Genomic DNA, 57,671 nt, shown 5'->3' with positions numbered 1-57,671 from the left:
TACAGTCAGCCTTATCCTTGTTGGGGTACAGATGTGAGCATTCACATTGGTTCGGCAATTAATGTCCAGGATTACACCAATGGTAAAGTGAAGCAAAACGCGAAACGCCTCACGGAAGATTTAGCTAGGGATTTACAAAGCTTAAGTAATCCAGAACTAGCCTTTAGTCATCATGATGTTGCAGAAGTTAGCAATACGCCCAAGGGAAAGGGCGATGAGGGAGCAGAAGCGGTGGAAGAGCAATGCAGTCTTGGGCTTTGCCCAAGCGGAGCAATTGCGGAAGAGCAGGCTTCCATCATGAGCGCGAGCCTAGCGAAAGCAACAAGTAGGAGCAGGGAACTATTGACTGTTGACTATTGACTAAATTCCTAATGTTAATTCCCAACTGTTGAGTCTGCCGATATCTTGGGGTGAGTAGTCAATTATCCATAACTGCCAATTGCCTGTGGCTGATTGTGAAAGTAACTGTTTCAGAGTAGGATGCGATCGCACTCCATAAGTTATTTGTAAATCTGTGCGATTTCCTAAGGTACGATTTTGCAATAGCACTTGCTGGTTATTAGGAGCGATTAAATAAATTTCTATATCACCTAAAAAATCGTGAGTTAAATTAACGGCGACTTGAATATCTTTAACGCTACTACCATCGGCAACAGCGATGGTACTTTTAACCCCTTGGATATTATTATCAGGAATCTCTAATCGGTTAGAATTACTAAGTTTTACTTGTTTGCTAGCATCTGATAACGTGGTTCGTTGTTGTAATGCCACTTGTACTGCCCTAGCAGCATTGACCTTACCATAACCAAACCACTGAGAATAACCATTTTTATCATATTTGCCTTCACTCAACCCCAGTTGGGGGTCGGGGTCAGGGTCTACAATTTTATCTGCCGTTGTTTCTAAAATTCGTTTGACTTGTTGGGCTGTCAAGTCAGGATTAACTGATAAAACGAGGGCTGCTACTCCGGCAACTACAGGGGTGGCGCTGGAAGTACCGCCAAAGTTACTAGTGAAGTTACCAGGATCATAACCTGCGGCTCCTACTATATCAGTGGTGAGCATTCCTAACCCACTCAAGTTAGTTTTGATGCTTGGTTGTGTATACAAAAAACCCTTCTCTGGAAAAGACATTCCCGGTGAGGCATTGTTACTAGGCGCACATAGGGAAATATTCAGTCCCCAATTACTGTAGGCGGCCTTTTTACTCATACTAGTAGATGCAGCGATCGTCATCACATCAGGATGTACGCCAAAACCATTTAACCAATCTGTCACACCTTGTAGAACATTATCTGGCCAATCTTGTTCATAAATAGCGCCACTAACTGGACGGTTGGCGTTACCAGCCGCGAATAGGACTACGCAACCTTTACCATTACGTCCACGGGTAGCTGCCCTAGTAATAACGGCTTTTTGACGCAATGATAAGGGGAAATATACCGCCGAAGCTCCCCAACTGCAAGAAATCACACTGGCTCCTTTTTCTATAGCCCAGTTGAATATCTGCTCAATGGATTCGTCATCTAAAAAACCTGTGGTACGGATGGGCATTAATGCACAACCAGGAGCAACCCCGACAATTCCCGCACCGTTTTCTTCCGCTAAGGCAATACCAGCGCAAGCAGTACCATGACTGTTTTCCTTCCCCCCTGGTAAAGGTAAAAAGTCATTTTCTCTTAAATCTCTAGGAGCTACAATCTTACCGCTACCTTGAAAATCTGGGTGATTTAAATCAAAGGAGTCATCCACCACAGCCACCACAACAGAACGGACACCGCGTGTTATGTCCCAAGCCTGTTCTACAGCGATGTGGGAACTGGTAGCCAACTCATTACCACCGTTGTGGTTGAGATACCATTGCTGGGGATAAAGGTTGTCACTGGGTTTATAGTGGGTTTCCGCTTGTATTAATATATTCGGTTCAGCCGCCAAAACTTCGGGGATGCTTTGTAATTGATTAGCAATTTTGACGGGATTTTCTGTAGCTTGTTTGCTAACCAAAAATACAAACGCATTTGGTAAACCGGGAATTGGCTTGTCTTCAACTAGGCTGAATTGAGAGGCTATAAGGGTAATTTTGACAGCATCTAACTTAGGCGCAAACTGAATTGTAATTTGGTCGCTGAGATAAACAAATGTCCCAGGATTATCCTTAACGGTGTAAGCATGACTAGCAAAAGTGACATTTTGGTCAGCGCGGGCTTGAGCGATCGCCTCTTCTATTTGGTTGGGTGCAACCTGGTATAGTTCTAATTGAGCTTGGGTAATACTGCTGTGCCAAATACCCCAACTAACCTGAGATAATTGTTGCACAGGAAAATCGGTGACAAAACGGATGGTGAAGCGGTCTAAGGCCTTTTCCAGTATCAATTCTTCACCACCCCGTTGCAAAACTAATCCCAATTTGCTTGCACCTGTGGTTGAAAAATCAGAAGGGTTATTGCGTTGATTACCGTAGGTATCGTTCATAGTGGCGATTATGGTGAATGCACGGGCTAGGGGAACTCAATTAAACCGATTTTCTGTCTAAATCAGAGAGACTCAGTACTTAGCTTCGCTTTGTTAAAAACGCAAACAGAGTTAAGATACCCGAAGTTTCTCTATATTGATCTGTTTCTTAATAGTTGTTGCACAAATTGATCCCATGAACTTCGCGGAACCTGCTTCTGTAATTCGTTTGACTTCCCTTGCGGTGATAGCAGCCCTTGGTTTGCTTGCACCTGTGAATGCTCAAAACCCACAGCCTATTGACCCCAATAGTCCAAATAACCTGCGTCCTACAGCTCAAAATAACAGCTTATTGAGCATCGAAGGTGGAGAACGTTTAATGAAAGAAGCAGAACAAGCGGTTGCTGCTCAAAACTATACCTTAGCTGCCAAAAAACTCCAAGAAGCGCGACAGGTATACAATCAGTTATCGAATTTTTATCAAGATTTAAACTCTAGTTTTTCGGGAATTGACAATAGAGTTTCTGATTCTCAACGTCAAAGAGCTTTATTAACAGCTCAAAAGCGGGATGAAGCAACCTATCAGTTAGCATTGGTACATCGCGCCCAAAACCAGGCAGAATTGGCTGTACCCTTATTGGTGCAAATTATTAAAAGTCAAAACCCAACACGAGATTTAGGGAAGAAAGCTTATCAGCAGTTGTTTGAGTTAGGTTTTGTTGAAGCACCTTTTCCCCGACAAGGTGGTAATCCAGCTTCTTCATCACAGAAATAAATAATTAAGTTCCTGTTGTATTTCTATTGCTCCCCTCCTGCTTGTTGGCTGTGAAAAAATGCCGCAATGGTAGGATGGGATTTTTTATATCTAGTATCATGGTTGTGGTGGGCAATGCCCACCACAACCATGATACGGTGGTAGTTGCCAACTATGTATATTTCAAAAATCAAATACTAGTACTGTATAAATATGTAAACTAACGCCGTATGCAACTTTCTCTCAACCTCCAAACCCTTCCCTACGTTCGCGCAGCGTGTCGTTCGCGTTAGCGTTGCGTAGCAAACACAGGGAAGGGGAGCAAGATTCAAAGTAGAGACGTTGCATGCAACGTCTCTACAGTTTCAGGGGAATGGAGAGGGGTTTCAAAAATAAGTTGCACATCGCGTAAACTATCGAAGAATTAGCCACCAAAAAAGCGCCCTTCCAATTTGCATGGAAGAGCGCTTTTTTAATTAACTGAAACTGAAGATTAACCGTTGATAGCAGGAGCGGTTAAAGCAACAGGAGCAACTTCACCAGCAGCCAAGTCTAAGGGGAAGTTGTGAGCGTTACGCTCGTGCATTACTTCCATACCCAAGTTAGCGCGGTTGATGATATCAGCCCAGGTGTTGATCACACGACCTTGTGAGTCGATGATGGATTGGTTGAAGTTGAAGCCGTTCAAGTTGAACGCCATTGTGCTTACACCCAACGCGGTAAACCAAATACCGATTACAGGCCATGCAGCTAGGAAGAAGTGCAATTGACGGCTGTTGTTGAAGGAAGCGTATTGGAAGATCAAGCGACCGAAGTAGCCGTGTGCTGCAACGATGTTGTAGGTTTCTTCTTCTTGACCGAACTTGTAACCGTAGTTTTGCGATTCGTTTTCGGTTGTTTCACGAACTAAGGAGGAAGTTACCAAGGAACCGTGCATTGCGGAGAACAAGCTACCGCCGAATACACCAGCTACACCTAACATATGGAAGGGGTGCATCAAGATGTTGTGTTCTGCTTGGAACACGATCATGAAGTTGAAGGTGCCGGAGATACCCAAGGGCATACCATCAGAGAATGAACCTTGTCCGATGGGGTAGATCAAGAATACTGCTGTAGCAGATGCCAAAGGTGCAGAGTAAGCTACGCAGATCCAAGGACGCATACCTAAACGGTAAGACAATTCCCACTGACGACCGAGGTAGCAAGCGCATCCGATCAAGAAGTGGAAAACTACCAATTGGTAAGGGCCACCGTTGTACAACCACTCATCTAAGGAAGCTGCTTCCCAGATGGGGTAGAAGTGCAAGCCAATAGCGTTGGAGGAGGGAACAACTGCACCGGAGATGATGTTGTTTCCGTAGATCAATGAACCAGCTACTGGTTCACGGATACCATCGATGTCTACTGGAGGTGCAGCAACGAAAGCGATGATGAAGCAGACGGTAGCGGCTAGCAGGGTAGGAATCATCAACACGCCGAACCAACCAACATAAATGCGGTTTTCGGTGCTGGTGATCCATGTGCAGAACCGTTCCCATACGTTAGCGCTACTACGCTGTTGTAAGGTTGTGGTCATTTTTTTATGATTGCTTTGGATTTGTGCAGATTAATTCAGACGTTTTTTTAGACTTACGCCTGTCTCATAAAATTTACATGAATTCACGCAAATTTACTAGACAAACAACGCATGAATTAATAATTCTTAATGTTAATTATTCCCTCTATCTTTGGGAGTCCTTGTGTTTCTTTGGTTTGAAAGTTAATTAACCGTAGATATCAGTAAGTCTTGGAGATTAAATCAATATTTATTAAGTAATGTAAAACGATACATTGAGTAATGTAAAGCAATAGCACCTGATTTTTTAGTAATACCGTTTCTTAATGAAGATGTGCTTTATTCTGGACTGTAGAGAAAACGCATACAACGTCTCTACATCATTTATTTGGTGCAACTTCATAGAGAATTGGTATAAGAGCTAAAGTCCTTTTTTGAGACTAAACTCCTGACGGCAAACATTTATTGATTTACGTCGTTTTAGGGAGAAAACTATTAAAAATCAAAGTAAATATAAGGAAGGCTACCTTCAGGGGCGAATAACCAAACAGCGTAGAGGCATAGAGGTACAAAGACGAGTTTTAGAGGCCAGTTTAACTCTAGTTTCAGCTTGCCTTTGAAGCCATAGGTTATACCCATGAGAGTAAATAAAGCTATAAGAATGGCAGAAACTTGAGATTGGCTAGTATTTAAGGCTTCCACGTAGACCTTTTGTGCAAATTGAGCATCCGCAGAGTGACCCCAGAGGCGCTGAATGACGAGAGAAGATTCTGACAGATTAGGCAGACGGAACCAAATCCAAGAAGTGAAAACCATCCATTGGGTGAATAGCCAAGCTACAACTACCCCTAAAGGATTTTGCCAGAATAGCTCTAACTTTTCGTAGCGATCGCTCATTACATCCGTCAGTCGATGAACCACTAAAGCTAAACCATGATACATCCCCCAAACCACAAAGCCCCAGGCAGAACCATGCCAAATCCCAGCAATTAGCATAATCAAGAACAAATTCCCGCAGGTGCGAGTTAAACCTTGACGGGAACCCCCCAAAGGAAAGTAGACATAATTCCGCAACCAATCTCCTAGAGTCATGTGCCAACGCCGCCAAAATTCAGCGATGCTGGTGGTGAAATAGGGAAAATCAAAGTTTTCAGGTAACACTAAACCAAATAGCAAAGCAGTACCACGGGCGATGTCTACATAACCGTTAAAATCCAAATACAACTGCAAACCATAAGCGAAGGTAGCTAGCCAAAGATCAGTACTACCAGCCCGTGGCAAATTACCAAAACACAAATCTACAAAAATCCCTAGCCTGTCTGCCAAAATCCCTTTTTTGACAGCACCTCTAGCAATTAACCATAATGCCTCTGACACCTTATCAGCAGTGGGTAACTCTAAGGTATTAAATTGATTTGCTAGGTTGTGATAACGGGTAATGGGGCCAGAAATTAATTTAGCAAAAAATAATTTATAGGTAGCGAATTGGAGGAAATTATTAGTTGCCGGCGCACCACGATAAACATCTATTAAATAAGCAATACATTCAAATGTAAAAAATGAAATTCCTAAAGGTGCAATAATTTTCCACGATGATTCGGATGGGTTGACAGGAAAATCAAAAATTAACTGCAAGAAACTGTTAATATACTTAAATCCGAGTAATAATAAAACATTTAAAACCACACCTAACCACAATAAATTTAGCCGTTTGCGGTTCCAATCTACTTGAGCAAATTGCCACTCTTCATTAGAAATTTGCCAGTTGAGGTTATGTTGTCCTGGTGATGTGTTTTTACCAATTTCTCGCCCTAAGCGGAAGTTAATAAATGTGAGTGTTAATAACAGTGGGATGTATTGGATACTCAAAGAAGCATAAAACACCAAGCTAGCAATTAATAAAGTCCATAATCGCAGTTGCTGACGACCTACAGACCAATAAATCCCCAGCACACTTAACAAGAAAAGCCCATACAAAATAGATATGAAGTTCATGGTTTAGTTGGTTGTCAATAGTCAATAGTCAATAGTCAATAGTCCATAGTCCATAGTCCATAGTCCATAGTCCATAGTCCATAGTATTCTTCTTTGTTTCCCCTGCTTCCCCTACTCCCCCTACTCCTCCTACTCCTCCTCTACTTCGTTGGCCAGGAAATCATCGGGTCATTGGCTAGTTTTTTCGAGACTTCGTAAGCACCAAAACGATTAAGGTGGCTGGGGTCGGAAAAATAATCATTGGCTTTTGTCCACAGTTCGCTTAAATCTCGATAGATAAAGTTAGGATTTGTGGCTAAAACTAACATATATTGCTGAAATTCTTGCTCGTATTTTTTGCGTATTGGGTCTAAATATTCTGCGGTTAGGGGCATATTGACAAAGACTAAAGAAATATTTTGCGATTGGGTAAATTGCAAAACATCTCTAAAGGCTGCATCTTGTATACCGCCTACTTGAAAAGATTTATAATCGTTGTCGTAATTACCTGTGACTTTAGGATGTTTTTGATAGTATCTAGCTGGATGAAAGCGCACAGATAAAGCGAGGAAACCATCAAAATCAACAGCTTGTAAATTACTACTATCTTCGGCATTATCTATGGTTGACTGTGTTGGTGATTTGGCTTCTGGTGACTTGCTACTAAATATAGGTAAAGATGCTAGTTTATTTTGCAATAATATTTTGACTTGTTCGCGGTTTTGATAAGTGACAGAAACAGCTGCTAAACCTTGGTTTAACCACAAATTCACAGCTTGATAGCTATTCATTTCTGGCTTGGGTGAAGTTTTCACTTCTTCCGCCGACTTTTGGGGAGTTTTTGCTGATTCTTCACTACTGGAGACTGTCTGGGCTTTCTGCAAAATATCTTGATAGCCTGGGGAATTAGCGATCGCTCTAAATGTTAAATCCTCTCGTCCACTATTAAACGCACGGGAACCATCAGCCCAAATAATAATTTTTGGTAGTTCCGATGGTTGCAAAACTTGGCGAACTACAAAGTCTACAACTTGGGCTGTGGCTCCGTTAATGCCAAAGTTAAATACATCTATTTTGGGATAACCTTGCAATGCTAAAGCTTTAGATAAAGCCATCGGATCAACTCCCCTCAGGGCGCGGGAGGAACCAATAATTAACACATCCGGCGCTTTACCGTTTCTGGCGATGCGTTGTTTATATAAAGCCAACTGCTCATCTAATTGCCTGACATTAAAGCTGGGCATTTGCGATCGCGCGGCTAATAAAATAGCGGCAGCTGTGGCTTTTTCTCTAAGCGGTGCAGCTTTTAAGTTTTTGGGTTGGTTCTCATCTTGAGTAAAGCCAGAAGGATTGAATACACCACTCCTCTGCTGAGAACTGCTGGTGAAAAATGCTGTTCTCTGACTTTGGTCATCTTCATAGTCAGTTTGGTCAGAGGGTGATGGTTGGGAAATACTCGCTGCCTGTGTTGTACTAGGCGTAGTGCGAGTTACAATCACACCTAAAATCCAATCTGTTTGCAGGGTGAGTAATAAGCCCAAAGTACCCCAAACTAAGGCAACTTTTACCCCTTGGGTATCAGTAAATTGGTTGGTCTGCTGACCGCTTTCGGTAAATAACTGGGTATTGAGAAACCACTTTCTGACGGTGGTGGTTGTGGTAGCTACCCAATCTCGCGCCACTTCCGAGACAAAATTCTGGACTTCCTCTGTGGTGACCTCAGAACGTAAAATTGGTTCGTCGTCTTCCCTGGTAATCAGGTCGTTGACGTATTCGGAAGTAGCGGCAAATTCTGGGGTGGCTTCGGGAACTAGGCGCTGGCGGTGGACTAAATCTACACCATAATGCCAAAAGGGTTCTTTATTCCCGGCACGGCGACCATAAACCCGTACGCCAGCCGTCCCCGCCAAGTTTAACTGACGCAAAAACTGGATAACTTTTGGTGCTACTTGCTTGCGACTGGGACAAATGGGTGCATCACACATAATGTGGAGTAAATCCCCTTTCCGCAACAAGAGTACTCTCAGACCACCTGTTTTTAACTTGCGGTCTAAGTCTGGGTTGAGGAGGCGTTCGAGTAGGAAAATGATTGCAGGTTCATCACCAGTAACAGCTAAGTCAAAGGCGGAGGTAGCCAAGGCTGGGTGTTCACTGGCGGGTAACTTCAGCCAATCAATCCATTCTGGTTGTTTGTCATTGATTTTCTGGCCGTAAACCGTAGCCGCGAGGATACCTTGGGGGGCGATCGCTTCTAGTTGGGAAGAAATTTTCTCAATGCAAGTTGTCTTGTCTGGTGCTGGGGAATCTGGCGCTGAATTAGCAGTGGGTTCACAAAATATATGTAGGGTGGATTCCTGCAAAGAAACCTGTACAGTTACCAATAACTCTGATAATGCGGCTGTGAGTAGACGGGCGATCGCTTGCACATCTCCCCACCTAGCCCATTCCTTCAGCATTACCTCCGGTGGTGTCAAGTCAATCCTTAACAACCAGTCAGGGTTTGTCTCACCACTAACTTGAGAAACAATCACAGCATCACGATAGCCAGCCAACTTCAATTGGCGTAATTTCTGGGCTACTGGTTCGGCTAATAATGAAGGGTCAGGACTATAAGCAGACTGGCAAAATATCCACAGGCGACTAAATACATCAGCATTACCATCTTCAGGCTGATGCTGCTTCACCTTCACCTGCACCGCCACACCCATTGCACTCAAGGTTTCGCTGAGATAACGGGCTATGGCATTGGCATCGCCTCGACGTGCCAAACTCTCATTAGAGAGAATCATTGCCCCACCAGGGGCTTTAGCTGCATCTTCTAGTAGGGCTTGTTCCACTTGTTCCAGATGGCGTTCCAACTGGTTTAAGTGGACTTTGTGGCACCATTGGGGGCGGTACTCCCCTTTTTTTCGCCCGTAGACAAATACTTGGTATATTGAGGGTTGTTCGTTGCTGGTGAGGACATCTAAATCTGTTTGCTGTAACGCATGAAGCAAATCAGAGAGAGTGCGCCAGCGTTGAGGACACTCTAAACCTTCACAAAGAATATGAAGATCATTTCCCCGTAACCGGACTTTCACCCCGAAAGTATTTATCCCCGTTGCTTGGCTGACCCATTGCAACAAGGATTGCTGGCTATCTAGTAGGACTGTTTTCATGGGCAGTTAACTTTACAAGAAGCGAATTTTGGGGGGTAGTGCCTGCACTTGTAAACTAAAACCATAGGTCTATCACATTTTGAAGTTTTCTGTTAACAATTTCGTTACCATCTCGGCTTGCTAAATAGGACAAGATAGTCTTATACAGTTACAAGTCATACAGATTTTGAGTTTTGCGTTTTATTCTACTCGCTGGCTAATCATTTAAGGACAAGCAATGCCTCCTATTACCCAACAGTCCACACCAACCCCCGGATTAAATTTGGTTTTGTTTAGCATTCCCCAATCTCTCCTCTTAGAAATAGGTACAGCGTCTATACTACTGCTGCTGACCACTGGAAAAGTCACCGTAAAAGCCCTGGAATCCTTAGGCCAAGCCAGTGAAGAATTATTTCGCGGCGATCGCCTGCCTATTTTACCCTTCCCTGATGATGATGAATCTAACAATTAAAGTTAAAAAATATACATCGATAGTATGCTCACATAAGTAGACAAGAGCATAAGTTACCAAAAATCAATCTGTTAAACAGTAATTGGCTTTACAAGAGAAGCAAATATGGGTTCTGTTTTATACTCTTTATCTGAATCTGCTAATTTATATCCAGCATCGGAATTATTCTTGCGTCATCGTCTCCAAATAGTAGAAGAACTTTGGGAGTCGGTACTGCGGCAAGAATGTGGCCAAAATATGGTGGATTTGTTACGGCAGTTACGTGATTTGTGTTCGCCAGAAGGACAAGCCACAAAAGACCAAGCGGTTTCTGCTGTCAAGTTAATTGAACAGTTGAATATTAATGAAGCTATCCGGGCGGCTAGGGCTTTTGCTTTGTATTTTCAGCTGATCAACATCATAGAGCAGGAATATGAGCAAAGGCAGCAATTAACTCGCTATTCTGACTTAGAAGCAGAAACAGCACCCCTGAATGGTTCCGAAAACATTACCTCATCCTCTAACCACAACGAAGATGATGTGATTTTCAACCGGGGCTTAGGAACTGATTTCTTAGGAAAAAATTGGACTAATCGCGGACAAGGGAAACAAAAAGGTACTTTTGCGGCGTTATTTCCCTTACTGTCTAAATTGAATGTCCCCCCCCAACAAATTCAACGCCTAATTTCCCAACTAGATGTCCGGTTGGTATTCACCGCCCACCCGACGGAAATTGTCCGCCACACCATTCGGGACAAACAACGGCAAGTAGTAGATTTGTTACAACAACTCGATGAGGTGGAAAATCGGTCTAAGGAGGGCGGCGGCTATCCTTGGGAAGCTGGGGAAATTCGGGAAAAATTACTAGAAGAAATTCGCTTGTGGTGGCGTACAGATGAACTCCACCAATTTAAGCCCACTGTATTGGATGAAGTGGATTATGCTTTGCATTACTTCCAAGAAGTTTTATTTGATGGGATTCCCCAACTGTATAAGCGCTTCAAATACGCCCTCAATCAAACCTTTTCTTGGCTAGAACCACCCAGTAAAGATTTTTGTTCCTTCGGTTCTTGGGTAGGTTCAGATAGAGACGGTAATCCATCGGTAACACCAGAAATTACCTGGCAGACAGCTTGTTATCAGCGCAAAATGGTGCTGGAAAGATATATCAAGTCAGTCAAGCAATTGATTGAATTATTAAGTATCTCCATGCACTGGAGTGACGTTTTACCAGACTTATTGGAATCCTTGGAGTTAGATCAATCCCAGTTAAGTGAAGTATACGACGCATTAGCCCTGAGATATCGCCAAGAACCTTATCGCCTGAAGTTAGCTTACGTCCTCAAGCGGCTGGAAAATACCCGCGATCGCAATTTAGCATTATATAAAGGTGAAACCCCCACCAATGAAGATAGCCCCATGTATCGTTCGGGGTCAGAATTTCTGACGGAACTGCGGTTAATTCAGCATAACTTGACAGAAACAGGTTTAAGCTGCCGAGAATTGGATAATTTGATCTGTCAAGTGGAAATTTTTGACTTTAACTTGACAAAATTAGACATCCGTCAAGAATCCACCAGACACTCCGACGCTTTAAACGAGATTCTCGACTATCTCCAATTATTACCCCAACCATACAACGACCTCTCCGAAGAACAGCGAGTGGCTTGGCTGACAACCGAACTGCAAACCCGTCGCCCATTAATTTCGTCGGAACTACCATTCTCAGATAAAACTAATGATGTCATCAAAACCTTCCGCGTAGTGCGATCGCTCCAGCAAGAGTTTGGCATTAATATCTGCCAAACTTACATCATTAGTATGTGCCGTCAAGTCAGCGATGTCTTAGAAGTTTTACTCCTAGCCAAAGAAGCCAGACTTTTTGACCCAGCGATCGCCGTCGGCACAATTCAGGTTGTACCATTATTTGAGACTGTCGAAGATTTACAACGTTCTCGCAGCGTCATGCGACAGTTATTTGAGTTACCCCTATACCGCGCCCTATTAGCGGGTGGTTATAAAAGTACCGAGGTAAAAATACCCAGTCCTGATTCAACCCCACTCCCCACCCCCCACTCCGTACTCACCCCCGACTTACAAGAAGTCATGCTGGGGTATTCCGACAGCAACAAAGACTCTGGCTTCTTGAGTAGCAACTGGGAAATTCACAAAGCCCAAAAATCATTACAGAAAATCGCCGAAGAATATGGCGTAAATCTGCGGATTTTCCACGGACGCGGCGGTTCCGTAGGTAGGGGAGGCGGCCCAGCCCACGAAGCGATTTTGGCACAGCCAGGACACAGCATCAACGGGCGGATTAAAATTACCGAACAAGGGGAAGTATTAGCTTCCAAATACTCCTTGCTGGATTTAGCCCTGTACAACTTGGAAACCATCACCACGGCGGTAATTCAAGCCAGCCTCCTGCGGACTGGGTTTGATGATATTGAACCGTGGAACGAAATTATGGAAGAATTAGCAGCGCGATCGCGGCAACATTATCGTGGTTTAATTTACGAACAGCCCGATTTTATCGACTTTTTCCACCAAGTCACCCCCATCGAAGAAATCAGTCAACTACAAATTAGTTCCCGTCCCGCCCGTCGTCCTTCCGGTAAGAAAGATTTAAGCAGCCTCCGCGCCATTCCTTGGGTATTTAGCTGGACACAAACACGATTCTTACTACCTTCTTGGTACGGTGTCGGTACAGCTTTGCAAGAATTTTTTAACGAAGAACCAGAAGAACATCTCAAATTGATGCGCTACTTTTATGTCAAATGGCCTTTCTTCAAGATGGTGATTTCTAAAGTAGAAATGACCCTGGCGAAAGTAGATATGCAAATGGCTGGTCACTACGTACAAGAATTATCTGACCCTGAAGACAAATCTCGATTCGAGAAAGTATTTGAGCAAATCGCCAACGAATATTATCTCACCAGAGATTTAGTCTTAAAAATCACCGACCACAGTCGGCTTTTAGATGGTGATCCCGTACTCCAGCGTTCTGTACAGTTACGCAATGGTACAATCGTCCCGCTAGGGTTTATCCAAGTTTCCCTCCTCAAGCGCCTACGCCAGTCCAAGAATAATAATGCTACCTCCGGTGTCATTCACTCTCGTTACAGCAAGGGAGAATTATTGCGCGGCGCACTGTTAACCATTAATGGTATTGCCGCAGGGATGAGAAATACAGGTTGATTTGTGAGTTGTCAGTAGTTAGTGGTCAGTGGTAAAACACATACAACTGACAACTGACAACTGAACAAATGGTCAAAAATAAAATCTTAATCTGTACTGTTCTAGCACTATCATCAGGATTTCTCGGCGGGAACATTGGTAGTCAAATCACCTTAATGTTACATAGTCAGAGGTGTCAAAATCAAAATTGGGGCATAAAAGAATTATGTAACGTTTGGATAACCCCAGGAGCAACTTGGCAAGGTAGTACAACTGGAGTTTGGACAGGTGCGATATTAGGTGCATTTGCTGGTGGTTTGGTCATCAGGCAAAATCGCTCTTAAGTCAGTCTTTTTCGATAATTTTTCTGATCTACGGTAGTCTAACTGTTACCAGTAGTGTTAGGACATCAATAGATGATACAACCTAGACACAACAAGACCTTTCACCCAATCCCCAGTCCCCAGTCCCCAGTCCCCAGCTATATTTTCTGACTAGCTCCCACAAATTCCATATGATTACTATAGACGCTCCAAGTTCTGACGCTTACACTTGTGGCGCTAGAATAAGAGCGACTTTATGCAACTACCGAGAATTGTTTTAGGCTGTTTGGCGGGATTAACTACCCTAGTCTCAATTATGGAAGCCAAACCAGTAATAGCATCTACAACTACCCTAATTAATGAGAACTTCAGTCACATAAGAAATTGGAAAGACTTAAGTACCAGTATCTCTTGGGGTGGTCATCCAGTTGGTACTTCTGCTTTTCAAATTTTTGATATTGGCGGCGGTAATAAAGCTGTGGGTATTGCTGATGGCACAACCCATAGCGCTGCTAATATCTTGATTAATGGCTTAAGTAGCAATTACACCAACCTTACAGGCTTAAAAGGATTTTCTGCTTTAGACTGGCAATTTCCCCAACCAATTAATCATGCTACTCGTGTAGTTACCGTAGAGTTTCGCGTCAAATGGATGGAGTTGAGTAATACTAGTTCTGGTGAAGGGGGACGATTTTTAGTTATCCTAAATCACAACTATCCTATAGGTGGACTCAATCTCACTCCTAACAGTAAATACCAGGACTTCAGTACGCCTAACATATGGGCGCAACCAGCTTACCATGCCCGTATTCGTTCTGGAAATAATGCGGCTTCTTTCGCCATGCTTCAATACGGTGGGGGAATGTCTGCATCGGGAGAATACGAAAAATTTGATGCCAATAATGATACTATTCCTGACTGGTGGTTACCAGGGTTTATCCAAAGTGCTGGCGGTGGTGTTCCCGGTCAAGGTTCTCCCTTTCCGGCTAATAGCTGGTCGCGTTCAGCTACTGGGTTAGCCTCGACAAATTGGCAGACTTTTCGCTATGTAGTCACACCAAATACACAAGAACTATGGCGCGATGCGAATGGAAGTGGTAATTTTACTCGTGAAGCGATAATGTTTTTACCGCAAAGTAGTACTGCTCCTTTTTATCAATACTTCACTCAATTGTCTGGTTTAAGGCTTTACTGGCGGGCTGCTGGTATCACAAAAGGTCAGGTATTAGTAGATAGATTAAAAGTCACGGTGAACACAATACCATGAACCTCATCTGAATTGTGTTATGCAAGTTTGTCTGCGTGGTTAAAGGCTTCCAGTTAACACTTCAAAATACCCTACGGGAAGCTTACGTGTCTCAATTGCATAACTACTAATATAAGGTGTGTTATGCCGTTTCTTGATGTAGCTTGCCTGGCGTAGCCATAGATGCACTTTATTTTGTACTGTAGAGACGTTGCATGCAACGTCTCTACTTCCTAGAGAATTGGTATGACCTGTAATTTAGCTGATTCATCCTGCATTCACGCAACCCCAAAAATCTTTCTCTCAAGCAAAACGTCATCGCCACAGTATTTGTAACGAATCATCAACTATCACCAGTTAATTTCATCCAGTATTGTGAATAAAATATGTGGATGATGTGTAGGTGCTATGAAATTGCCACAACAAATCTCAAATTAATCCCTTTATGAGCAAATTTTGCTCTCAGCTAATTAGTCAAAATTTTCTAACATCATTCCTAATATTTGTCAATAAAATAAAGCCTTGATGTGATGATTGAGAAAATACATGAAAAACTATAATGATTCGCCAATATGAAACTTAGTCTATGTATGATTGTCAAAAATGAGGCGACGGCACTACCAAAGTGTTTGAGTAGTGTCGTAAATGTAGTAAATGAAATTGTAGTTTTAGATACAGGTTCTCAAGATGGTACTCCCCATATTGCCAGACAATTTGGGGCTGAGGTTTATGATTTTGTTTGGTGTAACGATTTCAGCATAGCCCGCAATACTGCCCTAAAATATGTCACTGGTGATTGGGTATTAGTTTTAGATGCGGATGAAACTCTTACACCAGCAATTGTCCCACATTTAAAAAATGCGATCGCCAGTGAAGAATATTTACTTGTCAATCTCATGCGTCAAGAAGTAGGCGCAGAACAATCTCCCTACTCTCTGGTGTCGCGCCTATTTCGCAACCATCCAGAAATTCGCTTTGAGCGTCCCTACCATGCTTTAGTAGATGATAGTGTTTCGGCAATTCTCCAGAAGGAACCCCAATGGCAAATTGGTTATTTACAAGGAGTAGGGATTCTTCATGCAGGTTATCAAAAAAGTGCGATCGCTCAAAATAACAAATATGCCAAAGCCCAAACAACAATGGAAGGGTTTCTCGCTACCCATCCCCATGATCCTTATGTTTGCAGTAAGTTAGGGGCTTTATATGTAGAAACGGGGAAGATTGACAAAGGAATGGAATTATTAAAGCGAGGTATCAACGCTTGTCAAGAAGAGTACGAAATTTTGTATGAACTCCACTATCATTTAGGTATTGCCTACAATCGGTTAAAGAATCCCCAACAGGCAATTTATCACTACCAAACTGCCATCAAATTACCAATTTACCCCATGCTCAAGTTAGGAGCATATAACAATTTAGGTAGCTTACTAAAAGCTGCTGGAGATTTAAATGGGGCAAAAAAAGCTTACGAAACTGCTTTGAAAATTGATACCAACTTTGCCACCGGACATTATAACTTGGGGATGATTTGCAAAGCAATGGGTTTATTTACAGAGGCGATCGCCTGTTATCAAAAAGCCATTAAATTAAAACCAAACTATGCAGAAGCTTATCAAAATTTAGGAGTAGTACAGTTAAAAGTTGGCAATGTCTTAGCTAGTAAAACAGCTTTTAAAAATGCCATTATTCTCCATGAACAAGACAACCCAGAAGAAGCGATGAGGCTGCGTCAAGGCTTGCGAGAAATGGGCTTAGTTTAGGAAATACTAGTATTATGCGAATCATTGCCCGCAGCACATTACGAAAGTTTTGGGAAGCGTATCCCGATGCTGAACAGCCATTAAAAGCTTCGTTTGATGAAGCGTCTCGTGCAGAATGGGATAGTCCAGCAGATATTAAAAGCACCTATCGTAATGCTAGTATTATTGCGAATAATCGAGTGGTTTTTAATATCAAAGGCAATGATTACCGCTTAATTGTTCACATCCGTTATGACATTGGAATTATTTTTATTCGTTTTCTGGGAACACATAAAGAATACGATAACGTAGATGCAACAAGTATTTGAGGCAGTAATATTATGCTGGAACCCCGTCCGATTCGTAATGAAGCTGATTATCGTGCGGCGCTTGATGAAATTGCAAGATTGTTCGATTCAGAATTAAATACACCAGAGTCTGACAAGTTGGAAGTATTAACTACACTTGTGGAAGCCTACGAACAAAAACATTACCCAATTGCAGCACCAGATCCTATTGAAGCAATCTTATATTATCTTGAATCCCGTGGGTTATCTGTAAATGATTTAGAGCCTGTCATTGGCAGCAAAACAGAAATTAGCAACATTTTACATCGTAGACAGGCGTTAACTTTGGAAATAATTCGGCGTTTACATCAACAATTAGGGATTCCAGCAGAGGTTTTAATTCAACCATACTCCTTGATGGAAAATTCAGCTTGATTCCGTGAATGCGTGTTAGTTATTAGTTGTTAATGTTATTCCCAAATTCGTTGCAGATTGAGTACAAACCCAGATAAAACATCTTCACCAGAAAGCGTTTGAGGTAATGTCAAAACCTCTACTTCCCGTTCTGGGTGATAAATTTCTACTTCCTGTTTTTTTCGGTTAATCAACCAACCCAATCTACATCCATTTAACATATATTCATACATTTTGTCTTGAACTTTTTTTAAACTGTCGGATGGTGACATTATTTCAATGACAAAATCAGGACACAAAGGAATAAATTTTTCTCTTTGTTCTTTAGTTAACGCTTCCCAACGAGACTTTTCTACCCAAGAAACATCAGGAGAACGATCAGCACCGTTGGGTAAAGTAAATCCGGTAGATGAATCAAAAACTTCACCCCCATGATTTATTTCATTCCATGATGCTACTTGCAGAATTAAATTAACATTACTTCTCCCTGTTTCTCCTCCTGTCGGTGGCATGATAATTAATTCTCCCTGGGCATTGCGTTCTAATTTTAAATCAGGGTTTTCTATACACAATTTATAAAACTGTTCTCTTGTCAATTTAATGACAGAATCGAGATTTAATGTAAGCGCTGTCATAGGAATATTTTCCGTTTTTATTCGCTGACTAGACTACAAATCTATATTCATTATGTTCCACACCACAATAAAACTCCCAAATATTTAGGGTAGGCAAGATGCCCACCCTATAAGAAGATGTATGATATTTTTGACTTGACAGTAGCTGACACCCGATGATTCACTAAATGCGAGAACGGACAAACTTCTCTAACCGATCCAAACCTTTCTCAATTGTTGCCAAATCGGTGGCGTAGGAGAGGCGGATGTTGTCATCAGCACCAAAAGCTATCCCTGGAATCACTGCAACCTTGTGTTCTTCAATCAAAGCATCACAAAATTCGAGGGATTTCAAACCGGTTTTGCTGATATCTGGAAACAGATAAAATGCACCGTCTGGTTTTGCAGTACTCAAGCCGGGAATGGCGTTGAGTCGATCTAGCATTACCTGACGACGTTTAGCGAAAGCTTGGCGCATTTCTTCCACACAGTCTTGGGAATCTTCCAAAGCAGCGATCGCCCCATATTGAGCAAAGGTACACACATTCGATGTACTATGCCCTTGAATGGAACTAGCAGCCTTGATAATGTCCACTGGCCCGGCTAAATACCCCAAGCGCCACCCTGTCATAGAATAAGCTTTTGCAAAGCCGTTACTAATCAAAGTGCGGTTAAAAATTTCCTTCCCTAGCGAACCGATACTGATATGCTGCGCGCCATCATAGAGAATTTTTTCGTAAATCTCATCAGACACAACATAGATATCTGCATCAACTACTACCTCAGCCAAAGCTTTGATTTCCTCTGGTGTATACACCATCCCTGTGGGGTTAGATGGCGAGTTGAGGACAAATAGCTTGGTTTTGGGGGTAATAGCTTTTCGCAGTTGTTCGGGGGTAATTTTATAACCAGTGGAAGCATCTGTGGGAACAATTACCGATTTCCCACCTACCAGAGTCACCATTTCGGGATAACTCAGCCAATAGGGCGCAGGAATAATTACCTCATCGCCTGGATCAATCAGTGCCACGATCAAGTTGTAAAGCGAATGCTTACCGCCATTAGTGACAATGACATTCTCTGGCTTGTAATCCAGATGATTATCCTTTTGCAACTTGTGGGCGATCGCTTCCCTTAACTTTGGTTCTCCAGCTGCTGCACCATACTTGGTTTTGCCTTCATCCAAAGCCTTGGCGGCTGCTGCTTTGATATGCGCTGGGGTATCAAAATCGGGTTCACCAGCGCTAAAACTACAAACGTCTATACCCTCTGCCTTCATGGCCTTAGCTTTCGCTGCGATCGCTAAGGTTAACGAAGGTGTTACCTGACTTACTCTTGCTGCCAGTTTCATTCTTACTTACTTCGGCAAATCTCGTACCTATTTAAGAATAGCCCAGATTCCCTGCTTGCTGTCCCCTCACCTTGGACTTTCCCAACATCAGCTTATCGTCCCACCCGAAAAATTTGGTCAGCAGTTAAATCCAACTCCGGGAATGTCGGCGATTGAATACGTTCCCCTTGACGAAACTGACTCACTTGGTACTCACCTTCAATTAGGTAATTTACTGAGATAGTTGGTTGCTTAGGGTTGCCAATAAAAGCTCGTCCACCTAACCCTGCATAGTCTACAATCCAGTATTCAGGAATACCCATCTCCTCATAATCAGCACGTTTTTTGTAATAATCATCACGCCAGTTAGTGCTGACAACTTCAACAATTAACTTCACACTTGCTGGATTCTCAATGATGGACTCACGCTCCCACCGGGGTTCCTTGCTTAACGCCTCTTGATCTAAAATAATGATGTCGGGTTCATAACCAGACTCACCCTTAGGCTTAACAATCGACTCTCTGGGAATAGTCCAAATACCGCGTTTCCCTATTTGGATGATGTTGAGAAATAATTCTTCTATCAGGAAGCCTGTAACATTAGAATGCTTCCCGCTTGGCTTTGGCATTTCGACTATCACCCCATCATGCAGTTCGTAGCGTCCCTCTGAGTTTTCTGGCAACCAATCAATAAATTCGTCAAAGATTACTTGTTTGGTTAAGGCTTGAGTCATAAATTTACCCTTCTGCTAACCACACAAAATTATTCTTAAATCTCAGCGCCCCTCTGCGATCACCTCAGCGCCCCTCTGCGTTCAAAAACACAGAGGTAATCATATACCTCTGTGTTAACTCACTCCCTTAAACCATCTCCGAAGAAGTTTGCACAACCGGCTGGGGCTGAGGCTGGAACATAAACAGCGAATAAACCACATCCCGGCGGATATTCACCATCATATCCAAGAACAACTCATAACCCTCACTCTTATACTCAATAAGCGGGTCTTTCTGCCCGTAACCACGCAAACCAACAGACTCGCGCAAAGCATCCATTTGTTGCAAGTGTTCCCGCCACAAAGTATCAATACGCTGCAAGATAAAGAAGCGTTCAGCTTGACGCATCAATCCTGGCTGAATTTGGTCAATTTGGGCTTCCTTGAGGTCGTAAGCAATGCGTACCTGTTCATGGAGGAACGCCTTAATCTCACTCACGCCCATATCTTCCAATTGACTCGCCTGCATATCAGATAACAGATAAACAAACTCTTTGACCTTTTCCACCAATTTATCTAATTCCCACTCTTCCGAGGGCAAATCAACGTTGATGTAGTAGTCAACGATTTCGTCCATCGTCTTTTCGGCATACTTAATCACCTGTTCTTTCAGGTCTTGACCTTCCAGAACCCGACGACGTTCCGCGTAGATGGCGCGACGTTGGTTATTCATGACCTCGTCGTACTCAAATACTTGTTTACGGATGTCGTAGTAATAGGTTTCGACTTTTCTTTGTGCGCCTTCCAAACTGCGGGTAAGCATTCCCGACTCAATAGGCATATCATCTTCTACATTGAAGGCTTCCATTAAGCCAGCAACGCGATCGCCTCCGAAAATCCGCAATAAGTTATCCTCTAAACTGAGGAAGAATCTTGTCGAACCAGGGTCGCCTTGTCGTCCAGCCCGTCCCCGCAACTGGTTATCAATCCGCCGTGATTCGTGGCGTTCCGTACCAATTACGTGTAAACCACCCCGTGAGACTACCTCATCATGTTCGGTGCTGGTAAACTCTTCATACTCCTGCTTAATTCGTTTGTAAGCGTCCCGCAGTTTCTGAATTACCGGGTCGTTCGTAGGGGCTTTTTCGGCGGCTACTGCTACTTTATCTTCTGCTTCCAATTCTGGTAAAGAGCGATCGCCATATTCCCGCACGGCAAAATCAACTGCTTCTTTCAGGAGTTGTTCTGCTTCTTTAGAAAGTTGCGTGGGGAAAATCTCTGGCGAAGCCTTCCAAGTCTTGACTTTCTTTCCAGGAACAAAGCCTTGACCCGCGCCATGTCCTGTGGGTAATCCTGCCGCCCTTTGGACACCAAACACATCTTCGTCATCTGGTCGGACAATGCGCGGCATAAAATATTCCCGCAATTTCAACCGCGCCATGTATTCAGAGTTACCACCAAGGATAATATCTGTACCCCGTCCTGCCATGTTGGTGGCGATGGTGACAGCACCCCTGCGTCCAGCTTGGGCAACAATTTCGGCTTCCCGTTCTACGTTTTCTGGACGAGCGTTGAGCAATTCGTGGGGGATACCTTGTTCTCTCAGTAGTTGACTGAGATATTCTGATTTTTCCACACTGGTAGTCCCTACTAACACAGGTCTACCAAGTTCGTGCATCTCCGCACATTCTCGCGCGATCGCCTGCCATTTGCCAATTTCTTTTTTAAATACTAAGTCAGACAAGTCTTCCCGTCTTCTAATTCTGTTAGTGGGAATAATCGTGACTTCTAATTTGTAAATTCTTTCAAACTCAGCTTCTTCTGTCTTAGCTGTTCCTGTCATCCCACCTAATTTGGGATACAACAAGAATAAGTTTTGATAAGTAATTGTCGCTAAAGTTTGAGTTTCTGGTTGAATATCTACGTGTTCTTTGGCTTCAATGGCTTGGTGTAAACCATCACTCCAACGTCTTCCAGGTAACACCCGTCCGGTAAATTCATCCACAATCACAACTTCCCCATTACGGACGATATAATTAACGTCCTTGAGGAACAGTTCTTTGGCTTTAATCGCATTGAAAACAAAGTGCGCCCAAGGGTCTTCTGGGTCAAATAAATCAGTTACTCCTAACAGTTCTTCTGCTTGTGCAAAACCCTCATCTGTTAGCAGTACGTTACGAGCTTTTTCATCTACGTCATAATGCTCATCTTTTTGCAGAGTCAGAGCAATTTCCGCCGCTTGGACATATTTTTCTGTAGGTCTTTCTACCTGGCCGGAAATAATGAGAGGTGTCCGTGCTTCATCAACTAAAATCGAATCTACTTCGTCAATGACGCAATAGTTAAAAGGACGCTGTACCACATCAGCCATTGATGTAGCCATGTTATCCCGCAGGTAGTCAAAACCAACTTCACTGTTGGTAACGTAAGTGATATCACACTCGTAGTTTTTCTGGCGTTCACTGGGAGTCATGCTGGATTGAATCAGCCCGACACTCAAACCCAGAAAGCGATGCACCTGTCCCATCCATTCTGCGTCCCGACGAGCCAGGTAATCGTTCACGGTGATTACGTGTACACCCTTACCAGTCAAAGCATTTAAATAACTCGGTAAGGTAGCCACCAAGGTTTTACCTTCACCGGTTTTCATTTCTGCGATTTGTCCACTATGCAGAATCACGCCGCCTAACATCTGGACATCAAAATGCCGCAACCCTAAGACTCGCCGTCCTGCCTCTCTTACCACAGCAAAGGCTTCTGGCAAGATATCATCCAAAGTTTCGCCTTTGGCAAGTCGCTGTTTAAACTCTGCTGTTTTACCTTTTAAATCTTCATCAGAGAGGACTTTAATGTCCTCTTCCAAGAGATTAATTTCTGTAATGTAGGGTTGGTATTTTTTGAGCTTACGAGCGTTGGGGTCGCCCAACAAGAGTTTTAGCATGGCAAGTTATAGAACTAAATCGAAGGGATGGGAATTAGAGGGATTTGGCTATTGATTATAAGAATTTAACCCTACCCAAACATTTTGGTGATGGATGGGGATGAAATGAAAATTAACTCAACAACAAAAATGTTGATTTAGTCAGTTTACTAAACGAGCGCTTTTATATCGCAGTTTAAAATTGAGACTGTTCTAATAGTATCATTTCACCTTCCGATGAGGCAGAGAACGCCGATCCTTGCTAAGTAGCAATATCCGATGGGGAAGTAATGAGTTTCTGAGTTCAAATTCTCTGCTAGTTACCCACTCCTACTTCTCCCATTCTGCACTCAGGCGACGGAAATTATACTCACTAGCACTAGGGTGACAACTGACACAACCATTTATCTGCACAGGTCGAGGTAAATCGACTTTAGGGTGTAAAGCTTTAAAATAACGAGAATTTCTGACGCGATAGGGAGTTTCTTCGTCTGGTAGCTGGGAACGGGAAAAGGTAGAAAGATACCGCCAGACCAAAGTCCGTGGTGGATCAATTAAAGGCTTGATTTGTACACCATAATGCTGTGAGTCTTGTAGGAGATTCCGCCAAGTTTGACTAGGTAAAACAGCCGGTGGTAAACCAATGTGGCAAGTAGCACAATTTTCTAAATATAGTTCTTGTCCCAGTTGTTGTCCTGGGGGAATTACGTCAACAGTGCCAATTTCTGCTGTAGGTGTAGCACTGTGGGCGCTGGTTGCCAAGGCTAGTAACCAACCCATAGCCAGACTCCATGCCAGGATAATGAAAATTAAACCCAGAGGTCGGCGGTTGAGTGAACGAGTACGGGCTTTGCGTTTAACCAGATTTGACATTCCTCACATTCCCAAATACGTAGATGTGGCACTTGTAGCTCTATCATAAGACGTACTTAAGACAGTAATGAGTGGTTGTGAGTATCTTCAAATGTGAGCGTTAAATTTACTCACTATAAAAATCAGCTATGATATCTCGAATTTCAATAGCACCAATATCTTCTCGGTCAGACTTGGAATAAATTGTGAGTAGCAAAATACTTGTCGGTGATTCTAGTTGATAAATTAATCGATATCCAGCACTCTTACCTTTTTGGATATTAGTGTTGCGGACTCTCGCCTTGTAAACAACATTCTCCTCACCAATGCCCCCAATCCTATCTCCGACAAAGTTACCTTGTTGTAATTGTTCGATAATCGGTTGAACATCAGAGCGAATATTGCGAAATCTTTTGGCAAGGTCGCGCAAGTTTTGTTTATATTCAAGCGTTAAATCTATTAACACCAATGGCTGCTCATTCGGCATCAATTCCCTCCCACATTTGGGATAGGGGTATGCGTTTTCCTTCTTTAGCTTGCTGTAAGGCTCTCCGCAAGCTGGCTTTAATTTCCTCAACTGGTGTATCATCAGGGTCAGCTTCTTCTGCTTGCGCCTGTTCCGGAATCAAGACAATTACTCGCACCTGATGAGGGTAAGTTGTTCCCTGAATTGGCTGGTCTAGAATTAGATTTCCCTGAGAATCAATTGTGCCAGTAACTTCGATCGCCTTCATTTGTTTTCTACCTTGTTTTGTAGGCGATCCTAGCACGAGCAAATTCCAGTAAATTAAGGAATAGGTAGCGATCGCAATAACCTATCAACTATACTTCTAGCACTACGTCCACCCCTGGCAATTAGACGATGGCACAGGACATGAGGAGCGAGAAATTTCACATCATCAGGAATGGCATAATCACGCCCTAATAAGAAAGCTAATGCTTGGGTGGCTTTGTGTAAAGCTACCGTACCCCGTGGACTGACACCGAGGGTAATTTCCTCATCTTGGCGTGTAGACCTGACTAATTCCAAGATATATTGCTGTAAAACAGTTTCTACTTTGATTTGGGAACATATTTCTCGTAACTCTGCCACCTCTGCCAAAGTCAGACAAGGCTGTAAATCACCAACCTTGATACCATGTTGGAGATTTTGCAACATTTCTAGTTCTTCATCCACACCAGGATAACCCAAGCTTAAGGACAACATAAACCTGTCCATTTGAGCTTCTGGTAAAGGGAATGTACCCTGATACTCAACAGGGTTTTGTGTAGCAATCACAAAAAAAGGATGGGGGACTAGGCGGGAAACTCCATCAACAGTTACTTGTTGTTCTTCCATCACTTCCAACAAAGCCGATTGAGTGCGGGGTGTGGCGCGGTTGATTTCATCTGCTAAAACAACATTGGCAAACACCGGCCCAGGCATAAAACTGAATTCGCCGCTTTTGGGGTTCCAAATATTAGTGCCAGTAATATCCGTGGGTAGTAAATCAGGGGTGCATTGCAGTCGTTGAAATGTACCATCCAGTGAACGTGCCAGGGATTTAGCCAAGAGAGTTTTGCCAACTCCAGGGACATCTTCTAGTAAGGCATGACCACCCCCTAAAAGTGCCACTAATACTAAGCGGATAGCCTCGGTTTTGCCAACAATGGTACGGTTCAGATTTTGGGTTAAAGCGTCAATTTTTTCTCTCATGCACCACAGGTTCGGGGATTAGGGTATGGCAGGACTGATACAAGAGGAGGGGTGTAAGGGTGTAAGGGTTTAGGGGTGTAAGGGTTGTGAAAACTTATACTCCTAATCAAATCCACTCTTCGTGTGTCATTCCTCATATAAGAAACTGGAATGGAGAATAACCTATGCCTTATTCCCCACTCCTGTATTTACAGTGTTCCCACTTAGGCTAGTCAAAATTCAAAATTTAAAATTTATTCTGAATTCTGACTTCCAAGGTCTGTGGAACCTACCCATAAGGAACTTCCAGATAAAAAATATTCAGAATACTAAAGTGTAGATGTTCAAAAACCCCTACACCCCTACATCCCTAAACCCTTACACCCCTAAACTCCCACACCCCTATTCTCAATTCTCCCTTGACAAAATTTGTCTAGCGACAGTGGAGTCTTGTTGAATTTGCGCTTTTAAGGCTTCTAGAGACGGAAATTTTTGTTCTGGTCGCAGAAATTCCACTAACTGCACTACTAGTTCCTTGCCATATAAATCCCCAGACCAATCTAGAAGATGCACTTCTACCGATGAATAAGTACCATTAACTGTGGGGCGGTTGCCAATATTCATCACCCCCAAAATTTCCGGTGGTACATTAGCATCTGCGCTCTCACCGAGAATTTTGACACGGACGGCGTAAACTCCTTGACGGGGGACAAACTTATCTTTTGGTAGTTCCAGGTTGGCTGTAGGGAAGCCAATAGTCCTACCAAGTTGTTCGCCTTCAACCACTACGCCCATGAGAATGTAGGGTCGTCCTAAGAATCGATTGGCAGTTTTGATATCGCCAGTTTCTAGCGCTTGGCGAATTAATGAGGTACTAATAGGGGCATCTTCTAGAGACTCAAAGCTACCACAGTTGCCGTCTTCCAGAAATTGTCCATCAGAAGTTTGTAAAGGAACTATGCTAACAGGGATATGGTATTTGGCTGCAATTAACTGCAAGTCCCTGGCAGTACCACGGCGCTGTTTGCCAAAACAAAAATCTTGCCCGACGCTAATTCGTTGACAGCGTAGTTGTTGCACAAGAATTTTTTCGACAAACTCTTCCGGTGACAAGGCAGTTAATTCTTTGTCAAAGGGTAGTAGTACTAGTTGATCTACCCCAAGCGATCGCAATTGTTGTACTTTTTCATCTAGAGGAGTTAACCAAGTACGGGCTTGTCCTGTAAAAAACTCTTGGGGATGAGGACGAAAAGTGACAACTGTGGAGTATATCCGTTCTTGTGGTGCTGCTGGAGGGTTCGCTGATTGGGCTGATGAGTCTAGTGCATCTCCCCATGTTTGTGCGCTCCTAGTTGACTGCAAAACTGGTTGAATGACCCTTTGATGGCCAAGATGCACTCCATCAAATTTACCAAGAGCAACAGCCGTTGGCGTGAGAACCATTTCAGTTGTAGAAGCAACCCACACAGAACACCCATTTTGAGACAGATTTAGCACTTGGATTTTGGGATTTGAGGTTTATTTAACTATCAGCTCGTTGCACAATACCTTACAGGTAAAATCTGGCGCTGACAGTTCCTAATCACCAATCTAATCTAAAATCTACAATTACTCCGAGTGCAACTTTTACGCGGAAACATTACTAACGGGAAAAGATTCTGATAAGGGCGCCGACACAGGAACCTGTAGTACCATGCCTTCCCGCGCCATAATTGCCCCAGAAAACTGGGCAAAAGCTTGCGCGCCAATCTGATCTAAGAAATCATCATCATGGGCAGGATCATGGTGGAAGATAACTAAAGTTTTGACATTAGCGGCCTTTGCTATTTTGACAGCTTCTTGCCAAGTCGAATGTCCCCAACCAATTCTCGGCGATTTGGCAGAGTGATATTCTTCATCGGTATAGGTGGAATCATAAATGAGAATATCTGCATTTTTAGCCAACTTCAGGACATTTTCATCCAATTTATCTGGAAAATGTTCTGTATCTGTAATGTAAACGGCTGCACCACCACGCCAGTTAACTCGATAGCCTACGGCTTCACCTGGATGGTTGAGAGCTGCTGTTTCGACGGTAATATCGTTGATATGGATTGGTAGTCCTGGCTGCACGTCATGAAAATGCAGGTTTGCTTGCATGATTTGCAAAGGTACGGGAAAATTAGGGTGGAGCATTTGATCATTCAACCGTTGTTCCACAGTGGAACCATCAGGAGCGATCGCACCGTAAATATGAAAATTATTCCCTTTCACAAACCCAGGAACAAAGAAGGGGAAACCCTGCATATGATCCCAATGGGAATGAGTGAAAAACAGGTAAGCTTCTATAGGCATTTGGCGCAATAAAGATTGCCCCAAAACGTGTAACCCTGTACCACCATCAAAAATTAGACGTTTGCCTGCCACCTGCATTTCAACACAAGGTGTATTACCACCATAGCGGACTGTATGTGGACCAGGACAGGGGATGCTGCCACGAACTCCCCAAAATTGCACAGTAAATTGGTTCTCTATCCTTGACATGGGTATTTTCTGCTGGACTGAGCGGTCTATTTACTCACAAGTGTGTTACTTGTTTTGTGAAATTTATACTGTTTTACCGTAGGAGATAGAGAATAGAGTTGTTGGTAAAACAGCATACTTTGTTTTCGGTAGATGTTGTCAACCAGGTGAGGTAATACAAGGCGTTTACCTCATGATTCCCAGCATTTATGTATCACTAATAGCAAGAATGCTCATAACTTTATAGCCTAAATTTTGCTGTGTTGCACTGGGGATTGGGGATTGGGTACTGGGGATTGGGTACTGGGGATTGGGGACTGGGGATTGGGGATTGGGGATACTGGCAAGTGTATGTTTTTTACCAAGCAGTGAGTTATAACGCTCAGACTAACGGGAGAATAATCATTTCACTAACCCCTACACCCTTAAACCCCTACACCCCTATACCCTTAAACCCCTACACCCCTATTTAAGACAGAGGAAAATTCCAATTCGATAATTTATCTAATGCACTGGCATAGGTGAGGTTGTATTGCAGTGGGGTGATGCTGATGTAGTTATCTTTGACTGCATGAACATCAATGGGTACATTTTGGGGCAGATTTAAACCTTCTGGGGGTTCCACTTCCTCTAAAACTTCCCCAGTTAACCAGTAGTAAGTTTTGCCACGAGGATCGGTGCGCTTGTCGAAAACATCGACGTAGCGCCGTACCCCTTGACGGGTGAGTTTAACGCCGGCGATTTCTTCCCATTCCACAGGGGGGATATTAACGTTGAGTAACATCAAATCTGGTATGGGTTTGGCAGCGAGTTGCTCTACTAGAATGGTGGCAAACTTTGCCGCAGGCTGAAAATTTCGGGAAATGTGGCTAGTTAGGCTAAAAGCGATGCTGGGAACACCTTCAATCATTCCTTCCATCGCCGCAGAAACTGTACCAGAATACAAAATTTCTGTGCCTAAATTGGCACCTTGATTAATCCCAGAGAGGACTAAATCAGGGGGAGAATCCAATAAAGCCCAAAGTGCCAGTTTCACGCAATCGGAGGGAGTACCATCACAAGCCCAAGCTTTAATCGCGGGGTGAAAAATTGACTCGACAATTTCGGCGCGAATCGGTTGATGTAAAGTCAGTCCATGACCAGTAGCCGATCGCTCCCTATCTGGACAAACTACAGTTACATCATGGCCAGCCTCGGCTAAGGCGTTAGCCAAAGTACGAATACCTAAGGCGGAAATGCCGTCATCATTGCTAATCAGTAATTTCATAGTTTAGTTGTCAGTGGTTAGTTGTCAGTTGTCAATAGCTATTTTCGTCTTTTGACTTTCAGCACCTATGCCTGATCGCCTTTAAACTGGTAAACAGAAGTATGGTTTGATAGTGTGGCGTTGACTCATTAATTCCACATTGCTAATGTTAATTGTCCTTTGTCAGTTGTTTATTTTTTGCTACTGACCACTGACTACTGACCACTGACTAATAACTATTGACTAATGACTAGCAACTTAGAAGCTCAACTTTTAGCATTGCGGCAGGAAGGAGAACAGGCGATCGCCGCCGCCGATACCCTCGAACGTCTGGAGGAACTCAGAGTTAGTTATCTGGGCAAGAAAGGGCAATTGGGGGCTTTGTTGCGAAGCATGGGGCAGATGAGTGCGGAGGAACGACCGAAAATTGGAGCGATCGCCAATACTGTTAAGGAAGCCCTACAAGCTAGTTTAGACAAGCAACGCGAATCTTTAGAATCTGCCCAAATTCAGGCACAGCTTGACGCGGAAACCCTTGATGTCACTATGCCTGGTATTTATAAGCCTCAAGGACGTATTCACCCCCTAAATGGCATTATTGACCGGGCGCTAGATGTTTTTGTGGGCTTGGGCTACACCGTAGCGCAAGGGTTAGAGATGGAGACAGATTACTACAATTTTGAAGCTCTCAACACCCCACCAGACCACCCCGCCCGTGATATGCAGGATACTTTCTACCTCCCAGATGGTAATCTCCTACGTACTCACACCTCATCGGTGCAAATTCGTTATATGGAAAAAGAGGAACCACCAATTCACATTGTGGCTCCTGGGCGAGTTTATCGGCGAGATAATGTAGATGCTACCCACTCAGCAGTTTTCCATCAAATTGAGTTGTTAGCTATTGATGAGGGACTAACTTTTACCGACCTCAAAGGCACTATTAAAGTGTTCTTGCAAGCTATGTTTGGTGATTTACCAATTCGCTTCCGTGCCAGTTACTTCCCATTTACTGAACCCTCAGCTGAGGTAGATTTGCAGTGGAATGGGCGCTGGTTGGAAGTGATGGGTTGCGGTATGGTTGATCCCAATGTGATGAAATCCGTAGGTTATGACCCAGAAATTTATACTGGGTTTGCAGCTGGTTTCGGTGTCGAACGCTTTGCAATGGTGTTACACCAAATCGACGATATCCGTCGTTTATATGCTAGTGATTTGCGGTTTTTGCGTCAGTTTTAAAAAATCATAATCAAGAGTTAAGAGTTAGGAATTAATCTAAATTCCAACTTTTAACTCCTCTAAAAATATAATTAGAACTTATACTGTTTCTTGATGTAGCTTGCCTGGCGTAGCCATAGATGCACTTTATTCTGTACTGTAAAGACGTTGCGTGCAACGTCTCTAAATCATTTATTTTGTGTGTATAATGAATCGCATTTTGATATTTGGCAATTCCGGTTCGGGAAAAAGCACTTTAGCACAGAAGCTGGGACAAAATCTTTGTATTCCAATTCTCGACCTCGATACTATTGCATGGGAACCAAATCAAATTGCTGTACGCCGTTCTCATGCAGATGCAGCAAAAGATTTACTAGAATTTATCCAAAATAATAATACTTGGATAATTGAAGGCTGCTATAGTAGCCTCATAGAAATTGCTCTAGAATTTGCTACTGAAATCTATTTTCTCAACCCTGGCATCGATAAATGTTTACAAAACAACAGCAATCGACCTTGGGAACCTCATAAGTTCAAATCATCTGAAGAACAAACTAAAACTTTTGAGTTTCTTCAAAATTGGATTCAACAATATGAAACCCGTAATGATGAATTTGGTTATTCATCTCATCGCGCATTATGGGATAAATTTAAGGGCAAAAAGAATGAGCTTACTGGATGAGTTAATTTCGGCAATTATCGCAATGTCCACAACGCCAGTTATTTGCTTCTTTATCAAACCCAAAAGCATTTAATAAAAATTGCCAGCGACATTGTTTAGTATTTAAATATTGAGTCATTTGTTTAGTAGCTTGCAATTGTGTTGATGGCTGACTTTTGGCCTTGTGTTCTATTTTGTAATTGAAAGGATCTAGCCAGTTTAATTGACCACTGCTGTGGAGTAAAGCGAGTGCTACAGCACTATCGGGAAATTGTTTGCTGATGGCGTTAACTTCTCCTTGCTGTGGTAATTTTTTGATGAGTTGCTGGGCTTTTTGTTGTTGCGATCGCATTTTCTCTTGAAAAAACTGCTGTCTTTGTTTATCATCTGGGTCTAGCCACCCTGTAGGTTCACTCACCAATGTCAGCGCCTCGGCTGGTTTACCATCCCTTCCCGCACGACCAATTTCTTGCACATATTCAGACAATAGGTGTGGTGAGTGATAATGGATAACCCAGCGCACATCTGGCTTGTTAATCCCCATCCCAAAAGCGCAGGTACACACCACAAAGGGAATTTTCTCGCCTAACCACTTGGCTTCTACTTCCCGGCGTTCTCCTGCGCCTAATCCAGCATGATAACTAGCTGTGGCGTAACCCATTTGTGACAGCCATACAGCTAAATCTTCACTATCTCTTCTGGTGCGGACGTAAATTAATCCTGCTTGTTGGGGTCGATTTTGAATAAATTTGATTAAATGCTGTTTCCTACCCTTTGGTGTCCAAGCAATGCGGACAGTAGGATGCAAATTAGGACGGTAAGGATTGAGGCGAAAAATATCTGGTTGCTGTAATTGTAAAACTGTTTGAATCGTTTGTTGTGCAGAGGGGTCAGCCGTAGCCGTAAACGCAGCAATACTGATTTTAGTTCCTGGTGGTTTATGTTTGAGCAATGCAGGTCTAACAGCCCCTAGTCTGCGGTAAGCCGGGCGAAATGTTTCACCCCACTGCACTAAACAATGGGCTTCATCTAAAATTAGGCCATTTATTTGCACTTGCGGCTGACATAATCTTTCCCAAACTGGTGGACTTAATAAAGTTTCGGGAGATAAATATAATAATCTTAGCTGTTGTTTTTCTAATGCTTGTAGAGTTATGCGGCGTTGAAATGTGGACAACTCACTATGCAATAGTGCTGCTTTTTGTTGGCGTTGGAGTAGTTCTTGCACTTGATTCTCCATCAACGCCACCAACGGGGAAACTACCAAAGTTAAACCTGTTTGTAGTAGTGCAGGTAATTGAAAACAAATTGATTTACCGCCCCCGGTAGGCATAATAATTAGTGCATCTTTTTGGGATAATAAACTGCTAACAATTTCCCCTTGTGGTGAACGAAAATCTTCGTAACCCCAAATCTCTTTAAAAGTAGTCCGAACTTCTTCCCAAGCCTTTATTTTCTGAGGATTCATGAAGGTAGTAGATGCAATATTTTTGAATTTACACTCTACTATCTAGATATTGGTTCAGTAATTTTCTCAGATATTACTGACAGTTTCTATGGCAAATATTTCTGTTGACAATTCTCCTTGGGCAACTTTTGTGACAGAAGCAGTCATAGAGATATGAAAATCATCTTTAATTTGAATTAAAATGTCTCCCCCAGGCATTTTGACAATAATTTCAGAGTCACACAAACCAAGTTTATGTGCAGTAGCCGCCGCCGCACTACTACTACTACCTGAAGCTAAAGTGTAACCTGCTCCTCTTTCCCAAATTTCAATTTGAATAGTGCTTCTATCTAAAACTTTCATAAACTGCACATTAGTGCGATTGGGGAAAAGAGGAAAAACTTCAAATATTGGGCCAAAATTTCTGGCAATATCGGAATTGATGTCATCTAAAAGAATTACACAGTGTGGATTACCTATTGTGGCTGCACAAAATGTAAAAATGCCTTCATCAAGAAAGATTTTTTCTTGAATTACTTCTCTGTCATCGCCAACAACTGGAATATCACGACTCCAAAAACTGACTTTCCCCATCTCTACTTGGACTGTTTTACCTGCATCTTTGATCACAGATTCCACTATTCCACCCGCAGTTTCAATTGAGAATTGCTTTTGGTTAACCAGTCCCGTATCCCAAAGGTAACGGGAGAAAATCCGCAGTCCATTACCGCTTTTCTCTGCTTCACTTCCGTCGGGGTTGAAAATGCGTAAAGCAAATTGTGCTTTTGTTGATGCTAAAGGCCCCAATAAAATACCATCAGATCCAATGCCAAAATTCCGATGGCAAATTATTTTAATTTTTTCAGGTGTTAAGGTAAATTTTAAATCCTGAGGATTGATAACTAAATAATCGTTACCAAGAGCATGATATTTGTAGAACTTCATTCGTTGAAGTAAATAATTAGGAGAAATAAATAAACCCAACTTGTAATGAGTTGGGTTTATTTTAAGTTTTATGCTGTTACTTCTGTTTGCTTGTCTTGAGTCTGCAAGGATGCGTATAAACGATTTAGAGCGTTAACGTAGGCTTGTGCAGAGGCGACGATGATATCGGTGTTGGCTGCATGACCGGAAAATACGCGTGATTCATAGCGCAAACGAATTGTCACTTCCCCAATTGCATCTATCCCTGCTGTGACTGACTGTACAGAGAACTCAATTAATTGGTTGGGGACGTTGACCACGCGGTTAATTGCTTTATATACCGCGTCTACTGGCCCTGTACCAATGGCTGCGTCGGTGAGTTCTTCGCCGTCTGGGGTGCGGAGGGTGACTGTTGCTGTTGGACGTGCATTGCTACCGCAGGAAACTTGTACCAACTCTACCCGGAATAAATCAGGGGCTTGCTGGATTTCGTCATTAACAATTGCTTCCAAGTCCCAATCAGAAATTTCTTTCTTTTTATCGGCGACTTCTTTGAATTTGACGAAGGCTTTATTTAACTCGGTTTCTGATAGTTCAAAACCTAATTCTTTCAAGCGGGTACGGAAAGCATTACGCCCAGAATGTTTGCCTAAAACTATTTGATTGTCTGTTAAGCCAATCAATTGGGCATCCATGATTTCGTAGGTGAGTTTATTTTTCAAAACTCCATCTTGGTGAATTCCTGATTCATGGGCAAAGGCGTTAGCCCCAACGATCGCCTTGTTGGGTTGTACTAACATTCCTGTTAAATTAGAAACCAAGCGTGAGGTTTTATATATTTGCTTGGTGTCAATATTGGTGAGTGGTTCTTCCGAATCTGGGTGTCTACCTAAGAAGGGATTAAAGTATTGTCTGCGGACGTGCATCGCCATTACCAATTCTTCTAAGGCGGCGTTTCCTGCCCTTTCACCAATACCATTGATGGTGCATTCTAATTGTCTAGCGCCATTTTTGACTGCTTCTAAGAAGTTGGCAACTGCCAAGCCTAAATCATTGTGTCCGTGAACAGAAATAATTGCTTGGTCGATGTTGGGGACATTATCTTTAATGCCCTTAATTATTGCCCCAAATTCGCTTGGTGTGGTGTAACCAACAGTATCGGGAATGTTAATTGTTGTTGCACCGGCGGCGATCGCTCGCTCTAAAACCTGATACAAAAATTCTGGGTCTGAACGTCCAGCATCTTCCGGGGAAAATTCCACATCATCGGTGAAACTTTTGGCATAAGCTACCATTTCTTCGGCGATCGCAATCACTTCTGGTCTGGTTTTTTTCAGCTTGTACTGGAGGTGAATATCTGAAGTAGCAATAAAGGTGTGAATCCTGCCTTTAGCTGCTGGTTTAATCGCTTCGGCTGCCGCTTTGATATCATCATGCTTAGCTCTTGCCAAACTGCAAATTACCGGGCCATTTTCCGTCCCTACAGTTTGGGCAATTTTATGGACTGCTTCAAAATCCCCAGGGCTAGCAAAAGCGAAACCTGCCTCTATGATATCTACACCTAAGCGGGCTAACTGTTTGGCGATCGCTAGCTTTTCATCTATGTTCAGTGTTGCGCCCGGACACTGTTCTCCGTCACGGAGTGTTGTATCAAAAATGATAATTCTCTCTGGTTTAGTAGTCATTTTGGCTATTTGTTTAGTTGTACGTTTTGCTTAAAATATCTAGAACCTAAGTTTTTGTAGTTTTAATTTTGTAAATAATTGCTAAGGATATTAACCTTCTGCTTTTTCTATACGGTCTCTAATATCATTTAAGTCTATATATCTATCCGTAGCATTACGTAATTCCCTAGCTATCATTCCTTCTGTTGATACTACTGTGATGTGTGTATTTTTTGAACGTAATAATTCAATTGCTCTTTCAAAATCACCATCACCACTAAATAGAACTACTCGGTCGTACTGGTCTACCGTATTAAACATATCAACGACAATTTCAATATCTAAATTAGCTTTTTGTGAGTAACGACCGGACGAATCATCATAATATTCTTTGAGTATTTTAGTCCTAACTGTATACCCTAAACTAATGAGAGCATCTCGAAAACCTCGTTGATCTTGGGGGTCTTTTAACCCAGTGTACCAAAATGCGTTAATTAATGTTGTTTCTGATTGCTCGTTTTTGAAGTATTCTAAAACCCGTCTTGGATCAAAAAACCACCCATTTTTTTGTTGAGCATAGAACATATTGTTTCCGTCTACAAAAATAGACAGACGATTCATTGGGGAACCCATAGAAAAATACACCTAATATATAGTAAAGAATTTAGAATGGACAATAGATTATAGCAATTCTCATTTGATAAATTGACTAATAGCTCTAGCGAAACTTTTCATGTATAGATTTTATCTTACCTCTTTCAATGTCTAAAATTAGGAACAATATAGGAATTCATCTGCTGGTTGTTGAACATTTTAACTCCCAACACTATGAGAAACACCCTGTAATCAAAATCTACCAATAAAATCGGCACAGTAACAGGATTGTTTGCTATCCATCTATCAAGTTTACTTCTAAAGAGGTAAGGCATAGGTCTGAAGATAGGAGATTGGGGAAGTACCATATATCGATTGTGCAATTAACAATAAAGCTGAGCGAAAAATACCAATTCTGTATAAGCGGTATAGGTAGCAGGTAAGAGGCCAAGAATTAGGGGTGAGAAGCTAGGGTCTAATATTGTTTACTCAACAGAGGCTAGGTTAACAGTATTTTTTCCAGTCAGCCATTTCCGGAAAAATCCTCTGACTCAGCATGAAAAAATCTTTGATCTCCACCCTATGTCCTTTCACTTATTCCCTATTATTCAGACTTTACACACAACTAAAGGAGAAAAATCTGTGTTTTCTAGTGTTTAACCTTTAATCTCTAGTCCCTATCATCTTGACTGAGTGGAGATTGTTTAACACAAGTTTGGCGCAGAATAAAATTTATATTACAAATGTATAAGATTATCATTTAAGTTCTGATTTCAATGTGGTTGTAGTATAAATGAAACTAAATAAATAAAAAAATTGTACTTAAACCAATTATTAACACGATATGGCAGAAGAACCTACAGAAAAAGTCAACAAAAAAAATGGGTCTACTGCCAATATAGCGTCAAATAAAACAACCAAAGCCACTTTAACAGCAGCAGCACGCCAGTCTCAGCGTCTGGTACGTTTAGGAAACATACTCACTGTTGCTTTAACAATGGGTGCAGCTTTGTTGACAACTTCTGGCTTAAGTTTAGTGCAGTTGCTGGAAAATCAAGCAATATCTGCATTTTTTCAAATCAGAGGACCACTTATCCCGCCAGAGGACATAGTGATCTTAGCAATTGACGATCAGTCCATATCAGTACCCGAACAATACTATAGAACATATCCACAGAAATATGCCTACCTAGAACCACTGAGTAAGTTTCCTTTTAAGCGTGTTGCCTATGCTCAGGTAGTGGAAAAATTGATGCAGGCTGGGGCTAAATCTGTTGCGTTGGATGTGGTTTTTGATCTACCTGGAAGCTACGGAAATGAGGACGATCGCCAACTGCAAGCAGTATTACAGAAATATAGCGGCAAGGTGACATTAGCGGCACAATACGAAACTTCTCAGTCCCACCAGGGATTCTTTACTCAATTGAGGTTACCCTATGAAAAATTCCGTCACGATGATTCGTCAATAGGTACAGTAAATTTTCCTGTAGAGGTGGATGGCAAAATACATCGCTTAGGTAGTGAATTGACAAAGATATTAGGCGAAGTTGATGCCCTCACAGATAAAATTCCATCCTTTGACCAAGCAGTGTTGGCAACAGCAAAGGTAAAGTATCCTCGTTCACCAGGAGAACGCATTTATTTTTGGGGACCGTCTGGTACATTTACCACGATTCCCTTTTGGCACGTCCTCGACCCGCAAAACTGGAATACTTATTTACAGCAAGGGCAAGTATTTCAAAACAAAATCGTCATTATTGGTGCAACTGCCCAGTTAGCAAATGATTATCATGGTGTAGCGGTTAGTAGCGCTTGGTTATCGTCTGAAAAAATGTCAGGAGTAGAAATTCACGCCAATGCGATCGCCACCTTGATGGAAGGTAAAGCGATCGCCCAAGCGATTCCAAGTCAATCTCTGCAAGCTTTGTTTGTGTTGGTATTAGTTGGTGGTACATCTTTTATCATTACCAGAAGCAAAAGCGGACTTCAGCGATTTATTTTAAGTTTGGCTGTCGCCAGTGGTTGGGGTAGTATTAGCTATATCAGCTTTGTTTATGCACAGTTGCTATTTCCTACAGCTATACCAATGTTGGCGATCGCCTTTTGTGGCATATCTTATCTGGGAACAGAAGTAGCTAAAGAAAAAATCCGGACTCGCCAAATAGTCGATATATTTCAGAAATATAAAACTTCTCCTGTTGTTCAGGAAATTATTAGCCAACAACAAGAACTACAAGACTTATTACAACAAAGAAATGTAGCCGTATCGGGAAAAATCCTCAGTGGACGTTACAAAATTCTCAAGGTACTGGGTTACGGTGGATTTAGTGAAACATATATTGCTGAAGATACCCAGCGTCCAGGTAATCCGCAATGTGTAGTTAAGCAACTTAAACCAGTCAACACCCAGGCAAAAGGATTGCAACTAGCTAGGCGCTTGTTTAATCTAGAAGCACAAAGTTTAGAAAAATTGGGTTCATACCAGCAAATACCCCAACTTTTGGCTTATTTTGAACAAGAAGCAGAATTTTATTTAGTTCAAGAATATATTATTGGTCATCCTCTCAACCAGGAATTGCCATCAGGTAGAAGTATTAGTGAAGCAGAGACGGTGGCAATTATTAGGGAAATACTGGAAATATTAGTATTCGTTCATGAAAATGGTGTAATTCATCGAGATATTAAACCCAGCAATATTATTCGCAGACACTCAGACCACAAATTAGTCTTAATTGACTTTGGTGCAGTCAAAGAAATTTCCTTACCCCAAGCAAACAATCAAGAGCCACTACCCTTTACTATTGGTATTGGTACTAAAGGTTACGCACCCAGTGAACAATGTTTCGGCCGTCCTCAATACAATAGCGATATCTATGCAGTCGGCATGATTGGTATTAAAGCCTTAACAGGTATCGCCCCCCACGATCTTCCCAGAGATGAGGATGAGGAAATAAAATGGAGAGATAAGGCACTCGTTAGCCAGGGCTTTGCACAAATTTTGAGCAAAATGGTGCGGGAAGATTTTAAACAGCGTTATCAGTCTGCATCAGCAGTTTTAGCAGCACTTAATAAATTAGCCAATACCCCAGATAAAAACTTCGGACAGCAAAATGACTCATCAATGAACACAATCATATCCATAGATGAGTCAGATTTTCCGACCGCACATTGGCCTTGAATTAATTGGGGATTTAACTATACCAAGATTCTTCCTTGGCTTTATCGCTGAATAAACCCAACAAGGGCCCCAGGAGTGCGCCGAAAATAAAGCCACCAGCATGGGCCCAGTAGGCAATACCACCACTTTCCATCCCGATGTTAGTGCGTGTTTGTAAACCAGCAAGTCCGTAAAACGATTGTTGCAGGAACCAAAAACCTAAAAAGAAGTATGCAGGAACACGGAAAGTTGGAAAGAAGAAACCTAAAGGAACTACACCGAGAATTTCGGCGTTGGGAAAACGCAGGATGTATGCACCCATCACACCAGCGATCGCCCCACTAGCACCCAAAGAAGGAATGCTAGAATCTTGAGAGAAGTACCATTGGGTTAAAGACGCTAAAACCCCACAAGCCAGATAAAACAGCAAATATCTGGCATGACCAAGTTTTTCTTCTACATTGTTACCAAAAATCCATAGGAACAACATATTCCCAGCTAGGTGTAGAAAGCCACCGTGCAGAAATTGGGAAGTAATCAAAGTTGCCCACTCTGGTACTGGTTGATGCACAGAAACACCAGCAAAACTTAAACTCAGTTCTCGCGGAACAACAGCCGCCAAATGCAAAAACCCATCTAATGCTTGGGGAGGAAGGCTAGCTTCATACAAAAAAGCGAGGACATTGGCAGCAATTAGCCCATAAGTCACATAAGGCGTAATTGTTACAGGATTATTATCTCTAATGGGAACCACTGGCGTTTTTCCTGATTTTTCAGTCACTAGAACCACAGTAGTAAATTTTGCTAGTATTTTCTTCTAGCTAGTGGATGAATATGAGTTAAACGGTATCACGATTTAAAATATCGCCCATCTAATACCAATCGGAAAAAAGAATGAGACAAATAAACCATCTGTAGAGACGCGATGAATCGCGTCTTCTTCACTGTTGGCAGTTAACCGTTAGCAGTCAAATCATGGTTATGTAATAAATTGACAATTATAGGAAACAGCTGCTTGACCACAATACTGGTGTTGTTCATCCAGCAGATTCCAGATGATACCGTCTTGCATATAAAAGCGTTTGCCAGTGCTGGTAATGCGTACACCAGAGTAGTAACTAAAACCTTGAGTTGCTGCTTCTGCTAACAGGCGATCGCGTTCTTGTTGTACTATCTCCTCAGCACTCTTGCGCGAAGGCATTTTCGTAAATTCATCCCAAGACAGTTCCCATAGTTCTAAAGCTTTGCGATTACCGTAGTTAAAAATCGGGTCTGGTTCCGTACCATGAGAAACTAAGACAAATGGTGCTTCAAATAATGCCAATGCTATTTCATCAGGTGATCCATGCACATCTAGTAATAAATTTCCTGTCCAATGCTGAAAACTTTTAATTAAGCGTTGACTGTGGCGAATAATTACGTATTGTTCCCCAGGATATTCTTTCAAACCAGACATAGATCAATATAAATTGAACACCAAGAACCCAGTATGACATAACAAGCTATCTTTCCCCCCTCTCTGTATCTGTGCGTGAATAATTTACTATCCCTCTCAACTCAGCAGGATTACCTGAAAGTAGAATTAAACATAAATTATTACACTTGCAGTTGTTGATAGTTAAAATTACCGTATATAAATCATGTTATTTGCCAATTCTTTAGAAAATCAACTCCAACAATGGAACGAAGTTATTAGTAAACAACCCAACAATCCTAATGCTTATGTCCGTCGGGGTATGGTGCAATTTCAGTTAGCAAAAATTGAGGAGTCAATTGATGATTTTGACACAGCAGAAAAGCTAGATGATCGAATTAAGCCATACCTTTGGCAACGAGGTTTATCTTATTATTATGCAGATAGATTTGCTGAAGGCGCTCAACAGTTTGAAATAGATTTAACGGTCAATTCCCAAGACGTGGAAGAAACAGTTTGGAGATATCTGTGCATGGCACGTTTAGTTGGTGTAACAGAGGCAAGAAATAACTTATTAACGGTGAAAAATGACCCCAGACTAATTATGCGTTCTGTCTATGATTTGTTTGCCGGATATTGTACGCCAGATGATGTATTCAACATTGGAAAAACAGAAGGTAATAAGGGTAAGTTTTACAGTCATCTTTATTTGGGACTATATTACGAAGCGGAAAATAATTTACCTTTAGCTCAAGAATATATAGTTAAGGCTGCTGATAAATATAAACTTGATGACTATATGTGGTACTTGGCGCAGGTGCATAAAAAGCTGCGGGGTTGGATTTAGTTGCTGGATTATTCCCTGAAAAAATAAAAACTCCACCCACGAGGGGATGGGGTATTAGACCAGATTCTCTCAACAACTGACCACTGACAACTGACTACTGACACGCAAAGTAAAATAAAATTAAACTAGTAGAAAATAACCTTTTATTAGCAATTTCTAATTATTAGTAATGATATCGCTATAATCCTGAAATATAGGGCTATTACCAGGCTGATTTCGGGTGTTTTCTCATGAAGTTAGATTTAATCAGGTTTTTTCAGGCGTGCAACCCTAGCAAGACTTTGGCTGTCAGCAAACCGGAGGATAGACAATATTACATTGATTTCTCTAAAGTGCGGGGTAGCAAGATTATTGACGAATTAGGGCGAACTATCACCAGGCTTTCCCCAGATGAACCTACTTGTCAGTTGTTTACTGGTCACATTGGTTGTGGGAAATCAACGGAATTACTCCGCCTGAAATCGGAGTTAGAACAGCAGGGATTTCATGTGGTGTACTTTGAGTCTAGCCAAAGCCTGGATATGGCTGATGTAGACGTGACAGATATTTTATTAGCTATAGCCCGTGAGGTGAGTCAAAGTCTAGAGGCAATCAAGATTAACCTCAAACCTGGATACTTCCAAAATTTGTTTACAGAAATTGTCGGTTTTTTGCAAACACCGCTAGATATTGGCGTAGAAGGGGAGTTATCTGTGGGGATTGGTAAAATCACCGCTAAAACTAAAGATAGTCCGAAACTGCGATCGCAATTACGACAATATCTAGAACCACGCACCAATGGTATTTTAGAGTCTATCAATAAAGAGCTACTACAACCAGCGATCGCAAAACTCAAGCTGCAAGGTAAAAAAGGATTAGTCGTCATCATTGACAATCTTGACCGTATTGATAATTCACTAAAGCCTACAGGTCAAATCCAGCCTGAATATTTATTTGTAGAACGCGGCGAACAGTTAAACCAACTAAGCTGCCATGTTGTTTATACAATTCCCTTAGTTTTAATATTCTCCAATGCTTTAGGTAGATTAACAAATCGCTTTGGTATTGACCCCAAAGTCCTACCAATGGTACCCGTCAGACTTCAGAATGGTACTAAATTTGCCCAAGGAATTAACCTGCTGCAACAGATGGTCATGGCCAGGGCGTTTCCTGGGGTAAGTTGGGAACAAAACCAAGCACTAATTACAGAGGTTTTTGACAGCCCTGAAACCTTAGATAGACTGTGCTTAGTTAGTGGTGGTCATTTACGTAATTTGCTGATGATATTATTTCGCTGTCTTCAAAAAGAAGACCCCCCCATTTCGCGGGAATGTCTAGACAGGGTAATTAAGCAACGCTGTAATGAACTTTCTTTAGCTATTACCCCTGATGAATGGGAAGTTCTTTACCAAGTAGCGCAAGATAAAAGCCTGAGGGGTCATGAAAAATATGAACTTTTGCTTCCCAGTATGTTTGTATTTGAATATCGGGATGAGGACGGTTCTTGGTTTGATATTAATCCGATTTTGGCAGAAGCCAAAGACTTTAAATTATAAGATGTTGTCTTTTTCATAAGATGAATAATCTACCTAATTCCCATAACTTAACCCCTGAGAACGAGCAGTCGTTACAAACTTTGGTAAGGGCAATTACTTTTTCCCAGGGAGAATTTTCTTTAATATTATTGCGTTGTAATTACGCAGCTTTGCGTAAACGCATTACCCAACAACTAAACCAAATTTCTCCAATTAAAATACATGAAATCACTTTACCAGAAACAGTAAAAACACTGTACACCAACATAAATGAACAATTAGGCGATGAACAACCACCCGCATTGATTGTCTTTGGCTTAGAGTCAGCTAAAGACATTGATACTGTCCTGACTGCGGCTAACCGAGTCAGAGAAGAGTTTAGAAAAAACTTTCCCTTCCCCATACTTATCTGGGTTAATGACCAAGTTCTCCAAAAGTTTATTAGATTAGCCACCGATTTAGAAAATTGGGCAACTATTATTGCATTTGAAAGTAGTACTAATGAATTAATTAGTTTTATTCAGAAAAAAACTGACGAAGTTTTTATAGGTGATTTAATTCCCAATCCACAAATTTGTTGGGAATTAAATCGAGGAATTCAAGATTTACAAAACCGAGGTAGAGAATTAAATCAAGTAATCCAGGCTAACTTGGAGTTTGTCCGGGGTTTACATGATTATTTGTACGATAATACAGACTCTGCTTTGGCTCATTATCAAGATAGTTTAGATTTTTGGCAAAAAAATCATAATTTGAAACGGCAAGGAATATTACTATTTAACATCGGGTTGACTTATGTAAGACAGGCGCAGAAAAATCAGATAGATGATCAGGACTGTTACCAAAAAGCTAGAAAATATCTTCAGCGATGTATTGCAATTTTAGAAAAAGGACACTTTGATAATTTAATCGCTAAGTATATTAATACCTTAGGGGAGGTATTAAGAAACTTAAATGCTTGGCCAGATTTATATAATCTAGCCCATAAATCCTTGAAACTACATAAAAATTATGGGCAATCTTTAAAAATAGCCCAATCTTATGGATTTTTAGCTGAAGTTTCTTTAGAAAGTTTTCAATGGTATGAAGCTAAAAAACTTGCTCAAAAAGCATTACAAAGACTGAAGAATATCTCAAATCAAAAAGTCCCTGAACGGAGTTTATATCTGTTTATTTTAGCCCGTTCTCAAAAGGAATTAAATGAGAGTACTGATGCTATTAGTAATTTATTGGCAGCTAAAAATGAAACCTGTGCTTACTATAATCCCAGGCTTTATATTAATATTTTAGAGATGTTAAGTAACGTCTACTTTGAACAAAGTCAATATTTAGCAGCTTTTCAAATTAAACAAGAACAACTACAAATTGAACAGCAGTATGGTTTCCGTGCCTTTGTTGGTGCATCTTATCTTAATCCTCAGCTTCAGGCGATTAATCCCGCCCAATTACAAGTATACAGAAAGGGAACAATTGCTCAAGAAATAGTTGCTTCTGGTCGAGAAAAGGATGTTCAACGTTTGCGAGAAAGGATTAGTAGCACTGAACATAAATTGACTGTCATTCATGGTCAATCAGGTGTGGGTAAAAGTTCTATTTTACAAGCTGGTTTAATACCTGCTTTGCAGGAAAAGCCGATTGCTGAACGTGATGCTTTACCTCTATTGTTACGAGTGTATACAGATTGGGTAGGAACATTAGGACAAAACTTAGCACAAGCTGTTGAAGAAGTTAGAGGCTATAAGTTATCTCATGATCTTAATTCAGCCCTAGCCATTAGAGAGCAATTACAGAAAAATTCTGAGCGCCATCTGTTAACAGTGTTAATTTTTGACCAATTTGAGGAATTTTTCTTCGTTTATACAGATAAAGCTAGCAGAAAAGCCTTTTACGAGTTTTTACGTTTTTGTTTGGATATACCTTTTGTCAAGATTGTACTTTCGTTGCGGGAAGATTATTTACATTACTTACTAGAGTTAGAACGATTATTTAATTTGGGGTCAATTAATAATAATATTTTAGATAAAAATATTCGCTATTACTTGGGTAATTTTACCCCAGCAGATGCCAAAGCTATTATTCAAAACCTGACAGAAAAAACACACTTTTACCTAGAACCTAAACTCATAGATAAGCTAGTTGAAGATTTATCATGCCAATTTGGGGAAGTGCGCCCCATTGAATTACAGATTGTGGGGGCGCAAATGCAAACAGAAAAAATTAATACTCTGGCAAAATATTGTCAGTTTGGTACTAAAGAAAAATTAGTAGAAAGGTTTTTAGAAACAGTTATTAGAAATTGTGGTTCTGAAAATGAACAAATGGCGCGCCTGGTACTATATTTACTCACAGACGAAAACGGTACTCGTCCTCTCAAAACTCGGACTGATTTGGCATCAGATTTAAAACCAGAGGTAAAAACATTAGATTTAATCTTAGAAATTTTTGTGAAGTCTGGATTAGTGTTACTTTTACCAGAAGTACCAGCAGATCGCTATCAATTAGTACATGATTATTTAGTCCCGTTCATTCGTCAACAGCAGGGAAATGAGTTATTGGCAGAACTCGAACAAGAACGGGAACAAAGAAAACAGATTGAACAAGAGCTAGAGCGGGTGGAAACCATACTAACTCAAGTCAACGCAGAATTAGAAAAACAACAAATTGTCCTCAGAGAAGTACAAGCAGGGACAACCTTAGAACAGGAAGGAGTCAGCGCTTTACGTCAGTTCGATTTTGCACAATTAGACTCCCTTATGTCAGCAATGCGGAGTGGAAAAGCTTTGCAAGCTTTAGTCAAAGATGGTCGCTCTCTGGTAAAGTACCCAGCAACTAGTCCATTACTAGCTTTGCAGACGATTCTAGACAATATCCAAGAGCGTAATCAGTTCCAAGGGCATCAAGGCTGGGTCAGGAGCGTCAGTTTTAGTCCTGATGGTGAGTATATCCTTACGGCTTCTGATGACTGTACCGCCAGATTATGGAATCTTCAAGGCAAGCAATTAATTTCATTACAAGGGCATGAAGATACAATCTGGAGTGCCAATTTCAGCCCTGATGGCAAATACATGGCGACTGCTTCCTCTGACCGGACAGCCAGGTTATGGAACTTTAGGGGTCAACAATTAGCTAAAATTCAAGGGCATCAGGGCTATGTGCGGAGTGTGAGTTTCAGCCCTGATGGTAAGTACATCGCCACTAGTTCTGATGACCGCACAGCTAGGTTATGGAATTTTAGCGGTCAGCAGCTAGCGCAATTTTTAGGGCATCAAGGAACCGTTTGGTGTGTCAGTTTTAGCCCTGATGGTAAACACATTGCCACAGCTGCTGATGACCGAATAGTCCGGTTATGGAACCTCAAGGGTAAATTGCTCGTCCGCTTCCCAGGACATCAAGATTGTGTTTGGGATGTAAGTTTTAGCCCCGATGGTCAGTATATTGCTACCGCCTCCTCTGACGGTACAGCCCGATTATGGAACCTAGCCGGGGAACAGATAAGCCGATTTCGCGGCCATCAGGATGTGGTTTGGAGTGTGCGTTTTAGCCCCAATGGTAAATATATCGCTACCGCTTCCTCTGACCGTACCGCTAGGGTTTGGAATCTCAATGGTCAGCAACTAGAGCAATTCCCAGGACATCAGGACTACGTGCGAAGTGTGAGTTTTAGCCCTGATGGTAAATATATTGCAACTGCATCTTCTGACCGTACAGTCCGATTGTGGCACCTAAACAAGCAGCAATTCCCCCCATTTAGAGGACATCAGAGTACAGTGAGGAGCATAGATTTTAGCCCTGATGGGCAACAGGTCGTTACGGCTTCTGATGACCGGACGGTACGTTTGTGGAATATTCAAGGTGAGGAGCTTTTACAGTTCCTTGGACATCGAGGAAAAGTTTGGAGTGTGAGTTTTAGCCCCGATGGTAAATACATTGCTACTACTTCCTCTGACCGGACGGTGCGATTATGGGATGTTACAGGGCAGATGCTTCAGCAATTCCCAGGGCATCAAGGTACAGTTTGGAGTGTGAATTTTAGCCCTGATGGCCAGCATATCGCTACTGCTTCTTCTGACTTGACGGCTAGATTATGGAGTCTTGATGGTCAGGAGTTGATGCGATTTAAAGGGCATGATAAATGGGTGCGATATGTGAGTTTTAGTTGTAATGGAGAGCATCTTGCCACTGCGGCTGATGACTGTACAGCTAGATTGTGGAATCTCCAGGGACGACAGGTGGGGCAATTCTTGGGGCATCAAAGTACAGTTTGGAGTGTGAATTTTAGCCCTGATTGTCAATATCTCGTGACTGCTTCGGAAGACCATACAGCCAAGTTGTGGAATCTGGATGGGCAAATACTCACCGAATTTAGAGGACATCAAGCCCCCCTAAAAAGTGCAGTTTTTAGTCATAATGGGCAGTATATCGCCACTAGTTCCGACGATCGCACCGTTCGGTTATGGAATCTTAACGGACAGCAACTAGCCCAATTTAAAGGACATAAAGGTGCAGTCAGGAGTATTAGTATTAGTCCTGATGATCAGTATATTGCCACGGCTTCTGACGATCGCACTGTGAGATTATGGCCGATAGAAAATTTAGACCAACTACTGGCGCGTGGTTTCAATTGGCTACAAGATTATCTAGAGAATAACACTCATGTCACAGAGAGCGATCGCCGTCTGTGCGAGATATTAAAGTATTGATTGGGGCGCGATCGCTTTATGGGAAAATACTATAGGCGATCGCTAGTGGCAATTAACTATACTTCCACAGGGTTTTTGACTTTTTGATGTTGTCCAGTGGCAATTAACCATTTACCACCGGAAGGTGCTAAAGTGACACCGCGTCGGGTGGGTTTGACTGGATAGTTATCAACTAATGCTAAATCCATATTTGCTAATACTGTTGCCAAAACCAATTTCATTTCATACAAGGCAAAAGCCATACCGACACAGCGACGGTTACTGCCACCAAATGGTAGATATTCATATAATGAATACTGCTTTTCTAAAAACCTTTCTGGCTTAAACTCTTGCGGTTGGGGATATAAATCTGGTCGGCGGTGCATTAAATAAATGCAGCCTACAAGCATTGTTCCTGGTGCAAATTGATGACCACCAATTTCTAAAGTTGTCTTGACAATACGCGGAATGGTCACCATCGCAATGGGATAAATGCGTAGTGTCTCCTGACAGACAGCCGTTAAATAAGGTAGGCGAGTAATTTCATTTACGTCCCTATTGTCGCCAAAATTATCTAACTCAGCCAGAAGTTTCTCTCGTACTTGCGGTAATTTGTGAATCCAGTATAAAGCCCATGTCAAAGCTGAGGCGGTAGTTTCATGACCTGCGACTAACAACGTCATCAATTCATCCCGCAATTCAACATCAGTCATGGCTTCACCATTTTCATCCCGCGCTGCCATCATCAATGACAGGATATCAGTGCGGGATGGGTCTGGATGATCTCTGCGGTCTTGAATTTCGGCGTAAAGTAGTTGGTCAATTGCCGCTCTTTGACGCAAGAAGTGACCCCAAGGACTCCAGCGACCTAAGTCTATCTGCAATGCAGGCAAGAAGGATAGGGTAGAACGTAAGGCAGAACCACTCAAATCTAAGATGTCACACAAGCGTTTTTGTAGTTGGGTGTAACGTTCTCCCTCACGCAAACCAAAAACAGCTTGTAAAATCACTCGCAATGTGATTTCCTGCATGGAGTCGCGCACAGAGAAGGGTGCGCCTAATTGCCATTTACTAATAACTTCTTTGGTGATGTTAGTAATGATATCGCCATAAGCCCTCATGCGATCGCCATGAAAAGGCGGCGTTAACAACTTACGCTGACGCTGGTGAGTTTCTCCAGACAGCAACAGTAAAGAATTTTCTCCTAGTAAAGGTTGTAAAACTTGGGCTGTTCCTCTAGCGTCTAATTGTTCTAATGGAGTAGTAAAAAGTTCTTGAATTGCTTGTGGGTTACTCAAAAATACTATTGGTCGTTTGTTTGTCAGCCATAGTGTAAAACAATCCCCATGAGCTTTGGCAGATGCTTCCATTAGTTGCAATGGCTGGTAAATCCACTGCACTAGCTGCATAAATCTTGGTATCTTTGGACTGTCTGGAAGTTTCATAACAAATGCTCCTTTCGGTACGATCCTAACTAAGCTAACAGAAGTAGAAATTAATATAAGTCATCTTCATGATATCTATCTGTAGATCATTTATACAAATAGGCGATCGCTTCTAAAATAGCCTAGCCATCCAGATTCTTTATACATCATTTATATGATAGATATTTATATTCTTGACCTATTTGTAATTGGGCTACTTTTGCTCATCGTTACATTAGGTTCTGGTTGGATTGCGCGCTTACCTTTATCTTTTGCTTTGATATATCTTTTAGTGGGAATCATTCTTGGGCCTTATGGCTTTGGGTTGATACAACTACGCCGAGATGATGTATTTAATGCAGATTTATTGGAAAGAATCACAGAATTTGTTGTCATTATTTCCGTTTTTAGCTGTGGATTAAAAATTATCCATCCCAGGAGACGTAGAGTGTGGGATATTACCGCACGCCTCATTGGTTTCTTAATGCCCATTTCTATTTTTGCTATAGCAATTGTCGCTAAATTATTTTTAGGCATGAATTGGGGCGAAGCAATTTTATTAGGAGCCATTCTTGCCCCCACTGACCCAGTATTAGCATCGGAGGTTCAACTAACAGATATTAATGATAAAGATGAGCTACGCTTTGGTTTAACTTCTGAAGGTGGGTTAAATGATGCCCTAGCGTTTCCTTTTGTCTATTTTGGACTTTTTGCTATTAAAGATGACAACTGGAACACCTGGTTTAAGCAGTGGGTAGCCATTGATTTAGTTTGGGCGATCGCTGCTGGATTAATTATGGGTTTTGTTGTTGCTAAAGCTATTGTATGGATTGACCAAAAAATCCAGAAGCGCCGTTCTGCCGATGCCTTGATGGAAGACTTTGTGGCTCTCAGTGCAATTTTGTTAACTTATTCTCTAACAGAAGTTGTCAACGGTTATGGATTTTTAGCAGTATTTATTGCGGGATTAGTTTTTCAAGACACCTATAGAAACCCAGAAAGACCACTGGCACAATTAGAATTTATTGAACGACTAGAAAAGCTTTTAGAAGTTGGCACCATATTATTATTAGGTTCCATATTACTATGGCAACCAATAGTTAACTATGGCTATCAGTCTTTAATAGTAATTATTTTCCTATTTTTAATTATTCGACCTATTGGAGCCTGGATTAGCACCATTGGCAAACGTCCTTTAGCATCCCATCGCCGCCGCTTTCATCCTGCCACTCGCTGGTTATTTGGCTGGTTTGGTATTCGTGGCGTTGGTTCCTTATATTATCTTGCCTATGCTTTTGGTCATGGTTTGAAAGATGGAGTGGGGGAAGAAATAGCTTGGATAACTTACACTACGATTGTAGTTTCTGTCGTTATACATGGCATATCTGCTACGCCATTAATGAGTTGGTACGAACGCAATATTGCTAATGAGAAAAAAACTTCTTTGCCTGAAACTTTAAGTGATTTAGAGTAACATCTATGGGTAATTCGTAATTATCAATTTTATAGTTTTTTAGTTGAAATTAAATATGTTATCATTTTTGACCGAACTAGTATGAGTGGTCAAAGAGGGGGTAGAAGAGCAGAGAAAAAATTCTTACTCAGTACCCAGCACTCATGACTCAACTCTCAGCTTTGAGAATCTCCTCATCTACAGAAAAATCGATTTCTGATTTATCGCGTCCACTTGCTACATAATCGTTTTCATAAGCGTCAGCCAACCCAGAAATTAAATCATATTGGGGTTGCCAATTTAATTCTGTCTGTGCTTTGTTGACCGAAGCAAAGAAATGTTGCACTCGCATAGGGAAGGCTTTGCGTTTGCCAAAATCAAATTTCTTCGGGTCGTAATGGACAATTTTCAGATCATCGGCTGATTTTCCCAAGGCTTGGGCGCAAGCACGAGCTAAACCATCAAACGTGACATAGCGATCGCCAGAAATATTATATACTTGCCCAATGGCCTGTTTATTACCAATCACTTGTGACATCGCCGTTGCTAAATCTTTAACATGACCTAGCTGAGTGATATGTAACCCATTACCTGGAATTGGCAGGGGGCGATCGCGTACAATCCGATCAAAGAACCAGCTTTCTAAATCATTGTAGTTACGTGGGCCGTAAATGTAGGTGGGACGAATCGAAGTGAAGGGTGATCCTGTTTGCTGTAAATAAGCTTCCGTCTCGTGCTTACCCTTGTGGCGACTTTTGGGGTCTACCTTATCCCCTTCTATGTGGGGTAGCTGGTCAGATTTGAGATAAACCCCCGCAGAACTCATATAAACAAAATGCTGCACTCTACCTTGGAAAATCTCCGCCAAGGGTTGAGTATCTGTTAATTCCCGGCCGTTATTGTCAAAAACGACATCAAAATTTTCTGCTGATAATTTTTCTTTGAGCTGCGTGGCATCCGTGCGATCGCCTATAATTTGTCCTACTCCCTGTAAAGCTGGTAACGGTCGATTACCACGATTGAAAAGTACTACCTCATGTCCTTGTTCAACCAGGATTTGCGTCAAATAGACACCAATGAACCTAGTACCACCCATTATTAAAATTCGCATAAATTACCCATTGCTATGTTTTTGAGGGAATGGTGAGCCAGCGCGTTCTTGGGGGTTTCCCCCATTAGCGACTGGCGAACCCCGAAGGGGAGACTGGCGACTGGTGACTGGGAAAAGACATAAGAATAAAGAAAATATTATTCCCTTACTCAACCCCTAGTACCCAATCCCCAATCCCTGATTTGAGGTTATCAGGTTGCTGTATCCTTCTGGAACCTCTCCTCACAGAAGTACGTCTGTATTTTTTATCTGAAGCGCTTTCCATTTCTTGCTTGTAAAGGGAAATTTGACCTGAAAAAATCCTGACTTTAAAAGTCAGTTTCCCATAGAGTAATTTTTTCCGTGGCTTCAAGGCTGGAGGGGTTTAATTTGCTTCTTGCTTACTCCCTCTCTCTGCCTCCTGCCTCCTTTAATTTCTACACCTTAAAGTTAGTTAGCTGTGCCATTGAAATATGCTCTTGTTCATGAGTGGCTGACACCAAAAGCCACCGGCGGTTCAGAACTCGTTGTCAAAGAAATTCTGCATCATATCGATGCCGATTTATACGCTCTCATCGACTTTGAGTCTAACAATCCTGAAAGTTATTTGTACCAACGTCAGATTGGCAAGACCTTCCTCCAGCACTTTCCCTCGGCCCGTAATGGTATCCAAAAATATCTACCATTTTTACCCCTGGCAATCGAACAATTGGACTTGCGCCAGTATGACGTAATCTTGTCCTCATCTCATGCTGTTGCCAAAGGCGTATTAACCACTGCTGACCAGTTACATATTTGCTATTGCCATAGTCCCATGCGCTACGCCTGGGACTTAACCTTTGATTATTTGCGTTCCAGCCCAATGGGGAATGGTGTTGCGGGATGGGTGACTCGATACTTATTACATCGTTTACGCCAATGGGATGTGTTAAGCGCCAATCGAGTAGATTACTTCATTGCCAATTCCCATTACACAGCTAGGCGTATATGGCGCTGCTATCGGCGAGAAGCCAAAGTTATTTATCCGCCGGTGAATGTCGCAGAATTTCCATTTTTACCTCACAAAGAGGATTTTTATCTCACAGTTTGCCGATTGGTGAGTTATAAACAGGTATCCCTAATTGTGAAAGCGTTTAACCAATTGCAGAGGCCATTAGTCATCATTGGTACAGGTTCAGAAATGAAACAGATTCGCCAGCTAGCTAATTCTAATATTCAAATATTAGGTTGGCAACCTGATGATGTAGTCAAAAAGTATATGGCCAAAGCCAAGGCTTTTGTCTATGCTGCCTGTGAAGATTTTGGTATAGCTTTAGTAGAAGCACAAGCTTGTGGTACTCCGGTAATTGCCTATGGTATCGGAGGTGCCACGGAAACAGTTAGGGATGTACGATCTTATAAAGATACAGGAACAGGTATATTTTTTAAAATGCAAACTCAAGCAGCTTTGGTGGAGGCAGTAGAAAAATTTGAAATGTATCAAGATGCTCTTGACCCTGAGTATATGCGATCGCACGCTGCCGAGTTTTCCCCGCAAAACTTTGCCAAGCGCTATCTAGATTTTTTAGACCAGTGCCATCAACAAAAGCCTAATTTAGCAGGTTAGGCAGAATTTTTTGTAATTCTTTTGTATGCTTTTGGCAATTTAACCCCAGAAGCACATCCTTTTGGCTTTAAGATTGGGACTATGTGTGGTGTGGATTATTAAGGAGTATGATGACTGCCCAGAGTTCACTCCTCTCCGGCAAACGACGCTTACGGCAAGATGCTAGCTCGTCTATGCGTTCTACAGTCAAGCGTGGTCAAAAAACAAAGACACCTAAAATCAAACCCAAAGGTTTGTCTTTGCAAGGTATCAACGGAGAGTTTGCGAAAAGACTTTTCGATATTGTGTTTTCTTTATTGGTGTTGATCCTCTTCTCACCAGTCTATTTAATTCTGGCCTCGCTGATTGCTTTAAGCTCAGAAGGCCCAATTTTTTATGTCCAAGAAAGAATCGGCCAAAACTACAAACCCTTTAATTGTATTAAATTCCGGACAATGGTCAGCAACGCTGACGAAGTCCTCATGCAAATGATGGAAACATCGCCACAGTTGCGACAGGAATTTGAAAGTAGTTTTAAGCTCAAAAAAGACCCCAGAATTACTAAAATTGGTCAATTTTTACGAATTACCAGCCTGGATGAGTTTCCCCAATTCTGGAATGTTTTAAAAGGAGATATGAGTGTTGTTGGCCCGCGCCCTTTAGTAGCAGAAGAATTACCAAAATATGGTGATCACATCGAACAAGTTCTAACAATTCGACCAGGAATTACTGGATTATGGCAAGTTTCAGGAAGGAATGATATTCCCTATCCCCGACGAGTACAAATCGACTTGCATTATGTCAAGTCTAGGACTCTCTGGTTGGACTTATGGATTATATTGAAAACAATTGATGTGGTAATCATGCCCAAAAATAACGGAGCATACTGACGAAAAAAGATTTTTTTACTAGGGGGCATTATTTCCCCCTTCACACAAATAATATTATTTTCCTCCGGACAATATATTTCTGGTAATTGGTAATCATAAATTGGTATTAGAAAAAATTCACCTATTTCCTATTAGCTATTACCAATTACCAACTACTGAGCTATTAGTTATTATTAACTATGTGAACCAAGTTTTGTGACTTATCCTAATCTAGACATAGCCAATATTCATTCATCTTCAATATTAGATTAATTCCAACTTAATAAAAGTGACATTTGTGTAAAGTTTTGGCCAAGAAAAATCTTGGTAATATCCCTAAGAAAAAGGGTAAAGTGCCTTAAAAAACTTGACTTGTGAGTCTTAAAGCTGAGTTGCCAGAAAAAACTGCTCTTTATTAAGTATATTTATTTACGATACAATCCGGGTACTCTTTAAAACGCGTAAGTTTACCGTTAGGCAATTTATTCATTACCTGCTAGGTTGTATCAATTGACCTGCGAAAATTTCATCACCGACAAAAAGGAATAAACAAAGCATGAACCAAAACAAGCGAGCATTAATAACTGGGATTACTGGTCAAGATGGTTCATATTTAAGCGAATTTCTCATAGAACAAGGTTATGAAGTTCATGGTATTATTCGCCGGACTTCCACATTCAATACAGACCGTATCGATCACATTTATGAAGATCCCCATCAAGAAGGAGCCAAGTTATTTCTTCACTACGGTGATTTAACCGATGGTACAACGCTGCGCCGAATTCTTGAAGAAGTTCAACCAACAGAAATTTACAACTTAGGCGCTCAATCTCACGTACGAGTAAGCTTTGATTCGCCAGAATATACAGTAGATGCCGTAGGTATGGGAACACTACGGTTACTAGAAGCAATCCGTGACTACCAACGACGCACAGGCATTCAAGTACGTTTTTACCAAGCTGGTTCTTCGGAAATGTATGGCTTAGTGCAAGCTGTACCCCAAAGCGAAACTACACCATTTTATCCCCGTAGCCCTTATGCTTGTGCCAAAGTTTATGCCCACTGGCAAACAGTCAATTACCGGGAATCTTACGGTTTGTTTGCTTGTAATGGCATACTTTTTAACCATGAATCACCTCGTCGCGGTGAAACTTTTGTTACCCGCAAAATTACTAGAGCTGTTGCCCAGATTGTTGCCGGCAATCAGAAAAACATCTATATGGGTAACCTTGATGCCAAGAGAGATTGGGGTTATGCCAAAGATTATGTCCGCGCCATGTGGTTGATGTTACAGCAAGAACAACCAGATGATTATGTAATTGCTACAGGAGAAACCCACTCAGTACGTGAATTTTTAGAGTTGGCGTTTGGCTATGTAAATCTTAACTGGCAAGATTATGTAGAGTTTGATGAGCGTTATCTGCGTCCGGCGGAAGTAGATTTATTGATTGGTGACCCCACGAAAGCACAACAAAAATTGGGATGGAAGCCTTCTGTCACCTTTAAAGAATTGGTGGCATTAATGGTAGAAGCCGATTTGCAAGCTTTAGGTCAGACTTCACCTAATGGCAATACTTCAATCCTACCGCAGGATATTGCTACTATTCGTCAACAACTGGGTGTACTCCACTTCTGATTAATTCTTGCCAAGGATGAAAGTATGACCGCCTTAGAACTAAAAAATAAACGGATTCTTGTCACTGGTGGGGCAGGGTTTCTAGGTCGTCAGGTAATAGATCAGCTGTGTCAAGCTGGAGCTGATACGGCGAAAATTAGTGTACCGCGATCGCGTGATTTAGATTTACGTGTTTGGGAAAATTGCCAACGCGCAGTAGATCAACAAGATATTATTATCCACTTAGCTGCTCATGTAGGTGGGATTGGACTTAACCGGGAAAAACCCGCAGAGTTGTTCTACGATAACTTGATTATGGGTACTCAATTAATCCATGCTGCCCATCAAGCTGGAGTAGAAAAATTTGTGTGTGTGGGTACAATCTGTGCTTATCCCAAATTTACCCCAGTACCATTTAAAGAAGACGACCTGTGGAACGGTTATCCAGAAGAAACTAATGCTCCATATGGAGTTGCTAAAAAAGCTCTTTTAGTTCAATTACAATCTTATCGTCAGCAGTATGGCTTTAATGGTGTTTACTTGCTGCCAGTAAATTTATATGGGCCGGAAGATAACTTTGACCCTGGTAGTTCTCATGTCATCCCAGCTTTAATTCGCAAGGTCTATGAAGCCCAAGTTAGGGGTGACCAAGAGCTGCCAGTTTGGGGTGATGGTAGTCCTACCCGCGAGTTTCTCTATTCTGAAGATGCAGCGCGGGGTATCGTTATGGGAACTCAATTCTACAATGACTCCGAGCCAGTCAACTTGGGAACTGGTTACGAAATCTCCATCCGCGATTTAGTTACACTCATTTGCGAATTGATGGAATTTAAAGGTGAAATTGTTTGGGAAACCGATAAACCCAACGGTCAACCACGGCGTTGTTTGGATACCGAACGAGCGAAGCAAGCTTTTAATTTCACAGCCCAAGTAGACTTTAAACAAGGCTTGAAAAATACCATTGATTGGTATCGACAAAATGCTGCTTAAGTAATGGGTAATGGGTAATGGGTGATGGGTAATGGGTAATGTTTTTGTCACCTGTTCCCCATCCTCAGCACCCCATACCCCATCTTTGAATTTGCGCCCAGTGAACGACCATCAATTATTAACTAAATCTCAATTACGCCGGAGTTTAATTAAAACTCGACAGTCTATGTCGGTTGAAGAATGGCGAGAAAAGAGCGATCGCATTTCGTATCTATTACAATCATCCACTCTTTTTACCCAAGCAAAAACAGTACTTGCCTATTTCAGCTTTCGTCAAGAACCTGATATTAGCTCCTTATTTGCCCATACTCACCACCGTTGGGGATTTCCTCGCTGTGTTGATCAATCCCTGAGGTGGCATAGTTGGATACCTAAAGATTCCCTAAATATCAATGCTTATGGTATCAAAGAGCCTGAACCACAAGCGCCAACCATAGACCCTGAGGAAGTTGATTTAATTCTCGTTCCCAGCGTTGCTTGTAACTATCAAGGATACCGTTTAGGCTACGGTGGGGGATACTACGATCGCCTACTGAGTTCTCCAGAATGGTCAAAAAAGCCGACTATCGGAATTGTCTTTGATTTTGCCTATTTGCCTCAATTGCCCAAAGAAAATTGGGATCAACCGTTACAAGCAGTCTTGACAGAAACATCTTTTCATGTTAATAGTTAACGGCTAACTGTCAACCGTCAACGAACAGAATGAATTGGAAAACGCAAAATTCACCCTGGCGAACGTTGGTAATTTATGGTTTATTAGGTGCGATCGCCTTAATCACTCTCTTCCCTCTGTTGTGGCTCATCAGCACTGCTTTAAAATCACCTACAGAAAATATTTTTCAGTCTCCACCGCAGTTATTACCAAGTCAACCGACTGTAGATAATTTTTTTAAGGTGTGGAATTCTCTACCATTTGGACAATATTTATATAACAGTACTTTAGTCTCTGTACTGACTGTAGGGTTAAATCTGTTATTTTGCTCCTTAGCCGCTTACCCCTTAGCAAGGCTATCATTTTCGGGGAGGGACTGGATTTTTGTGGCGATCGTATCTACGATTATGATTCCCTTCCAAATCGTTATGATACCACTGTACATTTTGACTGTGCAGTTGGGCTTACGCAATACTTATCTCGGTATGATGTTTCCTAGCTTGGCTTCTGCTTT

The 57,671-nt window shown here is 41.8% G+C and carries 44 protein-coding genes and 1 pseudogene (2 of these 45 running past the window's edge); 22 read left to right on the top strand and 23 right to left on the bottom strand.

The annotated features are described in order from the left end of the window. A pseudogene (locus ACM5QX_RS02255) lies at positions 1-198 on the top strand (lysophospholipid acyltransferase family protein) (its annotated part extends 633 nt beyond the left edge of the window); the annotation flags it as partial. Between the two features lie 162 nt (positions 199-360). On the opposite strand, the gene ACM5QX_RS02250 reads toward ACM5QX_RS02255, so the two are convergent. Further along, a complete protein-coding gene (locus ACM5QX_RS02250; RefSeq protein ID WP_414752189.1) occupies positions 361-2,472 on the bottom strand; it encodes a S8 family serine peptidase in 2,112 nt (703 codons plus the stop codon). Positions 2,473-2,647: 175 nt separating this feature from the next. On the opposite strand from ACM5QX_RS02250, the gene ACM5QX_RS02245 reads away from it, so the two are divergent. After that, a complete protein-coding gene (locus tag ACM5QX_RS02245; protein ID WP_414752188.1) occupies positions 2,648-3,226 on the top strand; it encodes a hypothetical protein in 579 nt (192 codons plus the stop codon). A 472-nt stretch (positions 3,227-3,698) separates the two neighbouring features. Here ACM5QX_RS02245 and psbA read toward each other — a convergent pair whose 3' ends face one another. The 3 genes from psbA to ACM5QX_RS02230 all read right to left on the bottom strand — a co-directional run bounded on the left by psbA (position 3,699) and on the right by ACM5QX_RS02230 (position 9,892). Further along, positions 3,699-4,781 (bottom strand): photosystem II q(b) protein, encoded by a 1,083-nt coding sequence (gene psbA / locus ACM5QX_RS02240; protein WP_414752187.1) that lies wholly within the window; start codon positions 4,779-4,781, stop codon positions 3,699-3,701. 474 nt (positions 4,782-5,255) lie between these two features. After that, on the bottom strand, positions 5,256-6,755 hold the full coding sequence (locus ACM5QX_RS02235; protein ID WP_414752186.1) for an MBOAT family O-acyltransferase: 1,500 nt from the start codon (positions 6,753-6,755) through the stop codon (positions 5,256-5,258). Between the two features lie 140 nt (positions 6,756-6,895). Then, entirely contained in the window at positions 6,896-9,892 is a 2,997-nt protein-coding gene (locus ACM5QX_RS02230) for a DUF1574 family protein (protein ID WP_414752185.1), read from the bottom strand. Between the two features lie 217 nt (positions 9,893-10,109). Here ACM5QX_RS02230 and ACM5QX_RS02225 point away from each other — a divergent pair, with 217 nt between their 5' ends. The 7 genes from ACM5QX_RS02225 (at position 10,110) to ACM5QX_RS02195 (ending at position 17,529) form a co-directional block, all read left to right on the top strand. After that, positions 10,110-10,343, top strand: coding sequence for a hypothetical protein (locus ACM5QX_RS02225; RefSeq protein ID WP_414752184.1), 234 nt, complete (start codon positions 10,110-10,112; stop codon positions 10,341-10,343). A 105-nt stretch (positions 10,344-10,448) separates the two neighbouring features. Further along, positions 10,449-13,520 (top strand): phosphoenolpyruvate carboxylase, encoded by a 3,072-nt coding sequence (gene ppc / locus ACM5QX_RS02220; RefSeq protein ID WP_414752183.1) that lies wholly within the window; start codon positions 10,449-10,451, stop codon positions 13,518-13,520. A 68-nt stretch (positions 13,521-13,588) separates the two neighbouring features. Continuing rightward, a complete protein-coding gene (locus tag ACM5QX_RS02215) occupies positions 13,589-13,843 on the top strand; it encodes a hypothetical protein (protein ID WP_414752182.1) in 255 nt (84 codons plus the stop codon). A gap of 235 nt (positions 13,844-14,078) precedes the next feature. Beyond that, complete coding sequence (locus ACM5QX_RS02210) at positions 14,079-15,089, top strand: hypothetical protein (RefSeq protein ID WP_414752181.1); 1,011 nt, start codon at positions 14,079-14,081, stop codon at positions 15,087-15,089. A 551-nt stretch (positions 15,090-15,640) separates the two neighbouring features. After that, positions 15,641-16,828, top strand: a complete 1,188-nt coding sequence (locus ACM5QX_RS02205) for a tetratricopeptide repeat protein (RefSeq protein ID WP_414752180.1) — start codon at positions 15,641-15,643, stop codon at positions 16,826-16,828. A 14-nt stretch (positions 16,829-16,842) separates the two neighbouring features. After that, a complete protein-coding gene (locus tag ACM5QX_RS02200; protein ID WP_414752179.1) occupies positions 16,843-17,136 on the top strand; it encodes a type II toxin-antitoxin system HigB family toxin in 294 nt (97 codons plus the stop codon). A gap of 12 nt (positions 17,137-17,148) precedes the next feature. Further along, complete coding sequence (locus tag ACM5QX_RS02195) at positions 17,149-17,529, top strand: helix-turn-helix domain-containing protein (protein ID WP_414752178.1); 381 nt, start codon at positions 17,149-17,151, stop codon at positions 17,527-17,529. A 35-nt stretch (positions 17,530-17,564) separates the two neighbouring features. Here ACM5QX_RS02195 and ACM5QX_RS02190 read toward each other — a convergent pair whose 3' ends face one another. The 11 genes from ACM5QX_RS02190 to surE form a co-directional block, all read right to left on the bottom strand. Beyond that, entirely contained in the window at positions 17,565-18,143 is a 579-nt protein-coding gene (locus tag ACM5QX_RS02190; RefSeq protein ID WP_414752177.1) for a Uma2 family endonuclease, read from the bottom strand. Positions 18,144-18,306: 163 nt separating this feature from the next. Further along, the gene (locus tag ACM5QX_RS02185) at positions 18,307-19,473 is read right to left on the bottom strand and encodes a pyridoxal phosphate-dependent aminotransferase (protein WP_414752176.1); all 1,167 of its coding nucleotides are present in this window, start codon (positions 19,471-19,473) and stop codon (positions 18,307-18,309) included. Positions 19,474-19,565: 92 nt separating this feature from the next. Beyond that, the gene (locus ACM5QX_RS02180; RefSeq protein WP_414752175.1) at positions 19,566-20,186 is read right to left on the bottom strand and encodes a Uma2 family endonuclease; all 621 of its coding nucleotides are present in this window, start codon (positions 20,184-20,186) and stop codon (positions 19,566-19,568) included. 127 nt (positions 20,187-20,313) lie between these two features. Further along, positions 20,314-23,106 carry a preprotein translocase subunit SecA gene (gene secA / locus ACM5QX_RS02175; protein ID WP_414752174.1) on the bottom strand — a complete coding sequence of 931 codons (2,793 nt, stop codon included), beginning with the start codon at positions 23,104-23,106 and terminating at the stop codon, positions 20,314-20,316. Between the two features lie 309 nt (positions 23,107-23,415). Continuing rightward, positions 23,416-23,958: a cytochrome C gene (locus tag ACM5QX_RS02170; RefSeq protein ID WP_414752173.1), complete on the bottom strand. Its 543-nt coding sequence runs from the start codon at positions 23,956-23,958 to the stop codon at positions 23,416-23,418. A gap of 106 nt (positions 23,959-24,064) precedes the next feature. Continuing rightward, entirely contained in the window at positions 24,065-24,424 is a 360-nt protein-coding gene (locus ACM5QX_RS02165) for a type II toxin-antitoxin system RelE/ParE family toxin (protein ID WP_414752172.1), read from the bottom strand. Beyond that, complete coding sequence (locus ACM5QX_RS02160; RefSeq protein ID WP_414752249.1) at positions 24,414-24,671, bottom strand: hypothetical protein; 258 nt, start codon at positions 24,669-24,671, stop codon at positions 24,414-24,416. Before ACM5QX_RS02160 ends, ACM5QX_RS02165 begins: the two co-directional genes overlap by 11 nt. Positions 24,672-24,724: 53 nt before the next feature. Continuing rightward, a complete protein-coding gene (locus ACM5QX_RS02155; RefSeq protein WP_414752171.1) occupies positions 24,725-25,633 on the bottom strand; it encodes an AAA family ATPase in 909 nt (302 codons plus the stop codon). Positions 25,634-26,020: 387 nt separating this feature from the next. Further along, positions 26,021-27,079, bottom strand: coding sequence for a bifunctional riboflavin kinase/FAD synthetase (locus ACM5QX_RS02150; RefSeq protein ID WP_414752170.1), 1,059 nt, complete (start codon positions 27,077-27,079; stop codon positions 26,021-26,023). 159 nt (positions 27,080-27,238) lie between these two features. Continuing rightward, complete coding sequence (locus tag ACM5QX_RS02145) at positions 27,239-28,135, bottom strand: MBL fold metallo-hydrolase (protein WP_414752169.1); 897 nt, start codon at positions 28,133-28,135, stop codon at positions 27,239-27,241. Between the two features lie 448 nt (positions 28,136-28,583). Then, complete coding sequence (gene surE / locus ACM5QX_RS02140; protein WP_414752168.1) at positions 28,584-29,381, bottom strand: 5'/3'-nucleotidase SurE; 798 nt, start codon at positions 29,379-29,381, stop codon at positions 28,584-28,586. A 225-nt stretch (positions 29,382-29,606) separates the two neighbouring features. Between surE and pheS the strand changes: the two genes are divergently transcribed. Together pheS and ACM5QX_RS02130 are read left to right on the top strand one after the other, a co-directional pair. Beyond that, positions 29,607-30,599, top strand: coding sequence for a phenylalanine--tRNA ligase subunit alpha (gene pheS, locus ACM5QX_RS02135; protein ID WP_011318904.1), 993 nt, complete (start codon positions 29,607-29,609; stop codon positions 30,597-30,599). A 187-nt stretch (positions 30,600-30,786) separates the two neighbouring features. Then, positions 30,787-31,260 (top strand): shikimate kinase, encoded by a 474-nt coding sequence (locus ACM5QX_RS02130; RefSeq protein WP_414752167.1) that lies wholly within the window; start codon positions 30,787-30,789, stop codon positions 31,258-31,260. 1 nt (position 31,261) lies between these two features. Here ACM5QX_RS02130 and ACM5QX_RS02125 read toward each other — a convergent pair whose 3' ends face one another. The 4 genes from ACM5QX_RS02125 to ACM5QX_RS02110 all read right to left on the bottom strand — a co-directional run bounded on the left by ACM5QX_RS02125 (position 31,262) and on the right by ACM5QX_RS02110 (position 35,907). Further along, positions 31,262-32,707: a RecQ family ATP-dependent DNA helicase gene (locus ACM5QX_RS02125; protein ID WP_414752166.1), complete on the bottom strand. Its 1,446-nt coding sequence runs from the start codon at positions 32,705-32,707 to the stop codon at positions 31,262-31,264. A 66-nt stretch (positions 32,708-32,773) separates the two neighbouring features. After that, positions 32,774-33,631, bottom strand: a complete 858-nt coding sequence (gene dapF, locus ACM5QX_RS02120; protein WP_414752165.1) for a diaminopimelate epimerase — start codon at positions 33,629-33,631, stop codon at positions 32,774-32,776. 68 nt (positions 33,632-33,699) lie between these two features. Continuing rightward, positions 33,700-35,295: a 2-isopropylmalate synthase gene (locus ACM5QX_RS02115; RefSeq protein WP_414752164.1), complete on the bottom strand. Its 1,596-nt coding sequence runs from the start codon at positions 35,293-35,295 to the stop codon at positions 33,700-33,702. A gap of 90 nt (positions 35,296-35,385) precedes the next feature. Next, positions 35,386-35,907 (bottom strand): NYN domain-containing protein, encoded by a 522-nt coding sequence (locus tag ACM5QX_RS02110; RefSeq protein WP_011318899.1) that lies wholly within the window; start codon positions 35,905-35,907, stop codon positions 35,386-35,388. 805 nt (positions 35,908-36,712) lie between these two features. Between ACM5QX_RS02110 and ACM5QX_RS02105 the strand changes: the two genes are divergently transcribed. Further along, positions 36,713-39,046 (top strand): CHASE2 domain-containing protein, encoded by a 2,334-nt coding sequence (locus tag ACM5QX_RS02105; RefSeq protein WP_414752163.1) that lies wholly within the window; start codon positions 36,713-36,715, stop codon positions 39,044-39,046. 13 nt (positions 39,047-39,059) lie between these two features. Here the strand turns inward: ACM5QX_RS02105 and ACM5QX_RS02100 are convergent, their stop codons facing one another. Together ACM5QX_RS02100 and ACM5QX_RS02095 are read right to left on the bottom strand one after the other, a co-directional pair. Further along, positions 39,060-39,779 (bottom strand): rhomboid family intramembrane serine protease, encoded by a 720-nt coding sequence (locus ACM5QX_RS02100; RefSeq protein WP_011318897.1) that lies wholly within the window; start codon positions 39,777-39,779, stop codon positions 39,060-39,062. Positions 39,780-40,004: 225 nt separating this feature from the next. After that, positions 40,005-40,481, bottom strand: coding sequence for an MEKHLA domain-containing protein (locus ACM5QX_RS02095; RefSeq protein ID WP_414752162.1), 477 nt, complete (start codon positions 40,479-40,481; stop codon positions 40,005-40,007). A 184-nt stretch (positions 40,482-40,665) separates the two neighbouring features. Between ACM5QX_RS02095 and ACM5QX_RS02090 the strand changes: the two genes are divergently transcribed. The 3 genes from ACM5QX_RS02090 to ACM5QX_RS02080 all read left to right on the top strand — a co-directional run bounded on the left by ACM5QX_RS02090 (position 40,666) and on the right by ACM5QX_RS02080 (position 47,500). After that, on the top strand, positions 40,666-41,286 hold the full coding sequence (locus tag ACM5QX_RS02090) for a tetratricopeptide repeat protein (protein WP_414752161.1): 621 nt from the start codon (positions 40,666-40,668) through the stop codon (positions 41,284-41,286). A gap of 230 nt (positions 41,287-41,516) precedes the next feature. Further along, a complete protein-coding gene (locus ACM5QX_RS02085) occupies positions 41,517-42,821 on the top strand; it encodes a P-loop NTPase fold protein (RefSeq protein WP_414752160.1) in 1,305 nt (434 codons plus the stop codon). Positions 42,822-42,841: 20 nt separating this feature from the next. After that, complete coding sequence (locus ACM5QX_RS02080) at positions 42,842-47,500, top strand: hypothetical protein (protein ID WP_414752159.1); 4,659 nt, start codon at positions 42,842-42,844, stop codon at positions 47,498-47,500. 56 nt (positions 47,501-47,556) lie between these two features. Here the strand turns inward: ACM5QX_RS02080 and ACM5QX_RS02075 are convergent, their stop codons facing one another. Then, positions 47,557-48,924 carry a cytochrome P450 gene (locus ACM5QX_RS02075; RefSeq protein ID WP_414752158.1) on the bottom strand — a complete coding sequence of 456 codons (1,368 nt, stop codon included), beginning with the start codon at positions 48,922-48,924 and terminating at the stop codon, positions 47,557-47,559. A gap of 154 nt (positions 48,925-49,078) precedes the next feature. Between ACM5QX_RS02075 and ACM5QX_RS02070 the strand changes: the two genes are divergently transcribed. Then, positions 49,079-50,377, top strand: coding sequence for a cation:proton antiporter (locus ACM5QX_RS02070; RefSeq protein WP_414752157.1), 1,299 nt, complete (start codon positions 49,079-49,081; stop codon positions 50,375-50,377). Positions 50,378-50,525: 148 nt separating this feature from the next. Here ACM5QX_RS02070 and ACM5QX_RS02065 read toward each other — a convergent pair whose 3' ends face one another. Further along, positions 50,526-51,467 carry an NAD-dependent epimerase/dehydratase family protein gene (locus ACM5QX_RS02065; RefSeq protein WP_414752156.1) on the bottom strand — a complete coding sequence of 314 codons (942 nt, stop codon included), beginning with the start codon at positions 51,465-51,467 and terminating at the stop codon, positions 50,526-50,528. Between the two features lie 439 nt (positions 51,468-51,906). On the opposite strand from ACM5QX_RS02065, the gene ACM5QX_RS02060 reads away from it, so the two are divergent. The 6 genes from ACM5QX_RS02060 to ACM5QX_RS02035 all read left to right on the top strand — a co-directional run. After that, a complete protein-coding gene (locus ACM5QX_RS02060) occupies positions 51,907-53,052 on the top strand; it encodes a glycosyltransferase (protein ID WP_414752155.1) in 1,146 nt (381 codons plus the stop codon). A gap of 110 nt (positions 53,053-53,162) precedes the next feature. Further along, positions 53,163-53,921, top strand: coding sequence for a sugar transferase (locus ACM5QX_RS02055; RefSeq protein WP_010998957.1), 759 nt, complete (start codon positions 53,163-53,165; stop codon positions 53,919-53,921). Between the two features lie 535 nt (positions 53,922-54,456). Then, positions 54,457-55,536, top strand: coding sequence for a GDP-mannose 4,6-dehydratase (gene gmd / locus ACM5QX_RS02050; RefSeq protein ID WP_159368352.1), 1,080 nt, complete (start codon positions 54,457-54,459; stop codon positions 55,534-55,536). Positions 55,537-55,560: 24 nt separating this feature from the next. Continuing rightward, positions 55,561-56,505 (top strand): GDP-L-fucose synthase family protein, encoded by a 945-nt coding sequence (locus ACM5QX_RS02045; protein ID WP_011318887.1) that lies wholly within the window; start codon positions 55,561-55,563, stop codon positions 56,503-56,505. A gap of 31 nt (positions 56,506-56,536) precedes the next feature. Then, a complete protein-coding gene (locus ACM5QX_RS02040; protein ID WP_414752154.1) occupies positions 56,537-57,178 on the top strand; it encodes a 5-formyltetrahydrofolate cyclo-ligase in 642 nt (213 codons plus the stop codon). 29 nt (positions 57,179-57,207) lie between these two features. Further along, positions 57,208-57,671: the 5' portion of a carbohydrate ABC transporter permease gene (locus tag ACM5QX_RS02035; protein WP_414752153.1), read on the top strand. The gene runs 376 nt beyond the window's last position; the window shows 464 of its 840 coding nt (coding positions 1-464); it begins with the start codon at positions 57,208-57,210; its stop codon lies beyond the right edge, outside the window.

Source organism: Anabaena sp. CCY 9910 (assembly GCF_963920875.1).
In the GTDB taxonomy this organism is placed as follows: domain Bacteria; phylum Cyanobacteriota; class Cyanobacteriia; order Cyanobacteriales; family Nostocaceae; genus Trichormus; species Trichormus variabilis.
The sequence above is the reverse complement of the archived record's forward strand: the minus strand, read 5'-3'. Positions and strand labels throughout refer to the sequence as shown.

What these genes read in the sequence shown, in the direction of transcription:
- ACM5QX_RS02250 (WP_414752189.1), bottom strand. Translation starts at nt 2,472, where the DNA reads ATGAACGATACCTACGGTAATCAACGCAATAACCCTTCTGATTTTTCA.
- ACM5QX_RS02245 (WP_414752188.1), top strand. Translation starts at nt 2,648, where the DNA reads ATGAACTTCGCGGAACCTGCTTCTGTAATTCGTTTGACTTCCCTTGCG.
- psbA (WP_414752187.1), bottom strand. Translation starts at nt 4,781, where the DNA reads ATGACCACAACCTTACAACAGCGTAGTAGCGCTAACGTATGGGAACGG.
- ACM5QX_RS02235 (WP_414752186.1), bottom strand. Translation starts at nt 6,755, where the DNA reads ATGAACTTCATATCTATTTTGTATGGGCTTTTCTTGTTAAGTGTGCTG.
- ACM5QX_RS02230 (WP_414752185.1), bottom strand. Translation starts at nt 9,892, where the DNA reads ATGAAAACAGTCCTACTAGATAGCCAGCAATCCTTGTTGCAATGGGTC.
- ACM5QX_RS02225 (WP_414752184.1), top strand. Translation starts at nt 10,110, where the DNA reads ATGCCTCCTATTACCCAACAGTCCACACCAACCCCCGGATTAAATTTG.
- ppc (WP_414752183.1), top strand. Translation starts at nt 10,449, where the DNA reads ATGGGTTCTGTTTTATACTCTTTATCTGAATCTGCTAATTTATATCCA.
- ACM5QX_RS02215 (WP_414752182.1), top strand. Translation starts at nt 13,589, where the DNA reads ATGGTCAAAAATAAAATCTTAATCTGTACTGTTCTAGCACTATCATCA.
- ACM5QX_RS02210 (WP_414752181.1), top strand. Translation starts at nt 14,079, where the DNA reads ATGCAACTACCGAGAATTGTTTTAGGCTGTTTGGCGGGATTAACTACC.
- ACM5QX_RS02205 (WP_414752180.1), top strand. Translation starts at nt 15,641, where the DNA reads ATGAAACTTAGTCTATGTATGATTGTCAAAAATGAGGCGACGGCACTA.
- ACM5QX_RS02200 (WP_414752179.1), top strand. Translation starts at nt 16,843, where the DNA reads ATGCGAATCATTGCCCGCAGCACATTACGAAAGTTTTGGGAAGCGTAT.
- ACM5QX_RS02195 (WP_414752178.1), top strand. Translation starts at nt 17,149, where the DNA reads ATGCTGGAACCCCGTCCGATTCGTAATGAAGCTGATTATCGTGCGGCG.
- ACM5QX_RS02190 (WP_414752177.1), bottom strand. Translation starts at nt 18,143, where the DNA reads ATGACAGCGCTTACATTAAATCTCGATTCTGTCATTAAATTGACAAGA.
- ACM5QX_RS02185 (WP_414752176.1), bottom strand. Translation starts at nt 19,473, where the DNA reads ATGAAACTGGCAGCAAGAGTAAGTCAGGTAACACCTTCGTTAACCTTA.
- ACM5QX_RS02180 (WP_414752175.1), bottom strand. Translation starts at nt 20,186, where the DNA reads ATGACTCAAGCCTTAACCAAACAAGTAATCTTTGACGAATTTATTGAT.
- secA (WP_414752174.1), bottom strand. Translation starts at nt 23,106, where the DNA reads ATGCTAAAACTCTTGTTGGGCGACCCCAACGCTCGTAAGCTCAAAAAA.
- ACM5QX_RS02170 (WP_414752173.1), bottom strand. Translation starts at nt 23,958, where the DNA reads ATGTCAAATCTGGTTAAACGCAAAGCCCGTACTCGTTCACTCAACCGC.
- ACM5QX_RS02165 (WP_414752172.1), bottom strand. Translation starts at nt 24,424, where the DNA reads ATGCCGAATGAGCAGCCATTGGTGTTAATAGATTTAACGCTTGAATAT.
- ACM5QX_RS02160 (WP_414752249.1), bottom strand. Translation starts at nt 24,671, where the DNA reads ATGAAGGCGATCGAAGTTACTGGCACAATTGATTCTCAGGGAAATCTA.
- ACM5QX_RS02155 (WP_414752171.1), bottom strand. Translation starts at nt 25,633, where the DNA reads ATGAGAGAAAAAATTGACGCTTTAACCCAAAATCTGAACCGTACCATT.
- ACM5QX_RS02145 (WP_414752169.1), bottom strand. Translation starts at nt 28,135, where the DNA reads ATGTCAAGGATAGAGAACCAATTTACTGTGCAATTTTGGGGAGTTCGT.
- surE (WP_414752168.1), bottom strand. Translation starts at nt 29,381, where the DNA reads ATGAAATTACTGATTAGCAATGATGACGGCATTTCCGCCTTAGGTATT.
- pheS (WP_011318904.1), top strand. Translation starts at nt 29,607, where the DNA reads ATGACTAGCAACTTAGAAGCTCAACTTTTAGCATTGCGGCAGGAAGGA.
- ACM5QX_RS02130 (WP_414752167.1), top strand. Translation starts at nt 30,787, where the DNA reads ATGAATCGCATTTTGATATTTGGCAATTCCGGTTCGGGAAAAAGCACT.
- ACM5QX_RS02125 (WP_414752166.1), bottom strand. Translation starts at nt 32,707, where the DNA reads ATGAATCCTCAGAAAATAAAGGCTTGGGAAGAAGTTCGGACTACTTTT.
- dapF (WP_414752165.1), bottom strand. Translation starts at nt 33,631, where the DNA reads ATGAAGTTCTACAAATATCATGCTCTTGGTAACGATTATTTAGTTATC.
- ACM5QX_RS02115 (WP_414752164.1), bottom strand. Translation starts at nt 35,295, where the DNA reads ATGACTACTAAACCAGAGAGAATTATCATTTTTGATACAACACTCCGT.
- ACM5QX_RS02110 (WP_011318899.1), bottom strand. Translation starts at nt 35,907, where the DNA reads ATGGGTTCCCCAATGAATCGTCTGTCTATTTTTGTAGACGGAAACAAT.
- ACM5QX_RS02105 (WP_414752163.1), top strand. Translation starts at nt 36,713, where the DNA reads ATGGCAGAAGAACCTACAGAAAAAGTCAACAAAAAAAATGGGTCTACT.
- ACM5QX_RS02095 (WP_414752162.1), bottom strand. Translation starts at nt 40,481, where the DNA reads ATGTCTGGTTTGAAAGAATATCCTGGGGAACAATACGTAATTATTCGC.
- ACM5QX_RS02090 (WP_414752161.1), top strand. Translation starts at nt 40,666, where the DNA reads ATGTTATTTGCCAATTCTTTAGAAAATCAACTCCAACAATGGAACGAA.
- ACM5QX_RS02085 (WP_414752160.1), top strand. Translation starts at nt 41,517, where the DNA reads ATGAAGTTAGATTTAATCAGGTTTTTTCAGGCGTGCAACCCTAGCAAG.
- ACM5QX_RS02080 (WP_414752159.1), top strand. Translation starts at nt 42,842, where the DNA reads ATGAATAATCTACCTAATTCCCATAACTTAACCCCTGAGAACGAGCAG.
- ACM5QX_RS02075 (WP_414752158.1), bottom strand. Translation starts at nt 48,924, where the DNA reads ATGAAACTTCCAGACAGTCCAAAGATACCAAGATTTATGCAGCTAGTG.
- ACM5QX_RS02070 (WP_414752157.1), top strand. Translation starts at nt 49,079, where the DNA reads ATGATAGATATTTATATTCTTGACCTATTTGTAATTGGGCTACTTTTG.
- ACM5QX_RS02065 (WP_414752156.1), bottom strand. Translation starts at nt 51,467, where the DNA reads ATGCGAATTTTAATAATGGGTGGTACTAGGTTCATTGGTGTCTATTTG.
- ACM5QX_RS02055 (WP_010998957.1), top strand. Translation starts at nt 53,163, where the DNA reads ATGACTGCCCAGAGTTCACTCCTCTCCGGCAAACGACGCTTACGGCAA.
- gmd (WP_159368352.1), top strand. Translation starts at nt 54,457, where the DNA reads ATGAACCAAAACAAGCGAGCATTAATAACTGGGATTACTGGTCAAGAT.
- ACM5QX_RS02045 (WP_011318887.1), top strand. Translation starts at nt 55,561, where the DNA reads ATGACCGCCTTAGAACTAAAAAATAAACGGATTCTTGTCACTGGTGGG.
- ACM5QX_RS02040 (WP_414752154.1), top strand. Translation starts at nt 56,537, where the DNA reads ATGGGTAATGTTTTTGTCACCTGTTCCCCATCCTCAGCACCCCATACC.